Genomic DNA, 57,671 nt, shown 5'->3' on the forward strand with positions numbered 1-57,671 from the left:
ATTTTCCAAAAACCTGATCTACTTGATCCTACTTCGTTTCCTTACCATATCACGGTAAAAGATGGACAAGTGACCAAAATCGTACAGCAGTTTATTCCTTAATACGCTGTGACATCAAGATAAATCTTCAAGGGACTGTTGTACTGGCGCAATTATAGACCAGTGAAGCAGTCCCTTTTCTATACCTAGCCAAATCACATAAATTTTGCGGAGTCGTATCAATCTGGTATGATCTTTATATACGCTTTAATGCTGAATAGGTGATCGTTTGCAACTTTTGCCACAGTTATGCGTTACACTACTTGAGGAGGTGCATTTATGATGCAACGAAATATTCAATTACTACTGAAACGGACTCCATTTGCATTAATCTTGTTAGTCGGCATTCTAATGTTGGCAGCATGTGGCAATAAGGAGCAACCAGCAACAGCTCCTGCTGAAAATGGTAGCACTGGAACAACAGACACGAACACAAGTACAGAGGTAACACCACCAGCTACAGGGACTACAGATGACTCTTCATCTGAAAGTGTAGAAGACAACAATGAGGCTACAGATGACAATACAGCTGGAACGACTGAGGAAAGCGTAGAAGCAGATGATAACAACGAATCTACAGATACGACATCCAATTCCACTGAAGCTGAAACGAAAAGTGCTACAGGTACATTTACAGGACTTGCAGACGAACATTCTGCTGAGATTATGGTAGATGGTCAACCTATGGTATTCCAATTGAGCGATGAAGCTCAAACTGTTGCAGGAAGCTTGAAAGAAGAAGCAAAAGTTAGCTTCCAGTATACAGAAAAAGCTATTCCTGGTGACGATACAATCAAATCTATGACAATCACTAAGCTACAAGAAGCTAAATAAGAGAGTCCTATCGATACCACAGTATAAAAAAAGCTCCAAACCCGCCATATGGTGAGTTCGGAGCTTTTTTTGTACAATGCATTTCAAAAGTAATTCTATAAAAAACATCTACTATTATACAGGTTCTGCTTGTTCAGGACGGCGCGATACCAGTCGAACCAGATCAAGGGTAAGGATAGGGAGCGCCATACCTGCTGGATAAGCTAAGTATCTCGCTTGCCATTCCGGTGAGAATTTTTCTTTATAACGACGTAATCCTTCAAATCCATACCAATGTCCACCATATTGGAAGACCAGACGCGCTAGTTTTTCTTCACGGTGTGCATTTTGATTTTCACCTACACTCGAAAGTGGAGACATGCCTAGATTGAAATACGAATATCCTTGTTCTTTGGCCCATTCGATCAAGCGTACAAATAATACATCCATGGTACCGTTCGGTGTATCGTTCAAATGACGCATCAGATCAATAGAGATGACTTTATTCTGATCGTAAGCAGGAGCCAGTGTTGCAAAAGCTAGAATCTGACCTTCAGCATTACGCAATAGAGCCAAAGGAGAACGCTGGATATACGGTTCATTGAACCATCCTAAAGAATACGCTTTTTCTTTACGATCGCCTAACCATTCATTAGAAATCTGACGTAGTTCTGCTAACAGATCAGCATGATAGGGAGGAGACAGTACTTCGAATGTCTGTCCTTCACGATCTGATTTGTTTTTGGCGGTTCGTAAGTTTTGATTGCTTTTCCCTGTTAACGTAAAGGTCGCTAATGGAACAAGTGCTTCTTCACCAAGCTTGAAGAAGTTATACCCATTTTCATGATAGATCGAAAGATATTCAGGAGCTGCCTGATAAAAGACCACTGTTAATGCATAATGATCGGCATAACTTTGAAATTCTTGAATGGCTGCGCCGACCAGACTTTTATTACCAATCGGATCACCAAGCACAATTAATTTATCACGCACACGGGAGTACGGAATGAGAATTTGATCATTTTGCGCCCAGTAGAAGTTTTTATCACCAAGATAGAGTAGATGTGTCAGTAAATTTCCATCTTCTTTAGCAATAAAGTCAGTGAATTTCTCAATCTGAGCTTCGTCTGGACGAACGCCAGTGTACCGATGCGGACGAAGGGTAAAAATCGATGCGATCAGAATCAAAGCACCAATAAATCCAATTACCGCGGTCACCGCATATTCATGTGGATCTAAAAACCAGTGTTGAGCACGTAACGGTAAATGACGCAAAATAGCAGGATGAATATGAGTTCCAATCACGTAATACGATAATGCTGAGATGAAAGCAAGGAATGCCCATATCCAGATACTGCGTGCAGACATACTTGTACTTTCACGGTTAAAGCGAGCACGTGACACCCATAGCACCAAAGCTACAATTAGCAAAATAATCGCTTCTTCGTAATCGAATCCTTTGGCAAATGTAAAAATAGCTCCGGTTAACAATAACGCCCCTGTTAACAAGTAAGCACGCCGGATACGAAGTGAAATTCCTCTAGAAACAATAATAAGCATAATACCGATGATAACGGATAATTGTTCTGAGAAACGCATAAGCGGTAAAGATAACAAATGTTCCATAAAACGCAAACGGTCGATCAGACCCGGTGTTGCCGCAGATAATAGTAATATTACACCACTGGCAAAGACTAATTTGCCTAATGCCCATGCACCTAGATCGCTAAGCAATCCGAACTGAGAAGGCCATCCCCAGAATTTAACCCATGTGTTACGAGAAGCATCGAGACTGGTTGTCAGCATTTCACGCATTTGCTTACTGCTCGGGCTCATTTCAAAAGCAGCCAAGACCAGACCGATTAACCATGGAACAACAAAATAGAAAATACGGAACAATAACAAAATGGTAAGTGCGCGAGATGGATCAACACCTAATGTGTGTAAGCCAAGTAGTGCAATTAGATCGAATGCTCCGATACCACCTGGAGCCATACTGATAATCCCTGCAATCGCTGCTACAATGTAGACACCGAATACAGGAGCAAATGGCAAATGATTCAGGTCATAAAAAGCGAATAGCCAGAACAATGTACCTGCACAAGCCCATTCTAGAACCGAAGAACCGATCGAAGCGGCAATTACTTTCCACGGTAATTTACCCTCGCCTTTGTGAAACCATTTAGCAAATAATGAAGAACGTTGCATCAATAAAAAGAAAGGGAAATACAATGAAACTCCCCATACTCCAAATCGAAGCCATGGATGTTGCTGGAAAATAGGTTCAACCGGAAAAACGCCGATTAATGTTAAACAGCCGAGTAAAGATAATCCAACGAGAACGATAGGGGATAAGAATAAGACTGCTGCGCCCATCGTTTTCATAGGTACGCCACTTTTCTTATACAGCAATGTACGTAACCCTACGCCTGTAAGACCTGCGAATCCAATCATATTGTTAAATGTATTGGCAATCCATGCATAGCGGTATGTTGTTTTCCAATTGACATCGAGCTTAAATTGCTTGCGTAGTAAATAATCATAAGTACTCATTGCCGATACAGCGATAAAAGAAGCAATGATTAATTGAATAACGATATGAACAGGCATCATTCGTAATTCATGAATAATTTTGGCTAAGTTAATATTCTGAATCTCATGTCTTCCGTATACAAAAATAATGGCCAAAATAGCTACAGGAATCAGTATCCTAATAATTTTAGCGCGGTATAAAGCTGTGAATAGTTGTAAAATTTTAAGCTTTCGAAGCGATTCTCTCATTGTCTCGTCGACTCCACCTTTTAGACAGATTGAACTTATTATTTTTTTAGTACAGCATATTTATTCATATAGTATTCTTTGCCAAATGATGTATAGCTTAATATCCCTACCTATCATACTACATCGGTATGTGTAAAACACATTTTGAGATCGTTCTAGCAATCATTTGTATATTTCAACATAAATGGAATAAAAAATCCCTTCTAGTTGAAGTGTAAGGTTCATACAATGATGAACATGTTCTCACTATCTACTACAAGGGCAGAATATAACTATAATAAACAATTCTTTTATGATTTTATTTACACTAATGTAACGAATATGAGAATCAGATCAAGCTTTTCACTCTGAAATATTACCAGCTTCAGGATCAGGATGATACTTGGTTTGATAATCTTCATAGATGACATCAGTCATCATGCCCATAGAAGCATGGTGCAATTCATGGCAATGTACCATCCACATCCCCGGATTATCCGCACGAAAAGCAATGACATAAGTGTCACCAGGTCGCACATTGATGGTATCTTTCCAGATCGGTGAACCAGATAAAGCTTGTCCGTTTTTGGATAAAACTTCAAAAGAGTGTCCATGTAGATGCATCGGATGATCTTCATTTTTGGACTCATTTATCAGTGTGATTTTAACAGCATCACCGGTTTGGACTTTGAGTTGACTCACTTGTGGGTAAGCTTCTTGATTAATCGTATAGGACATTTTACCATCAATCACACCCATATCCAAATCTAACGTATATTCACGATCAAACACAGACTTCAATCCAAATTCACTTGTTGTCGGTTGACCATAAGTCGTTAGATCAAGAGGCTGTTGATGGTCTGATGGTATAGAAGTCATTTGTGCTTGATATGAAGTTATCTTCTTAGTTATTTCTGTTAGCGTACGTTTAGATCCTTTGGGTTCAATCACAATAGGAATACGAACCGATTGGGCAAATGAAGAATCTCCGACCATACCGATCCATTGTATGCCTGTCGTATCCGCTGTAAATTCGATATCATACCGTTCTCCCGGAGCAATCACCAGTAAGCCGTTACTTAGCGTCTGAGGTCGATTGATATCATGTCCATCGGTCGCTGTCACACGATAAGCATCCGAATGAATATATAAAGTCTGTGTCATATTACCAGCATGAACCAAGCGTAAACGTACGCGGTCTCCTTGATGAACAACGATAGGCTCTATCAAATCTCCGCTGCGTCCATTTACCGTATAGAGATTATAAGCACCCATATTACTGTTTATAGCTAATGTATTGCTTTCACTCTCAGGAACAGTGGTATGAGGATCTGACCACTCATCTATTACCAGTGTGTGATCAGAAGAGACGGTATCCTGTTTCTTTTTCACAATAAAGGAGCCATATAATCCTTTACCAATCTGATTCAAGCTATCTTGATGGGAATGGTACCAGTACGTTCCTGCTTGATTGGCCTTGAATGTATAGGTGAAGCTTGCCCCCGGTTGGATCGCATCTTGAGTCATACCAGGTACACCGTCCATTTCATTAGGCAAAACAACACCATGAACATGAAGAGCAATGGGCACTTTTAATTGATTTTTCAAATGAATCGTTACGGTATCGCCTTCGGTAACTTCTAATTGTGGGCCGGGAACCGAATTATTGAATGTCCATACAGGCAAATATTTACCCTTTTCGATTTCCAAATAAGACGTTTGAGCGACTAGATTGATTTGATTATTTTGGATAATAGAAGGTAGTGTAGTTATCTTCGCTGGACGCTCTGTTGTACTGCCTTCTGGAGCAGATGCTGTTGTACCTATATGATCCATCGACATAGAATGCTCTTCATGTTGTGCGTTTGAAGTAGATGAATTCGGTGGAGTAGTCGTTGGTTGTGCTGTAGAACTGCAACCTGCGATAAGAAGAATCATAAGAAGATAAGTCAAGCTTAAAGATGTTTTGGTAGTTGTGGAAGACAAATAGAGCCATAATCGATTCAATGTATATTCTCCTCTACTAATGTAAGATTGTTCTATTCTATTATGCCTTTTTTTAACTTCCATATTTCAAAAAGGAATTGTCATTTTCTTGACGATTGATCTGTGGATAGCAAATAATGGTGGGTGACAAAAATGTTACTTTTTGTTGAATAATGTGTTTAAACGCATTACTTACTGTTTAATAATCATTCACGAGGCTCTGTTGTTAGAAGCTGTTAGAAGCTTCATTTTGACAATGTATGCAGTTATTTTGCCCAAAAGGAGGATCGATCATCAGTACCACATAGAAGCGAAGAGCCGAATACTTAATGCAAGACCCGATGAATGGATTGAAGAGCACATATGATCTAACCATAACAATAACGGAGGTATACGATTCATGATCAACAAATCTAAAAAAGCTTCACTTCTATTAGCGGCTACGATTTTAGGTACAACAGCAGGTAGTTTTTTGGTAGCGCCAAGCGCTCATGCAGCGATCGAAAGCAATGTCGTTAAAAATGATATTAACTGGGATATGCCTTCTGCTCCAGCAGCACCTTCTGATGTAAATGCTCGTGCAGGTTCTGAACAAGTGGTATTAACGTGGGCACCTATAGATAATGCCAAAAGTTATGACGTTAGACGTTATAATGTAGTCAATAACACATATGATAGTGTAAAAGCAAATGAAACGACTGTTTTGACAACAGGTGTAACGGATGCAGTGTATATGGATACTTCCGTAACAAACGGTCAAATTTATGGTTATGTAGTTAATGCTGTGTATGGTGATGGACAGGTGAGTCAAATGTCGATGCCTGTGATCGCTACGCCAATGGAATTATCCGGAAATGTGAAAGACTCCATTGTGTTGCAATACAAATCAGGAACAACAGCCGGTACAAACAGTAGCGTGATTCAACCTACATTCAACATTATGAATACGAGCGGTACACCTGTGAACTTGAGCGATATTCGTGTTCGTTACTATTTCAATGGTGGAAAAGAATTAACAGCTAAAAACTTCTCCGCAGGTAATATCAGTTTTGGTTCTCGCAATATTGAACCTAACTTTGTTAGCTTAGAGAAAACATACAAACAAGCAGACAGTTACCTTGAATTGCTATTTAATGCTGAAGCGGGAATTATCAGAGCAGGTGACGAAACAGGCCCAATGACTTTTACTATTCAAAAAAATCAAAGTGGTACTTCTCAAGACAATGATTATTCCTACAATAACAGCTCCGAATTAACAGAATGGAATAAAGTAGCTGTATACTATCAAGGTGATCTTGTATGGGGAACAGAACCTGATCTAAATAACTAATATGGTGCTAGTGCAAAAAGTGATCTTTTAAAGATCACTTTTTTTGCTTTACCATATAATAAAATTTCAACTACATACGTGATTGATATTAACTTATACTTGCATAGTTACTTTCTAAATGGTAACATACTTATATAAAATAACTAAAGAAAAGAAAGGGACTTTCCTATGAATACTTCCGTGATTAGTCCAGCACTTCAAATCGGACTTGTTAAGCTTCGTATCAGTCAATTAGAACGTTCATTAACGTATTATACCGAGGTTATTGGACTTAAAATATTACGCCAAGATCACAAAACAGCAGATTTAACCGCCGATGGACATACAGTATTGCTTCAACTAGAAGAAATCGAAAATGCTAAAATTTTACCACGCCAATCGGTAGCGGGTCTGTACCATTTTGCTATTCTGGTTCCTGACCGTACAAGCTTGGGATTGGTTCTTCGTAATCTTGCAGTTCGTAATCAACAGATCGGGCAAGGAGATCACTTAGTAAGCGAAGCTTTATATTTGTATGATCCAGATAATAATGGGATTGAAATTTACGCCGATCGTCCTCGTTCTACATGGCAAAAAGATGAGCGCGGGCAATATATTATGGCAACAGATCCTGTCGATGTTGACGGATTATTAGCATTGGCTGAAGGTAAAGAATGGACAGGGCTTCCAGCAGGTACCATTATTGGGCATGTTCATTTCCATGTACCTACATTAGCAGCGGCTCGTCAATTTTATGTAGATACTTTAGGATTTGAAATTGTCCTTACCGATGATCGTAGTGTGCTGTTTATCTCAGCGGGTGGATACCATCATCATCTTGGTCTGAATGTATGGGCAGGTGTAGGTGCTCCTGTAGCTCCAGCGGATGCAGTAGGCATAAGCTATTATACTTTGAAAATGCCAGATCAAGCTTCAATTCAAGAAGTCGCTCATCGTGCCCGAGCAGCCGGTATTCCTGTTGAAGAAAAAGAAGGACAATTGTGGTTAACCGATCCTTCTCATATTCAAGTTCGTTTTTATAGTGATGCTTCTTAAATCAACTATGTATTCAATTACAAGATGTGAAATTAAGATTATCAATACAAAAAAACCGATGCGTTGATGCACCGGTTTTTTGATGATGTCTTTTTGTCTTTTTGTCTTTTTAATAAAAAGAGTCGGTATTCATATCTGTTTCTACACCGTCTTCATAATAAGAATCTTCACTATATGAGCCTTCGCTTGTTCCATAAGCAAGTGCAGCAATAAAAGCAAACACGATAAAAGCGATCATAATTAAATGAATTAATGTACCTAGTCCACCACAGATTAAGCCTGCAATTGCCATGCCTTGACCTGCTTGTCTACGTGTTTTTAATTCCTTCAGTGCGAGAATACCAAATATAATTCCCAATATTCCGATCACAATACCTAACCCCGGTAGCATGAGCAGCGCAGCTAATGAAGAAATACCTAGAACAAGAGCAGCGATCGCTTTACCATTATTGGTCATCGGGTATTGGGGTGGATAAGGAGCAAATGGGGGAGGATTCTGATTGCCAGGTGGATAATTCGGTTGATGTGGGTCCATAAAAGTACCTCCTTAAAATATGTATAATTGATCCGCTTTTTTTACTTCTTATCATACCATTGAATCCACATATAAAAAACAGGAGACTTTTCTGGCGGGAAAAGTTTCCTGTGGGGTAAACCATACTATAGGGTTAGCAAACGTTTAGATCGAAGTATGACTTGAAAGCGGACGAGTTAGGTTCAAATACATCGCAGTCAGCTCATCAAACCATGTTTTGTCTTTGCTGATCAAAGCGATATCGATTAGATTTTTCAATTGTTCTGGTTCTAATGTAACAGCATCTTGGAAAGAAATTTCTGCTGAAGCGGTAACCACACCTAGAGAATCTTGTTGTAAATATACACGGATCGTACTGTCCATATATTCTTGTCTCAAAAAGTAAATAATTTCGCTCATCAGAATCGGACGAGAGTGAGTAGGGTAGGTACACTCCATAACTTTAACCCAATAATGCTTGTTAGTCAGTTGAACTAAACCGTTCTCGTCAATCAATCTATGGTCTGCTTCAATATGGTAACTAAGATCGAATGTTTGTATAGGGAAATTTTTGCTTAATTGTTTATGAAGGACAGCATAAATTTCTTGTTCGTTTAATTTAATCATGCTAATCATTCCTTTGCTATTATATATTTTTATAAAACGTTTTGGATTGTAAGGGTCAGGTCAACTTTTCAGGTGATGATTTGCAGATTATCAAGCTGTTAAAATATATATCGGTCAATAGACTCATATTTTGTATATATTTTGTCGAAAAAAAGGAAAAAATGTTATAGGAAATGAGGACTATATATGTCAGAAGTTGAAGATCATTTAAAAAAGGGGCTATCTATTCTATTTATCGGTTTTAATCCAAGTCTGAGATCTGGAGAAGTAGGGCATCATTATGCTAATCCACGCAACCGATTTTGGAAAATTCTTTATGAAGCTGGTCTTACAGATCGCTTGTATACACCTGGTGAAGATAGTGAGCTTTTAGAATTAGGTTATGGATTTACTAATATTGTTTCTCGTCCTACACGAGGGGCAGAAGATATTCTGCCAGAAGAATATGCGACCGGTCGACAAGAATTACGAGAGAAACTTACAAAATACCAACCAGAGATTGCTTGTTTTGTTGGTAAAGGAGTCTATCTTCAATATAGTCAACGTGCCAAAGCATCATGGGGGTTCCAAAAAGAACCTATAATAGAAGGAATACGAGAATTTGTAGCTCCTTCTTCTAGTAGTCTGGTGCGAATGCCTGTTGACGATATTATTGATATTTATCGACATCTTTCTGATGAACGATAAGGGTAAATTAGAATACAATCAAAATAAAAGATTGAACAAAATAAAATTTGACAATATGATCAAAAACCGTTTTAATTATGTAGACCGATCGTTATAATGAATTTGAAGGATGTGAATGTATGGGTGAAAAGTCTAACTCACGCGATCTGATTGTAGAGACAGCAGCGAGACTTTTCTTTTCACAAGGGTATCATGCCACAGGGCTGAGCCAGATTATCAAAGAAAGCGATACGCCTAAAGGTTCTTTGTATCATTATTTTCCAAATGGCAAAGAAGAATTAGCTTATGTCTGTATTGAAAAGACCAATGAACATGTATTGGAAAAGTTCAAAGCTGTTTTTGAACAACATCAGACAACAGGCGATGCGATTCAAGCCTTTATTCGCGATATGGCAGACGATACTGAAAAATCCGGATTTACTGGCTTTTTACCCTTTAGTTTTTGGGCAGCAGTAGAGACTTCGTGTATTAGTAACAAATTGCGCTCGGCTTGTCAGGACGTATTTACAGATTGGCAAGAAGTGATTGCTGATCGTCTACAGCAGGAGGGTGCTTTGGAAGTTCGTGCTAAGGAAGCAGCATTACTCATGATCTCGATGATGGAAGGGGCTTTGATTATTAGTCTGACCAATCAAAGTAAACAACCTATGTTGACAGCAGCAGACTATTTGTCAGCGATGATGAAGACAGCAGTATTAACAAAATAAACAATAGATAGAGATAGTTTTAGGAGGATGGGAACGTGGACGTAAGTATGAACGCAGATGCTATCAAGGATAAGCCTGAAGGAAGAAAGTACAAAGTATTACCGATTATGATTTCATTGCTATTGAGTGGATTTATCGGCTTATTTAGTGAAACAGCATTGAATGTAGCGATTAGCTCATTGATGGGACTACTTAGTGTAGATGAAGCTACGATTCAATGGTTAACGACAGGATATCTATTAGTATTAGGTATTCTCGTACCTGTATCAGGGCTATTGCTACAATGGTTTAGCACAAGACAACTATTTATTACATCGTTAACTTTTTCGATTGTCGGAACGATTGTTGCGGCTTTGTCACCTAACTTTGAAATACTGTTAATTGCACGTGTATTACAAGCAGTAGGTACAGGATTATTGTTACCACTACTATTTAATACTATTTTGATTATTTTCCCGATTGAGAAGCGTGGAGCAGCCATGGGCTTGATTGGTCTAGTTATTATGTTTGCACCAGCGATTGGTCCTGCAATATCAGGTTTGATTTTAGCTAATTTAACATGGCACTGGATTTTCTGGATTTCATTGCCGTTTCTTGCAATTGCTTTGATCTTCGGAATATTGTTCTTAGAAAATGTATCTAAGATCACCAAACCTAAAATTGATATTCTTTCGATTGTGTTATCAACACTTGGATTCGGCGGAATCGTATTCGGATTCAGTAGTGCAGGTGAAGGTTCTGGAGGATGGGGAAGCCCTGTTGTAGTCGGAACATTATTATTAGGAGCTGTTTCATTGTTATTGTTTGGCTTCCGCCAGATGAAGATGAAGCAACCAATGATCAATCTTCGTGCTTTCAAATTCCCGATGTTTACAATCGGTCTGATTCTTGTATTTATCTGTATGATGATGATCTTATCTTCTATGTTGATCTTACCGTTATACTTGCAACAAGGTATGGCTTTGACGGCTCTAGGAGCAGGTCTTGTATTATTACCGGGTAGTTTACTGAATGGTTTCTTATCTCCAGTTATGGGTCGTTTATTTGATAAATTCGGTCCGAAATGGTTAGTCATCATCGGTTTGTCGGTTGCGACGATCGCTTTGTTCTCATTCACTAGAATTCATTCAACAACGCCTGTCGGTCTGATTATTGGATTGCATACCGCACTAATGGTGGGTATATCTATGATTATGATGCCAGCACAGACGAATGGTCTGAATCAGTTACCACGTGAATACTATCCAGATGGTACAGCGATTATGAATACATTACAACAAGTGGCTGGTGCGATTGGTACAGCATTGGCTGTAAGTATTCTAAGTGCAGGTCGTGCTAACTTCTTAAGTGGAGTCGATAATCCGAAAGATCCAGCGAATGTGCTGTCCGCATTTACAGTAGGGGTGCAACATGCCTTTATCTTCGCTGTTGTGATTGCTGTTATCGGTCTGATATGCGCATTATTTATCAAACGTGTCAATGTAAAACACGGTATGTAATGATGTGATTAAGCCATCTGAACTCCTCAATCTGGGGATTCAGATGGCTTTTTTAGTCCTATTATCGCAATAGCTTTGGTAGGAATATCATGATTTAGTTTAAAAGATAAAGTACACCTATACTATATAGAAGAAAAAAGGAGAATCATTATGATTACGATCGATCCAGCATCTATAACCAATATAGATAATTATAAATTAATCACCGGTTCTGTTATTCCAAGACCGATTGCGTTTGTGACCAGTCAATCGAGTACAGGAGTGCTTAATCTAGCTCCTTTTAGCTATTTTAATATTGTCGCTTCTGATCCACCGATTCTTTCCATTTCTGTAGCACGTAAAGGCGGTGAAATGAAAGATACTGCTCGCAATGTAATCGAGAATAAAGAGTTGGTCGTTCATATTGTGCATGAAGAATTAACCGAGCAAATGAATCATACAGCAGCTTCATTGCCTAGTGAACAGAGTGAACTTGAATTAACAACTCTTCATACTGTCCCTAGCGATAAAATCAAAGTACCTGGTCTTGCAGAAGCTTTGATTCGATTTGAGTGTGTGTTAGAGCAACATGTACCGATTAGCAATGATAGCGGTGAGATCGTACAAGATTTATTGTTGGTACGCATTATTTGTTATCATTTTGATGAAAAAGTAGTCGATGCAGAGCGCTTCTATATCTGGGCAGATGTATTGAAACCAGTCGCTCGCCTAGCAGGGAATAACTATGCAGGATTGGCAGAGCAATTTACAATAGAACGTCCAAGTTAAATCTATAATGAAGTGATATCGAATAAAATAGCTAAAAAAAGACTGAGCCTTGATAATAAGGTTCAGTCTTTTGGCGATAAAGTAGGCTTAATCCATAATTTTGAAAGATTGATCCAACCAAATGCATCAGGATATAACCCTTGAAAAGAAGGATCAAATAGCAACTTTTGATTAGAATGATAAACAGGTATAAATAAAAATGAAGTGTGTAAAAATTGCTCAATCTTCTCAACATGCTGACTATAATCAGGTAAAGGTGCAGCAACAAAAGGAACAAGTAATTGATCTAACTCTTTTAACTGAGCAGGATTCAATAATTGACGTACATACGTTGATCGGTTACTAAAAAAGTTAAGTAATCCCCAAACGATATTTTCCTCTAACATTTCCTGTCCCATAAATAAATCGGCTTCTTGCATTACTGCTTTGGAAGCAAATGAATCACGCGGGCACAAAGTGAGGATCAGACCTATAGAACGTGCACGATCTTGTAACCATTTGCAGACTGCATGATTTTCTGCCCGATTCAGATAATTGAGTTTCAAAGGTTGTCCTTGATAGTCCGTTTGTTGCAGATGCTGACGTGCTTGCTCTAATGAATACGTTGGAGCATGGGTTTGTTTGCTTTTCCACGGAAATAAGCTATACGCAGGCTTTAACCAATACTCAGAACATTGCTCTGTCAACAGTGGACGATCTAATAACATATGAATCACTTGTCTAAAAGTGGAGTCATGTTGAATCCCTTCTTTGCAAAAATTGAACATAATAAAATTACATCCAATCACTTTGTAATTCACCTGTGCAGGATCAGTATAATCTGTAGCTTTATTCTGACGAAATAGCTGATAACGTCGATCTGCTTGATAATCAGCCGCTACAAAATAAATATCCACACGATCCAACAGCGATCTTCCTTCAAAATAAGTATCAAAAGCATCAAGTACAATATGATTCTCACTAGAAGCGGTTAAGCGAAAAGCCCCTGTTCCGACCAATTGTCGACCTCGATCAGCCATATCATGATCATGCGGAAGAATGGACATACATAATGAACTAATATAATTCAGGAAAAAGGGATCAGACCGGTGTAGATAAAAGCTGATTGTATAATCATTATGAATCACAACAGAGTGAACATGGGTAAATTGCCAAAAAGCAGGTGAATCCAAATCACGTAGGCGTTCCCATGTATATTTTACATCCTCTGCGGTCAATATCCGTCCATGATGGAACCGAACTCCTTTACGCAAATAAAATGTCCAACATTGATCGGTATCATCGCTTTCCCAATAATGAGCCAATTGAGGTATAAAAGTCTGTGATTCAGCTTGATATGTAATTAATAAGCTACAAATTTGACCGATCAAATGAGATTCAAACGCTGTAAACACAAATGCTGGATCCAATGACTCCAGAATACGACTCTGGTTAATCCGCAGTACATCCAGTGTCTGAGAACCATGATGCTCAATATGAAGTCCAAACTGCTGTTCAAGCCGATATTGAAGACGCTGAACATAAGTATGGGGTAACTGTGGATGTTGTAACCATTGTGCGGCTTCTTGCAATTTACCTTGGGTGAGTAGTTGCTCAAAATAGACACTTAATACATGTTCAAGTGAGTGGAGTATCGTTAGCGTAGAATGATGTCCACGTCCACGACCGCTCTGCCAGTGAATATATCCTTCTTCTTGAAGTTTGCGTATGATCCACTTTACATTGCGGGTTGTACAGTGCAGAAGAGATGCTAAATGATCAATTGTTAAAGTATGTGTACTATGTAGGTCTGGATCATCTAATGACAATAGAATCGTTATGTAATGCTCTTGATGCTTCATATCTTTATCTCCTAAGCTGTATTGACTTGTAATATATAAAAGGGGAAACGATTGATTTAATCTTACTCTTTTTCTTCCTCTTTCTCCAGCTGATAATAAGATGACTGGAAGAGGAGGAATGAAGAATGGAATTTTTGCAATTGCACCGGACGATTCAACTGCGTATTTTGACTACATTTATCACCCGATTAACAGGAACGATGATTTTTCCATTTATGGCGATTTATTTTGCTGGCTATTTAGGTGCAGGCATTGCGGGTATTTTATTATTTTCTAGTCTGATCGTTCAACTGATTGCTAGCTTATATGGTGGGTATTTAGCTGATCGCTGGGGACGTAAAAAGGTAATGGTATGGGGAGAAGGTATTCAATGTATAGCTTTTCTAGGGATGATGCTAGCTAACTCGCCTTACTGGCAGTCGACATGGTTTACATTTGCAATGATGATTATACATAGTCTCTGTAATGGTCTGATCATCCCTGCTTCAGATGCGATGTTAATCGATGTAAGCACACCACAGACACGTACACTAATGTATAGCATCAATTACTGGTCGATCAATCTGGCGATTACATTCGGGGCATTAATTGGTGGAGCGATGTTCAGTTCACATCGGATGGCGTTATTTGGACTATTGTCGATCACAGGTTTGATCATCTGGTTAATTACAATCTTTTTGATTACAGAAACCTATGTACCACAGACTCATGTACAACAGACCAAGCAATGGAACATTATTTCTAGTGGGAAATTGATTATTCGCAACTATCATCGAGTCTGGAAAGACCGGCTGTTTATTCTATTTGTATTAGGTAATATGTTATTGTTATCGACTGAATTTCATTTGACTCAATATATAGGAGTTCGTCTGCAAAATGAATTTGTTCCACAAACGATAATGATCTGGGGCAATAGACAGCTAGAACTAAATGGTATCAAGATTCTAAGTATGATCCAGATCGAAAATACAGTCGGTATCGTACTCCTTTCATTATTTCTTGCTGGAGTGATCCGTCGTTCTAAACGTCAAATTTCTTGGATGAATGTAGCGGTTCTTAGCTATATTACCGGATTTGCAGTGATGGCATTTAGCAATACACTATGGATACTGGCTGGAGCGATGCTGTTAGCGACTGTAGGAGAGTTGATTCATGTGCCTATTCGTCAATCTCTGCTAGCCCAAATTATCAATGATCAATCTCGTAGTTCTTATATGGCTGTTCATGGAATGGGGACCCAAGGAGCTAGAGCCATGGCGGCTCTAGGGATTACTTTGGGCGTATGGATACCTTCCTATGGTATGTCGATCCTTATTGCTATGGTTGGATTAATAGGATTCCTACTTATTTCTTATGTCATCAGTCGGGTACAAGCTTCGGCAAAAGCAACTTCGACACAAGGGGTTACCAAAAACCAAGTAACATTGTAAGATATAGAAAGTTGAGAACTAACGTGCATATTAATGTATAAGCAACAGCATGTCTTAGGGGGGATTAACATGAGTAAAGGATCAAAACCATTAAGCGGAAAAACAATCGTTATTGCAGGTTCAAGAAAACTCGATGAAATGTCAGCATTAATTGAGAAACAAGGTGGAACAGCGATTGTTCGCTCACTACAAGGTGTAACCACATTCAAGGAGCAAGAAATGGAGCAAGAATTGCGTCTGTTTATTGCCAATCGACCAGAATGGGTTATTTTCACAACTGGAATAGGAGCCAAAGCATTATTCGATGCCGCAGATCGTCTAGGGATCAAAGATCAATTTGTAGAAACGGTGCAACAATCTAAAATTGCTATCCGTGGCTACAAAACATATAATTTTCTCAAAACGCAAGAATTAGCTCCAGATATTCGGGATTCTGATGGAACGATGAAAGGTCTAGAAGATCAATTAGAATCGACCACATTTACAAAAGAACAAATATGGATACAATTGCATGGCGAGCCTGCTCCAGATCTTGTTCAGTTTTTGGAAGCAAAAGGAGCCTCATCTGTACATACCTTATTGCCTTATCTTAATATTGCACCGGAAGCGGACACGTTAAAGCAATTGCGTCAGGAGATCCAGCAAGGAGAGATTGATGCGATTTGCTTTACAACAGCGGTTCAAGTTCGCTATTTATTCAAAGATGCTCGTGAACATGGATATGAAGAGGAATTACGATCTGCTCTCAATCAAGGCGTGCTGGCTGTTTCTGTAGGCAAAGTGACTTCAGAAGCATTGACTCAAGCAGGAGTCACCCGAATCGTAGCTCCTGAAAATGAACGAATGGGCGCTATGATTGTAGAAATGGCGAAGTATTTTGAACAATAAAAAGTCTATTCATGAATAATTTGTGTACTCTAATGAAATTTTTCAGTTTATTTCATTGAAAAAGGTTCATTCTCATGTAAGCTTATGATAAAATAAACTATTATGTAGTGAAGGAGAAATACAAAGATGACTATACCTAAAACGTTAACTATAGCCGGATCAGATACAAGCGGTGGAGCTGGTATTCAAGCCGATTTAAAAACTTTTCAGGAATTGGGCGTATATGGCATGACCGTGCTTACCACGATTGTTGCTATGGACCCTAAAACATGGGATCATCAAGTATTCCCTATTGATCTGAAGGTAGTTGAAGCGCAGTTGCGTACTGTACTGGATGGTATCGGTTTTGATGCTTTGAAAACAGGTATGTTGGGTTCGGTAGAAATTATTGAACTGGTAGCACACCATCTGAATCGTTATCCAATGGATCGTGTTGTTATTGATCCTGTAATGGTATGTAAAGGCACTGATGAGGTTCTTCAACCGGAAAATACAGAAGCGATGTTAGAATTCTTGATTCCAGGCGCAGATCTAGTGACTCCGAACTTGTTTGAAGCTTCTCAATTAGCTAAAACAGGTCCTATCACTACAGAAGATCAAATGAAGCAAGCAGCGGCAATTATTTATGAGCGTGGAGCGAAGCATGTATTGATCAAAACACGCGGTAAGATTAAAGAAGGCAAAGCATTAGATTTGTTATATGATGGTCAAACATTTGACTGGTTCGAAGTGGATGCTATTGCTACGGAATTTACACATGGTGCAGGTTGCACAACTTCCGCAGCAGTAACAGCTGGACTTGCTAAAGGATTGTCTGTCAGAGATGCTTATGCTGACGCTAAAAACTTCATTACTCAAGCAATTGCTAACGGATTCCGTCTGAATGACTTTGTAGGTCCAACCCTACATGTGGCACACCGTTTGCAATTGAAATAACAGCATCTGGAGCGGAGGATTGCTCAATGAATCGCTTATCCAAATCGTTACTCGGTGGAGCGCTAGTTTTACTTTTGATGATCATTAGCGCTTGTTCTGGAAATAGTACACAACAACCGTCATCCATGGATAATGGAACCACAGAACAATCAACACCTGCTACTCCTTCGACTGAAGGCAGTACAGACCAACCGGCAACAGGTACTGAACCAGCAACAAATACAGACGGAACGTCTTCAAGCACAGAAGGTTCTACTGAAACAGCAGACAATGGTGGCAAAGAAACGGTCCCTGCTGCCAAACCAGAACTGACTCCTGCTAACGAAGGTCAAGTCGATATTACAATTGTACAACAAGGCCCTGGACAATTTTTTGTACGTCTTAATGAATTTCCAGAAGGATATCTTGTTAGCAATTTAGACTGGACTGGACCAGGATATAGTGAAGCAGCTACATTTGATGAAGCTGTGAAGAACGGTCAAGAAGGCAATAATGGATTCTACGCAAGTAGCGATCACCGCAATTTTGGCTTCATTTATGATGGACATATTGCTGGTGAAGAAGGCAAGTTCACATTAACATTCCGCAATCAAGCCGGAGACGAATTAACGTGGTATAAAGATCTAACATTGCAATAATATCGCTTGGTAATATAAGCGATACTTCATCTATTTCAATGAAAAGTGATTTTTGCAAAGCAAAATATCTTTCTATCGCTTGGCAATATAAGCGATAAAATGTGTTACATGCTGTACTAAATACTCAAGCCTCTGCCGATATATGCGGTAGGGGTATTTTGAGGGATATTTTTGAAAAAAGATGCACAAATATGCAGTATGTATGCAAATGATGTAAATTACATGATTATCACAAAAATAAGCGAAAGCACTGCAAAGATCAGTGCAAGAGAGGAAATATTATAATGAGAATCAATACATTCAAAACAGAACAAAACTTAGACCGAGGACATTTAACAGCAATCGCTAACGAAGCTTCACGTTTTGCTTCTGATATTCGTATCGCATTTGGTAACCCTGACAACCGTAGAGAAGTAGACGTAAAAAGCTTGTTGGGTATGATGTTGATGATTATCCCTGCTGGAACAGAAATCGAATTAACAACTCGTGGTAAAGACGAATTGGAAGCTTTGGAAAATGTACAAGCATTATTTGAACAAGTTTTGTTCGCTCCATCTGTATAATATCTATTTCATGTAACTCAACAATTATATAATGCATTATAAAAAAACCTTCTGTCTTTTGTAGACAGAAGGTTTTTTGCTGATAATATCGGGTAATAGATAGCAAACTCCTACCAGAAGGTATTCAGTTGCCATTTTACTTAAAAGCGATCGGTTCGATACTTTTTAGGCGTGATTCCTGCATGCTTTTTGAAAGCTTTGGAGAATGAGAATAAATCAGGATAACCGACAGAGTAAGCAATTTCAGCTAGAGAATAGTTGGTTTCAGTGAGTAATTGCCGTGCTTTACTCATTTTTAGACTACGAATATATTCAGCAGGCGGAGTCTGATGAACTAGATGAAATTGTTTGCTAAAGTGAGTCCGATGCACGCCCACATGACTTGCTACATCCGCAACCGTAATTCCGCGATCATAATGACTATGAATATAAGCGATAGCTTCTTCCATCCATAAAGTGGTAGAAGATAGAGTATCCGCTACATAATGATTAATATGAGAAGGGTGATCTGAGGATAATTCGGCAAAAATACTATATAACAATTCCAATCGTCGTAATTCGCTACTAAATTGATTCGAATCTTCATTGGTAGATAGAATACGTTCGAACTTTTCTTCCAGTTGATCAAATAACTCTGCACTCACTTCACTATACCCTTGATGCATACCACTTTGTTCTATAAGTAACCTGGCTTGAGGACCTGTAAAACAAATATAATACGTTTCCAAGTCTTCATCCATATTATTAATATATTCAAAAGGTTCATTGGGAGAAATACACCATACATTGTAAGAGCCAAGAATATAGCTTTGCCCTTTATGAATAATAACTCCACCATGTCGATTAGCGATCCAAAAGCAATTGTCGATGCCTGTAAACAACCGCCTACTTTGAGCCTTTAAAAAATAACGACCTGCTTGAGCAATTCTTAATCCTCCGGATTGTGAGAATAAGGAAGGAGAAATAAGAAACCGTTCAACCACTTCACGATTTGTTTCAATAGAACGAAGCATATTGAACGTTCATCCTTTCCAAATATAATCTAACTTCTTTATTATATACTACATAATGACAAAATAATACAAGACAAAATGACATTGTTCGTTTACAATCAAATTGCTATGATCTAAATCATGGTATTCCTACTAAAATGATGGGTTTTTATAAGATTGATCATTTTCATTGATGTACCAATAGATTCTAAACAGCAGATGGAGGACGTATAATGAAAAACATGAAAATGAAATCTTCTCTTGTCTTGGCACTTACTTTACTACTTACAGTGTTTCTATCTGCCTGCGGAAATAGCTCTGACAGCTCAGCAGATGGTAAAGTAACGATTAGCTTTTTACATTGGCGTGGGGAAGATACACAAGCTTTCCAGAAAATTATTGATCAATTTGAAACTAAAAATCCAAATATCAAAGTAGATATGCAGACTTTAACTTCAGATCAATATCAATCCACAGCTCAAGCTAAATTAACAGATGGTTCAGTCGGCGATGTATTTGCCTCTTTCCCGGGTGCACAATATGCAGCTCTGTCCAAAGCAGGTCTATATACAGATTTAACCAACGAATCGTTTTTGAAAAATTATAACGCTGACCTTATTGATGTTGGCGCTAAAGATGGAAAACAATGGGCGGTTCCTTACCAACTGGTCTACAACCAACCTATTTATAATACTGAAATTTTCAAAAAATATAATTTGACGCCTCCAACCGATTGGGATGGATTCCTTAAATTATGTGCAACACTCAAACAAAATGGAATTATTCCGATTGCTTTTGCTGGAGCAGATATTGGACCAGGGCAATTTATGAATACAATGGTTATGAATAATGAACCTAGCGAAGATATTTTCACCAAGGTGGAAGCTGGACAAGCTAAGTTAACAGATGAATTCTGGGTCAAAACGCTAACTCAATTTAAAGAGTTAAATGATAATGGTTACTTCCAAGAGAACTCACTCGGTACAAAAGATGCAGCAGCAGGGGCTTTATTTATTCAAGGTAAAGCAGCTATGTTAGCTAGTGGTTCTTATCAATTAGCTCAAAATGCGAAACAGAATCCAGAGCTCAAACAAGCATTATTAGCACCTATTACTGTATCGGCAGATCAAGCCAAATATGAAGGTGTACACACTAGTACATTCATGTTAGGTGTTAATAGCCGTTCTAAACATCCAACAGAAGCGAAGAAATTCCTTGAATTTTTGAGCCAACCGGATGTAGCAAGTCAGTATGCGAATGAAACCGGACAAAATGTAACCTTAAAAGATATCAAATACGATAGTCCAGAATTGAACATTGCAGGCGATTGGGCAGATAAGAAAACATTGTTCCAACCTCGTTTTACGATTTTAAATTCAGAAAATCAAAAAGCAGTAACGAATTCAATTCAAGCTGTATTGGGCGGAGCGGCACCTGAACAAGCAGCACAGGATGCACAAGCGATTATTGATCAACAAATTAAATAAACGATGAACGTATAAGGGAGAAATAAAACGCGCTTGTTTATATTAAAGCGCTGAAGGGCAAGGTAATAGGACTTATGATGAATCGCAAAACACTTTGGTTCTTTATGCTACCCGGACTGTTATTGTATACAGGGCTATTTATTTACCCGGCTCTATCTGGCTTATTTTATTCATTTACTAATTGGGATGGAGTCTCGACTTCGTATGATTTTGTAGGTATATCGAATTACAAAGATAGCTTCGATAGCATTGTATTCCGTAAAGCATTTTTTAATAATGTAAAGTTTATGTTGACGGTTGTTATTATTCAGACGATCGTATCGTTAATTCTTGCACTTATTCTAGCTAAAAATACGCGTACCCGTGTATTTCTACGTGCGTTGTACTTTTTTCCAGCGATCTTATCTTCGGTATCTGTAGGGTTAATCTGGTCATTTATTTATGATCCTTCTTTAGGATTATTGAATACGGCATTAACAAGTGGTGGACTGGAGCAATTTACAGCTAGCTGGACAGGAGATGCCAATATTGCGCTCTATGCGATTGCTTTTGTACAAATCTGGGCACATGCTGGACAGATGATGATCGTCTTTATTGCCGGTCTGCATGCGATTCCGGAAGAGTTGATGGAAGCAGCACGTATTGATGGAGCCACACGTTTTCAGATTTTCCGCAAAGTCACATGGCCATTACTGGCACCATCTGCAACCATTGTGGTATCTTACACAACGATTCAATCATTCAAAGCGTTTGATTTGATCTTTGTTATGACAGATGGTGGACCGAACTATGCAACAGAAATTCTGACGACCTATATTTATCATCTTGCCTTCTCTAACTATTCATTCGGTCTAGCTTCCGCAGGCTCAATGATATTCCTTGTTCTTCTAGGTCTATTGACGATGGCGCAATTCAAAGCTCTGCGTAGAGGCGGTGCTAACGGATGATAGAACACCGAATAGACAAGCAGCAGGATGGTGATCTGCGATGAAATGGATCGGACGTATAATTATGGTGCTGTATGCTCTTCTTGTAGCTGCACCCCTATATTTTGTAATGACTTCTTCGTTCAAAACCAGTCAGGCGTTTTTTGCTAATCCGTTAAGCTGGCCGAATCCGTGGACGATTCAAAACTTTGTATCCATTTTTGATGCTCAACCGATGTGGCAATATTTCTGGAATAGTGCCCGTGTCACACTGAGTACAGTTGCGCTAGATCTATTTCTAGGTAGTCTGATCGCTTATGCGATTATTCGTTTGGGTGGACGTATGGGAAGATATACTTTTGTTTATTTTGTGGCTGGATTGATTATCCCTTCACAAGTAAGTATGTTGCCTTTGTATTCATTAGTACGACAACTGGGCTGGTCTGATAATCTGGGAGCATTGATTCTAGTGACCGCAGCAGGGTTATTACCTTTGACTGTATTTACATTAACCGGATTTATGGAAATGTTGAGTAAAGAAATGATGGAAGCTGGCAGTATAGACGGTGCAAGCGAATGGAAAATTTATTGGCGCTTAATCTTGCCATTATCGGGTCCTTCACTTGCAGCAACAGCAGCGTTCTTGTTCGTTATGGTCTGGAATGATCTGTTGATACCAATGTTACTCATTAACAGTACCGACAAATTAACATTACCACTAGCTCTAATGCAGTTCCGTGGTGAATATGTTACAGATTACACATTGCTGTTAACCGGAGTGGTCATCACCGCAGTTCCTATGGTGATATTGTTTATTTTCTTACAGCGATTCTTCGTTACAGGAATGACAGCAGGTTCTGTTAAAGGGTAATTTAGTATGTAGTACGCATAGGAAGTATAACTAAAAAGCCAGTTTGCCAAGAGTTCAATACTCAAGGTGAGCTGGCTTTTTGGGATATATTCCATTAAACGAATACTTGGACTACTATATGGGAAGCAACCGTACATATACTATTTTACTAATTGTTGACGAATAGCAGTGACTACGGCTTGTGTACGGTCTTTGACACCTAGCTTCTGGATAATATTATGGACATGCGTTTTGATTGTACTTTCAGATACATATAAGTCTTCGGCAATCTCAAAATTACGTCGACCATATGCCATCGCTTGCAACACTTCTAACTCACGATCGGTTAATGGTTCCAGTACAGGCGCAGGGATATAGGAAGAATTAGGTGGATAAGCCGATTCATTTTCACCAAGCAATTGAATTAAGGCTCCACCCGCAGTTGTACTGTTATAGATTGCGCCACCTGCTAGAATGGAGCGAATACCTACAATCATTTCATTCATATCAATATCTTTGAGCAAATAGCCTGAAGCTCCTGCACGAATACCATCGATTACATAATCTTGAACATCAAATGTTGTTAGTAAAATAATTTTAATCTCCGGGTGCACTGAAAGAATATGACGGGTTGCGTCTATCCCTGACAACTCGGGCATTTGTATATCCATAAGAATCAGATGCGGACGATAGCGCAAAGCCAAATCGATCGCTTCTTGACCGGTAGCTGCTTCGGTGACAACTTGCATATCTGTTTGTAGATCAAGTACATAACGAATCCCCTGACGGATAAGAGCTTGATCATCTGCTAGCATAATACGTATAGGCTCTGTTGAACTCATATAGAGATTCTCCTTGATTCATTTAATTTTTGGATAGAGATGTATTGGATAGTGGCAATGTCACTTTGATCCAAAGACCACCTTGCGGGCGAGCAGCAAATGTACAATTTCCATGAATCGTTTCACAACGACGAATCATATTTTGAATACCGAATCCATACTGTAAAGGATGTTCTCTTCGATATTTACCATCGTCTGCGATGGATAGCTGAACATGTTGAGCAGTTTCAGTAATGGTAACATCTACAGTACTTGCTTCTGCATGACGAATAATATTGGTTAACGATTCTTGCAATACACGATAAAGTACACTATCAATCATTTCGCCCCAGATGCTAAAAGTACCCTGACTATCAAAATGTAGTTCTAATCCAGCACGATGAGTAATCTGAGATGCTAATTCTTGCAGACCTTCTACGCCACCTTCATGAACAGACCAATCTTTGACCACGCTACGTACTTCAGCCAGACCTTGTCTGGAGACATCTAGCAATTGATCGACTGTTGATTCAGCACGATCAGGATCTTGTTTGATCATCCATTTCAGCGCTTGCATTTGTACAATAAGAGACGTGAAATGATGCCCTAATCCATCATGAATTTCTCCAGCAATCCGTGTACGTTCAGTCAATGCTGCATACCGTATCGATTGTACGGTGCTGTCTTGTAATTCTTTATAGGTTCGTTGTAATTCCAGATGAACTTGTTCCAATTCTGTTAGTTGTTCACTGTTGATTTTTAATACTCTAATATAACGGCTAAGACTATGAATTCCAAAATAAATACTTGCTAATACGATAATTAGACTGTACGGATAACCATTATCCAAGCCAGAATTCAACATCACCAAGCCGACAATAATCAGAACCACTGTAGCGACTTTTTGTTCACGACTGGAGATAAAGCTTAGAATAACAAACCATGCCCAGAGCACGGAGTTATAATCTTGAGGTTCTTTGGATATATAAGCAGAAAGCCAGATCATTGAAAATAAAAATACGGTAAAGATGACAATATGCATAATCGTAAGTCTAAAATTAGACCAGAGCATAGCTACATAAAAACACATCGTTATAAAAAAGATCAACCAGACTAGAAAAGAATGATCCATATAATAAATAGTAAGATTATAAATAATAATCATAGAGAGTAACAATCGAAATAAAAATAAATATTTGGAGAAATCTTGTGATTTTTGCAACAGGATACTTCCTTTCAAATCTAATACGTATCTTTATTTTATCATTTCTATTGAAACGAGTTAGATTTAAATATAACACGATCTTGCTAACTGTTATTATGCCTATGCAGTATATTCAACTATATCGTAACACAACCCTTTTTTCTTCATCATCAAGATGGGTTTTGAAAAGTGAAAAATCAATCGCTAGGTGGAGGTGAAACCGTCGATATTCAACAATAGAGTAGAGTGATAGAAATTTTGGATATATGTATAGAATGTATTGATATAGTAACCAATTGACGCTATAGACCAGAGGGTGCTAGACTTTATATCATCTTAACCGACTTAATGGGTCGGAATTATAAGGTATAAAATGTGATTCAATTTCATGCTTATTTGATGTACAACCTATATTAGAGGAGGATACAGATATGTCATTAACGATTGAAACAACCGCGAATCCAGGTCAACATATTATTTTGTGGAGTAAAACAGGGTGTCATTTCTGTGGTGAGATCAAAAATTATTTGGAACTAAATCATCATCATTATATCAATCTCGATGTAGCTGACAACGATGGTCTACGGGATGTATTAGAAGCTAAATATGGTATTCGTCATGTTCCTGTGGTCGAGGTTGGTCGCAATGGAACCTATACAGCTTTTTTAGAAACAGATCTAGAAGGGCTGGCTCGTTTGTTAGCAGAAGAAGCAGAAGCAGCTCATTCTTCCGTAGAGATTGCTTAACGATCAGACTTTAATAGATACACGAAATAGATTCAAGCTAAGTATGGATGATCCATCTGGTTATGATTTTAAAATAATAGAGTAAAAGGGGCGAACAAGAATGAGTGAAAATAAGCGACAACTGAAATTTGGAGCGATTGTACACGGGATTGGTGGCAGTATGTCTACATGGCGTCATCCAGAGGTACAGAGCGATGCGAGTGTAAGCTTTGACTTTTACAAACGGCAGACGCTCAAAGCAGAAGAAGGAAAGTTCGATCTGGTCTTTATTGCAGATGGATTGTTTATCAATGAAAAGTCATTGCCTCATTTCTTGAATCGCTTTGAACCGGTAACGATATTATCTGCTTTGGCGGCAGTTACTTCCCATATTGGATTAGTAGGAACGATCTCGACCAGTTATAGCGAGCCTTTTACGGTAGCCCGTCAATTGTCTTCAATTGATCATATTAGTGGGGGACGTGCTGGCTGGAATGTAGTGACATCGCCACTGGAAGGATCAGCACGCAATTATAGTCGTGGCGATCATCCTTCTCATCCAGAACGATACAAGATTGCGGCAGAATATCTGGAAGTGACCAAAGGACTATGGGATTCATGGGAAGAAGATGCTTTTGTACGGGATAAAGAGTCTGGTGTATTTTTCGATCCTGAGAAGCTACATACTCTTAATCATCAAGGTGAATATTTTTCAGTACAAGGGCCGCTTAATATCGGACGATCTCGTCAAGGACAACCTGTTATTTTCCAAGCAGGTTCTTCGGAAGATGGCAAAAACTTAGCTGCACAATCAGCAGATGCGATCTTTACCGGTCAGGAGACACTAGCGGATGCACAAGCATTCTATGAAGATGTGAAAAAGCGTGCTATTCAATATGGGCGAAATGAAGAGGAGTTGCTGATTTTGCCAGGTATCTCACCGATTATTGGCAGAACGGAAGCAGAAGCAGAGCAGAAATATCGGGAGATCGCCGATCTGGTAACGATTGATAAAGCTCTTGATTTTCTAGGACGCTTTTTTGACCATCATGACTTTTCTCAATATCCGTTAGATGAACCTTTTCCAGAGTTAAATGATATTGGTAGTAATAGCTTCCGCAGTGGAACAGACAAGATTAAAAAAGATGCACGTGAGCGTGGGCTGACTTTACGTGAAGTAGCATTACAAGCAGCGACACCGCGTGGGAACTTTATCGGTACACCGGAACAAGTGGCTAATCAGATCGAAGAATGGTTTGAACGCAAAGGATCAGATGGATTTATTATTCACTCCGATCTTCCAAGTGGTCTACATGATTTTGTAGATTTGGTTGTGCCGATTCTGCAAGCCAAAGGTATTTATCGTCAAGATTATGAATATGAGACTTTACGCGAAAATCTAGGCGTGCCTATTCCACAGAATCGATATCAGACGAAAACGGTTAATGTCTAAATCGTATTTTGATTAATAGATGAACTGAAATAAAAAGGTCAATGATTTTCCCAAAATGATTATAAGTCCAAGAAGTGCCCGTTACTCCTGATCCCAGTGGTCATAAGGGGTTGCGGGTTATTTCAAATCGCTTGCTATCCCGTTGACAAGTGTCAAAACAGGGAATATGATACATAAAACCAAGTTAGTTAATGGGAAAAGTAAGAAAGGGGATGGAATGATGAATATTGAAAATATAGAGGCATTTGTCTATATCAACCATTATGGAAGTTTTAACAAAGCGGCAGAAGTATTATTCCTTTCTCAACCGTCTGTATCCGCACGCATCCAGACATTAGAAAGAGAACTTGGCTGCAAATTATTCGAACGTCTGGGTAGACAGATTCTGCTGACAGAAGAAGGCAGAAGATTTCTACCTTATGCCCAACAAGTATTGCAAGTGATCCAAAAAGGCAAACAACGTATCCAAACAGCCAAAGCAACACCACAGGAGCTGACGATTGGTTGTACAGTAGCAGTCTCTAATTACGTCATCCCTGAACTGCTTCCCAAACTCAAACAAAAATATCCACAAACCAATTTCAAGTTGATCACCTCGACAACGGATCAACTACTGCATAAATTAATGAACAAAGAAATCGATATCGGATTTGTACGCAAAGTCATGCATCCTGCGATTCGCACCGTTTCTTTTTACGAAGATCCGATTTCATTATACGTCTATAAAGATCATCCTTTTGTGCAAAAAGGACGTGCTACTATAGCATCATTACAAGAACAACCTTTGATTTTCTTTGAATGCGGATCATTAGACTGGCTTCGGATTCATCGTGTATTTGAAACACTTGAATTCCCACCGGATATCGCTTTTCACGTCGATCATTCAGAAACCGCCAAAAAATTAGTACTCCAAAAAGCAGGCATAGCCTTCTTACCCGGACTGAGTGTTCACGAAGAAGTGATGCGTGGCGATCTAGTACCAATCTATATTCCAGAAGTAACAGGTATCTCTCTACAAACCAGCCTAATCACACTAAAAGAACAACCATCTACATTCGCCACAACACTAGCCGAATTACTACACGAAAACGACTACTTCCGTAGCCAACAACCTGACCATTCTCTGCTTCATTCAACCATCTAACGAAACAGAGTAGAAGAAGAGATAAAAGCCAAAAGCCATCTTTCTGAAAATCAATAACAAATAGAACATCAAAAGTAATCACAAACCAATTCAAACCCATATTTCATAGCAAATCAGTAACCTATAGAAGAAATCAATACAAAGATTAAACCAAAAATCAAACCAAAAATCACTCAAGTATATGCTCATTTATAGAAAAGGAACAAAGGTAAATAGAAAAGAAAAAAGATAATAAAAAGAATATCCCATTTTCAAAACTATTATACTAATCATTACTCTCAAACAATAAGCTCTATTCTATAAACACTCTATCTAAACCAGTACTCGCCTAATCATTCAAGATTAATGTATCGAAACCAACATCCAATTCAAAAATAAAACAAGCTAATGAGCATTACAACTCATTGATCGAACCAAATTATCTCTAACCGTAGGCCCAATCTTTCAAACTAACATCATCCTTATTCTTACTGCTACCCTCCCCACAAGGGGAAAAATGCATCTCCCAAGTTAGCATTTCATATGTCACCATCCTCCCACCAATGCACAAGCGAAGAGGGAAGATTCATTCTGAAAGAGCTACAAGCTTTCTTTAGAAAGCTACTTCGTAAGCATATGCTTAGTTCGCCTTTAAAAGAATATCCCCACCGCAAAGCGGTAAATTCAAGGGATATTCTTTTACCAGCGACGACAAGAAGAATCTACCCTCATAGCGCCTGTAACTCTATTGCACCAACCCACTCACAATTTTTCCCCCTCCACCTATTGATTTGTTCAATACACCGATACAACTTTCCTATTGTTCAAGTCATTGACGCTACGGGAGGACGATGATAGATTTATCACATGCTAAATCCGATTAAGTTGATATGAATTAGGGGGAAGAGAAATATGAGAAGAAAAACAGGAGTAACCGTACTAACATTATGGGTAGCTATATTGATGCTGGTACTATCAGGGTGCGCATCCGTTAGTGAATCCAGTGGAGGTTCCGCAGGGGGAACATCTTCTGCATCAGATAGTAATAACGCAACAGCTTCTACAGGCGGTGTGAAGAAGATCATCGTCGGTACAGGTACAGGATTCCCCAATGTCTGCTTTATTGATGAGAATGGAAAGCTGACTGGTTATGACGTTGAATTGGTACGTGAGATCGACAAGCGCTTGCCCGATGTAGAATTTGAATTTAAAACGATGGAATTCTCAAATCTGTTATTAAGCTTAGAAACGAACAAAATTGATTTTGTCGCTCACCAGATGGAGACCAATCCTGAACGTGAACAAAAATATCTATTTAACAAAGTACCATATAGCATTTTTCTTAACCGTGTAACTGTGGCTAAAGACAATAATACGATTAAAGGATTGGATGATCTGGTGGGTAAAAAAGTGCTCACAGGGGCTACAAGTAATGCAGCTTACCTACTTAATGAATACAATAAGACACATAACAACGGTATAGATGTTGTTTATACGAGTGGTGCGGCAAACGATACGGTACAGCAAATTGTATCGGGACGTGTCGATGCAACGATTACGACTGATTTTGCGAATCGTTTTAATACCGATGCTGATGGAAATGTGGCACTCAAAACAGTAGGCGAACCGTTAAATCAATCCAATGTATTTTTTGTTTTCCGCAAAGATGAACAACCTCTTTCTGACGAGATTGATAAAGCGATCACTGAAATTAAAGCAGATGGAACATTAAAAAAATTAAGCGAGCAATGGTTAGGCGATGACTTCACCCAAACACTTGAAGAAGCTAAAGTTGCAAAATAAACGATGAATAGCTAGTAGAAAGGAGCAAATCATACATGAGCAGAAGATTCGATATGACGTATGTATTTGATTTTATTCCCAAGTTATTGGCTTACCTCAACATTACACTGCTCATTGTAGGCAGCTCGATTCTACTAGGTCTTATTATTGGAATGTTGGTTGCTTTACCCCGGTTATACAATGTACCGGTGCTCAAGCGTGTGTCTCAAGTCTATATTTCTTTTTTTCGAGGCACACCGATTCTGATCCAATTATTTCTGATTTATTATGGACTACCCACGATTCTGCAATGGATCAATATTGATATTTCGAGAGTAGCTGTATTGTATTTTGTGATTTTAGCATATGCACTGAACAGCGGAGCTTTTGTCTCTGAAATGATCAGAGCTTCTGTCAGTGCAGTCGATCGAGGACAGATTGAAGCCGCCCAATCAATAGGCATGAGCGGATACCAGACATTTACACGTATTATTTTGCCTCAAGCATTAGCGATCAGTATTCCGTTATTCGGTAATCTAGTGATTGGTAATCTGAAAGACACTTCACTTGCTTTTACGTTAGGCGTTATGGAGATGACAGGCAGATCGCAGACACTAGGAACAGCCACACAACATTTTGTAGAGACGTATATCGCATTATCTTTAATCTACTTTGTGATCAGTATGATCTTGGAACAAGGATTCCTCTGGTTAGAACGTCGTCTACATCGTCATGAAGCAGGCGCAAAACAGACTTCTGCTGTAATCCGGCGCAAATGGCTGACTCGTCCTGTATCTGCACTTAGCAAAGGAGGTCGAAGTGGATGACACTTGATCCGTCATTTATGTGGACAGCATTTCTAAGTCTATTCAAAGCATTACCGACCACACTGATGATTACGTTTGTTTCTGTCATCTGTGGTCTATTCATAGGAACGGTGGTGGCATTATGTCGTATTTATCGAATACCTGGATTGTCTCAACTTTCTACCGCTTACGTGACTTTTATACGCGGTACACCGATGTTGATGCATTTGTTGATCATTTATTTTGGCTTACCGATTCTGATCGATAGTCTAGCGGCTAAGTGGGAATGGTCATTTACTTCGGCATCGATTCCATTGATTGGATTTGTGTTTATCGCTTTTTCAATAACCGCAGGAGCGTATATGTCTGAAGTGGTGAGAGCAGGCATTGTTGCTGTGGATCGAGGACAGATCGAAGCGGCTCATTCGATTGGAATGACGACACCGCAAGCTTTGCGCCGAATCGTGTTACCACAAGCATTAGCCGTCAGCCTACCGAATTTGTCTAATTCAGTGATTGGGATGTTACATGGTTCCACACTGGCGTATACAATCTCTGTGGTCGAAATTAATGCACAAGCGTTGGTGGTTGCAGCGAATAACTGGAAATACTTTGAAGCGTATATTGCAGCAGCTGTTTTATTTTGGGGATTAACTTTATTGATCGAACGAGGCAGTGGTTGGTTAGAAAAACGTCTCAACGCTTATCATCGTGGAGGTGTCATGTAATATGATTCAACTGGAGCAGATATCCAAATCATTTGGTAAACAGGAAGTGTTACAAAGTATTGATTTACAAGTTAAAAAAGGAGAAGTCGTTGTTATTTTGGGGCCGAGTGGTTCCGGTAAAACGACATTATTACGTTGCATCAATTATTTGGAAAAGCCAGATGCAGGGCAGATTACAATCGGCGACCTCAAAGTGGATACCAAGCATCCAACCAAAAAAGAAATCCATGCGTTGCGTCAGCAAACAGCAATGGTTTTTCAACAATATAATCTATTTAAGCACAAAACAGCACTTGAAAACGTTATGGAAGGATTAACGATTGTTCGTAAAATGCCAAAAGACAAAGCACGTACAATCAGCATACAAGTACTGGAAAAAGTAGGGCTTGGGAACAAATTAGATCATTATCCTGTACAGCTATCCGGGGGTCAGCAACAACGTGTAGGCATTGCACGTGCTTTAGCTTTGAATCCGGAAGTGATCTTGTTCGATGAGCCTACTTCAGCGCTTGATCCTGAACTGGTCGGTGAAGTACTGAGTGTTATTCGCAAAATAGCGAAAGAAGGCATCACTATGATCGTTGTGACCCATGAAATGGATTTTGCAAGAGATGTTGCTAACCATGTGGTGTTTATGGATGGTGGGTTAGTGGTTGAAGAAGGAACGCCGGAAGAGATTTTCCAGCGTCCCAAAGAAGAGCGTACCCGTCAATTCCTAAGTCGAATAACACCGCAAGCCACGTATTCAATTTAGAAAAGAGCAGAATAGATTAGCTAATCAAGACCGTTGCAATCACAAAATAGTACACATAGATCGATTCAGGGAGGAACAGAATATGAGTATTCCGATAGGTATTTTGGATCAAAGTCCACGATTTGCAGGAGAGACGGCTGAAGATGCTTTTCGACATACAATAGAGTTGGCTCAGATTGCAGAAGAACTAGGGTATCAGCGGTTCTGGGTATCTGAACATCACGATTCTGCCAATGTGTCTGGTTCTTCACCTGAAGTGTTGATCTCTTATTTGCTTGCCAAAACCAAAAAGATTACGATTGGTTCAGGTGGAGTAATGTTACAGCATTACAGCCCGTATAAAGTCGCGGAGAATTTCAATGTGTTATCAACCCTTGCACCGGGTAGAGTGGAATTGGGGATAGGACGTGCACCCGGCGGGTTACCGAGATCAACACGTGCTTTACAAGGTGAGAATGGCTCAAGTACGTTGAGCTTAACTGATAAAATTACAGAAACTCGCAATTACATCTACAATCGAATCGCTGATGATCATGCGCTAGCTGGCATACAGGTTAGCCCGAATCCTGCACAACCTGCCGATCTATTCGTGCTTGGAGCGAGTACCAATAGCGCAGAAGTAGCCGCCAAATTAGGACTACCTTATGTATTTTCTCAATTTATTAATGGGGATGAAGAAGTGGCTTTGACCGCTGTGAAGGCGTATCGTGAGCAATTTGTTCCTTCTATCGAATATCCGAAGCCACATGTGATTCTAGCGTTATCTGTAATCGTGGCAGAGACGGAAGAAGAAGCATCCCAATTAGCTGGCGAAAATCTATCCGTTAAAATTCATTTGGAAAGTGGTAAAGTACTTACAGTAGGTACAGTCGAACAAGCTGAAGAATTCGGTCGACAATCTGCGGAAAAATATCGGATCGAAGTGAAAGAAGCTAAAGTGGTGAAAGGTTCACCAACGTCTGTATATCAACAATTAGCAACGATTCGACATCAATATGGTATACAAGAATTAGTGGTGCATACAGTGATTCAGAATTTTAATAAGCGTGTACGTTCATTTGAATTATTACAACAAGCCTTTGTACATGCAGAGGTAGAAGCTTCATTGGAGGTGTAAATACGTATGCCGTTGACTGAAGGGCTTCAAAAGCAACTGATCGATATTCGAAGACATATTCATCGTTATCCTGAATTATCAGGGGAAGAAGTACAGACGACAGCTGATATTCGTGAATGGTTAGAAGCGGCTGATATTCGTGAATGGTTAGAAGCGGCTGATATTCGGATTCTTAATTTTCCTAATCTAGCTACAGGTGTTATTGCAGAGATTGGTGCAGGAGAATCATTAGTTGCTTTGCGTGCTGATATTGATGCATTACCTGTTCAAGAGGAGACAGGACTTCCTTTTGCTTCAGAAATAGCTGGTAAAATGCATGCGTGTGGTCATGATTTTCATACAGCTTCGTTATTAGGAGCAGCTTATTTGCTCAAAGAACAAGAGCATCATCTTCAGGGAAGAGTGCGACTGATCTTTCAACCTGCTGAAGAAAAAGCCAAAGGAGCACAGCAAGTGATTGCAAGTGGCGCCCTTGAAGGCGTACAAGCGATCTTTGGATTGCATAATAAGCCGGATTTACCTGTAGGTACAGTAGGTATTCGAGAAGGGGCATTGATGGCAGCAGCAGATGGATTTATTGTAGAAGTGACAGGGGTAGGTACACATGCAGCTGTACCAGAGGCTGGGATTGATCCTATTGTTGTCTCTGCACATATTGTGACTGCTCTGCAATCGATCGTCAGCCGTAATGTAGGTTCTCAGCAAGGAGCTGTAATCAGTGTGACTCAGTTGAATAGCGGACATGTGTGGAATGTGATTCCTGATCTAGCGGTCTTGCAAGGAACGATTCGTACTTTTGATGAACAAGTCCGTGAGCATGTATTGTCCCGATTTGAACAAGTAGTAGAAGGGGTAGGGACTGCTTTTGGTACCTCTGCCACAGTCAAATGGTTAGCGGGGCCACCGCCTGTTTTGAATGATGGACAATGGACAGGTGTAGCCAAGTTAGCCGCCGAGCAAAGTCAGCTACAAGTTGTCGAACCTGCGGTATCACCTGCAAGTGAAGACTTTTCATTTTATCAAAAAGAAGTACCCGGGGTATTTATCTTTGTCGGTACGTCAGGTCCGCAGGAGTGGCATCATCCGTCGTTTGATGTAGATGAACGTGCATTAAGTGGAACAGCTACATTTTTGGCGAATACAGCGCGTAATGCATTGGCTCAAGTCGAACAACAAAGTAGTCTATCCACATCTTAAACTTCATTTCAATCCGGTATAAACTTTAAGCTGTTTCTTCTGGTAAAAAGTAGTCATGAACATGGGCTATGATTATCAAGGAAACAGCTTTTTGTTGTGCCTTCCAACGTCATATGCAAATAAATAAGGAGAGTCGATTGCCAAAGTTGTCTTCTATACGATAAAATACGCCCAAGAAAGGTTGTGCTTCTATTGAGTGATCAGATAGCTGTTCCCAAGCCAAAACCCTATACGATTGAACTTCAATTTAATCCGTTATATGAATGTCTTAATAGCTTGCATACGTATATATGTCGTCCGTCTTATAAAAAGATTGACCTCGACCCTTCTTGGGCCAAATCGATAGAAGGGCAATTACCTGCTGAATTTGCAGAGCGATTAGCGCAAACAGGGATAGATGCTGAATGGAGATTAATCGTTTTGCTCGTCTATTGTTGCCCTGAAGGGACTCCTGAACAATTTGTACAATGGATCGAACAGATGAGCATCGAACAGTTAGAACAACTGATTGCTCAACATACGTCTTTGCCAACTGTTAGTATCGCTCGTTTACGAAGTCGGATATTAATTTTGTTCCAACAATGGAATCAATATTACTTTTCACAGATTGATCCTCAGATTGTACAGGGACTACAGGAAGAGTCTCAATATAGACAGGATATGCTTAAGCAAAGTAATGATCTTTCTATTTTTGTAGACGAAGTGACCCATGGGATTGTTTTTGAGCCTCAAGCGGAATGTAAACGTCTGATTCTTGTACCCCATTATCACTTTAAGCCACTTAATATTATTTATGCGTACAATTCATTTATGATCTGTCATTATCCTGCTAGCTTGCATTTGGGCGATTCTTCTGAATTACCGCCTTATGAATATCGTGTGCTCCGAGCACTGGCTGAACAGAGTCGTTTGAAAATATTAAAATATCTGTATACGGGGCCACGTAGTTTTATCGAAATTGTACGTTATTTGGGTCTATCCAAAGGAATTACTCATGATCACGTTACTAAGTTACGTAGTGCAGGCTTGCTTCATGCTCATATTCAAGGAGAAACGTTAACCGTATACAGTTTGCGAACACAGGCGATTCAAGATCTGCCCTATATGTTAATGAATTTTATAGAGCACAATGATAGCCAATAAATCCAAATTATAAAAATAGTTAAAAAATACCGATCGTTTCGAAAAAGAAACGGTCTTTTTGCTATGGCATACGATCATAAATTTTATCCTGTAGATATAGGATTAGCTAAATTCTAAATATTAACTTTTTTCGGAAATGATTTTAAGTTCTCTCTTTACAGAACCGATTTAGATTCCTATAATAGCTTTACCGACTAATAACATAGTTAACAGGTCGGAATAATAAATATTAGGGGAATGTATGATGAAAAAAAGTGTAGCTTTACTATCTGGTGTGCTGATGGCTTCGTTGTTATTTACAGCATGCTCTAATGGAGGAACTGATAATAGCAGTTCTTCCGCCGAAAAAGGAACCGCTCAAGCCCAGCAGTCACCTGCTTTAAACAGTTTGTTCAAAGCACCTGATCTTACCCAATTACCTGCTACTGCACAACAACGTACAGATACGATTATTATGGCGTTAACCGATCCAGCAGGAGCGTTTACTCCTTATTTCCATCAAAGTGGATACGATGGTAATGTATCTTCGCTCTTGTATGCCCCATTGGTCACCACAGATGACAAAGGATTGCCAGCTCCGAATCTTGCTGAAAGTTGGGATTTGTCTAAAGATCAACGTACATATACATTTCATTTACATAAAGATTTGAAGTTCAGCGATGGCTCACCTTTAACAGCAGATGATGTAGCATTCACATGGACAATTCTGCATGACAAATCGTATGACAATGATTCACTTATTCCTACTCTAGGAATCGTAGGCGGAGCAGAGTACAAAGCAGGTAAAGCATCTACCGTATCAGGGATTAAAGTGATTGATCCACAGACCATTTCTGTAACGATTGCTAAGCCTAATGCAACCGCATTGTTAACACTAGGTAGCGATGTATTGTCCAAAGCCTATTATGGTAAAGACTACAAGTTCGGTGAATTGGAATATATCAAAAAGTTACACCAGACTCCGCTTGGAAATGGGCCTTATGTATTGACCAAATTTATTCCCGGACAAGAAGTACGTTTCACTGCCAATGAGAATTATTTCAAAGGCGCGCCCAAAACAAAAAACTTTATCTACAAAACATCTGAAGGGGATACATGGCAGTATGTGGAGACAGGAGAGATTGATTTTGCTTCCTTTAGTGCTACACAGGAAAATATTAATAAGTTGAAAAGCTTAGGCTTTGTCGATATCTTACCGTACACACCGAGTACGTATAGTTTTTTACAAGCTAATCTAGAACATGAAGCATTGAAAGATAAAAAAGTACGTCAAGCGATTGCATACGGTCTGGATCGTCAAAGTATCTATGTGGATGCTAATCAAGGTGCAGGTGAGATTGCCAATATCCCTGCGGCTCCGATCTCATGGGCATACACCACAGAAGGTATTAATCCGTATGCGTATAGCGCTGAAAAAGCGAATCAATTACTCGATGAAGCAGGTTGGGTAGCTGGAGCAGATGGTATTCGTGAAAAAGACGGCCAAAAACTGACACTTCATTATCTGGGTTCCAAAAGCCCACAAACCGATATTTTTATCGCTGTAGCTACCGAAAACTTTAAAGCGATCGGTGTTGATTTCCAACCGGAAGTATTTGCAGATTTTAACTCGCTTGCTTCTAAAGTAGAAGGTGGAGATTACGATCTAGCTTCATTCTCTACCCCGATGTTGACTGATCCTTCAGATGGATTAGTGCAATTTCTAGATGGAGAAATTAAAGGGTATGATAATCCTGAATTTGTGAAATTGTATAACGAAGCATTAGCGACAAATGATATTGAACAACGTAAAAAAATCTACGGCGATATTTTCAGATTGTTAAATGACGATCTACCTGTTATTTTTACCAATTACAAAAAAGTAGTCTATGCCTACAATGGACGTATTCAAGACTTAACCGTCAGTCCATTTAACGGTATTGCATCGAGTGTTCCACAATGGACTTTGAAGTAAACCGTAACTAGGAGTTGAGCATATGAGTAGCTATTTAATGAAGCGTCTCGGGTATACCCTGTTTATTTTACTAGCAGCATCGTTATTAATCTTTTGCCTGTATGCGCTGACTCCGGGTGATTTTATAACAGGTAATATCAAATTAAGTCCTGAACGCAAAGCAGAACTACGTGAATTGTACGGGTTAAATAAACCGCTATTAGAACGTTATGTGATCTGGATGAATAATGCGTTTCATGGAAACTTTGGATATTCGCTAGATAAGCAGCAACCCGTGTTAAAGTTGTTCAATCAGTATGTATGGAATTCATTTTTGCTAGCGATTGTCTCTACGTTTTTAACATGGCTTATTGCTGTGATTATCGGTGTGATTGCCGCTTATAAGCAATATTCATGGTTTGATACATTCGTCATGGTGGGTATCTTTGCAGCGATGTCGATTCCTTCCTTTTTTATTGGACTATTTCTGATCAAAATACTGGCGGTAGACTTTAAATGGTTGCCGCCTGGAGGGATGTTAACGACAGGTAGCAATGCAACAGGAGTTGCTTATCTCAAAGAAGTTATCCATCATATGACGTTACCTGTGATTGTAATGACATTATTAGGAGTAGGATCATTAACCCGTTACTTCCGCAGTAATATGATCGATGTGATTCAGCAAGATTATATTCGTACCGCCCGTGCCAAAGGCTTAAGCGAACGCAAAGTGTTATTTACACATGCTTTACGTAATGCGCTACTACCTGCGATTACACTGGTTGGATTTGAATTACCTGCCCTATTTGGTGGTTCATTAATTATTGAACGGATTTTTAACTGGCCGGGTATCGGTCAGCTATATATGCAATCATTTACAGTACGAGATTATCCATTATTGATGGGCTTCACGATGTTTATTGCTGTACTAACCGTCATCGGTACGTTATTATCTGATATTTTGTACCATGTCGCTGATCCGCGTGTGAAAATCTAGCGGAATAAGGAGGATCATATGCCATCTATACAGGCTGAAGTGACGAATGTAGCTACAAATAGACCTCAAGCGGTCAAATCGTCTTTATGGAGACAATCGATTCGTAAATTATTAAAAAACAAATTGGCTGTAGGTGGATTTGCAGTCGTTGTATTTATGTTTTTACTTTGTTTTGTCGGCCCTCTATTTTCACCGTATACAGACAATAAAGTGAATATGACGATGATGAACAAAGCGCCTAATATTCATCACTGGCTAGGCACAGACAAATTAGGTCGGGATGTACTTACCCGTGTGATGCAAGCCGGTCGAATTTCACTAACGGTAGGGATTGCATCAATGGTTTTGTCTGTATTTATCGGAACCCTATTAGGGGCGATAGCAGGGTATTACCGTGGCATTGTCGATCAAGTGATTATGCGTATTGCTGATCTATTGCTCACGATTCCAAGTTTACCGCTATTGTTTATTTTTGGAGCCTTATTATCAGAATGGAAAGTGCCTACAGATTACCGCATGTATATTGTGATGCTGATCTTAAGTCTAGTAGGCTGGCCTTCACTGGCACGAATGGTTAGAGGACAATTATTATCACTACGTGAGCGGGAATTTATGCAAGCGACGATTGTACTGGGCTTGCGTGATCGTCGTAAGCTGGTCAATCATTTATTACCTAATCTGGTACCGTTATTAATTGTGATTGCTACGCTAAATATCGGAGGCGCAATTCTAAGTGAATCCGTATTGAGCTTCTTCGGGCTTGGCGTTATGCCGCCGACACCGACATGGGGCAATATGATTGATGCGGCAAATAATATGATTGATTTTCAAGAACGTCCGTGGTTATGGGTTCCGCCGGGATTTTCTATTTTTGCAACAGTCATTGCTATTAATATTTTTGGAGATGGATTGCGAGATGTACTTGATCCGAAACAAAAAAGGTAGGTGAATCAACATGAGTACTCATTCTTTATTGCATATTCAGCATTTAAGCACCTATTTTGACACTGATGAAGGGACTGTCAAAGCTGTCGATGATATCAGTCTGCATGTTCGCCCGGGTGAGATTGTCTGTATTGTAGGTGAATCCGGTTGTGGTAAAAGTATTACTGCTTTATCAGTGATGGGATTGATCGAAGCGCCTACCGGACGGATTGCAGACGGTATAATAGACTTTGACGGGCAAAATTTATTGAGCTTAAGTAAAAATCATCTACGAAGTATTCGTGGTAATGATATCGCTATGATTTTCCAAGAGCCGATGTCTTCACTTAATCCAGTGATTACGATCGGTGAACAAATGAGTGAGCCATTAATAATTCACAAAAAAATGAATAAAAAACAAGCTCAGAAGCGAGTATTAGAGCTTATCACTCAAGTAGGGATTTCACGTCCTGAACAGATTGCTAAGTCGTATCCGCACGAATTAAGCGGAGGGATGTTACAACGGATTATGATCGCCATAGCCATCTCTTGTGATCCCAAATTGTTGATTGCAGACGAACCGACAACCGCGCTGGATGTCACGATTCAAGCACAGATTTTGGACATGTTGCGTGAGTTCCGCAGTCAATCGGATATGTCGATACTATTGATTACGCATGATCTAGGTGTAGTCGCTGAAATGGCAGATTATGTTGTGGTTATGTATTCAGGCAAAATTGTAGAAGAAGGCGAAGTGGTCGAGCTATTCGCTAATCCTCGTCATCCGTATACGCAAGGATTGTTACGTTCTAAGCCTATTATCAATCAGCGGCAAAAAGAACTGTATTCGATTCCGGGATATGTACCCAATCCGCTTGAATTGCAGGAGTCCTGTTATTTTCACGAACGGTGTGAGCATTGTATGGATATCTGTCGTACACAAGAGCCACCATTACGCGATGTAGAAAATGGTCAAAAAACCGCTTGCTGGTTATACGAAAAGGAGGCAGCGGTTCATGTCTGAAGCCTTACTAGATATCCAAAATCTTAAAAAGTATTTTCCTATCAAAGCAGGTCTACTTAGCCGTACCGTTGGACAAGTCAAAGCAGTCGATGATATCAGTATTACGATTCAACCGGGCGAAACCTTTGGTCTGGTTGGAGAATCGGGTAGTGGCAAAAGTACAGTAGGACGTACAGCGATTCGCTTAACCGACAAAACCGCAGGTGAAGTACGATTTAAAGGAACCGATATCTACAGTTTACCACCCGAGCAATTACGTCAGTTACGTCCGAAAATGCAATTGATTTTCCAAGATCCATATAGTTCGCTTAATCCTCGTGTACGTATTGGAGAAGCCATCGGTGAAGCTGTGCTCGATCATGGACTGGCGCCTGCTTCAGATATTCGTGATATCGTCAAAGAAGTGTTAGCTTCATGTGGACTGTCTTCATATCATATTGATCGGTTTCCACATGAATTTTCAGGAGGACAACGTCAGCGGATCGGAATAGCGCGTGCACTGGTGCTTAATCCTGAATTGATTATTGCAGATGAACCGGTGTCTGCTCTAGATGTATCCATCCAAGCACAGATTATTAATCTGTTCAGTCATTTGCAGGAAAGTAAAGGGCTAACTTATCTGTTTATTTCCCATGATCTGAGCGTAGTCGAGCATCTGTGTTCACGAATCGGTGTGATGTATTTAGGTTCAATGGTGGAGACAGCTTCAAGAGACGAATTGTTTCGTCACCCGTTACATCCGTATACCAAAGCATTATTATCTGCTGTACCGATCCCGATTCCCAAGTTAAAACGTGAACGGATTGTGTTGAAAGGCGATATTCCAAGCCCTGCCAATCCACCTTCAGGCTGTAAATTCCATACACGGTGTCCTTTTGCAGAACAAAGATGTGTTGAAGAAGTCCCTGTTTTTCGGAATATGGGTGGAGAGCATTGGGTAGCTTGTCATCTGGTGTAATACAGTAAGATACAGCAAAAAGCCACTGATCGTATAAAGATCAATGGCTTTTTGTGATGAAATCAATTAGTTAGAAGCAGGAACTGCGACTTGCTCACGGCAAGCATCGGAACAGAAGTGTTCGTGTTCTTCTTTACAAGATTCACATACAACATGCTGTAAATTACAAGTAGGGCAGTTAATATAATCATCTGTTGGTGCTGCACAGTGATAACATTTACCGATAATAACATCTTCGTCTGTATGATTAATCGGAATCGAAATGCGCTCATCGAACACATAACATTTTCCATCGAATAATCGTCCTTGTACTTCAGGGTCTTTACTGTAGGTTACAATTCCGCCTTCTAATTGAGCTACATCATTGAAGCCTTCTTTCATTAGAAAGCCAGTCAATTTCTCACAACGTACGCCACCTGTGCAATACGTCAAAATCTTTTTGTCTTTGAACTCGCTCATGTTTTCTCTAATCCACTCAGGGAATTCACGAGAAGATTCCACATTTGGACGAATCGCTCCACGGAAGTGACCAATATCGTATTCATAATCGTTACGACCGTCTAGAACAATAACATCTTCTTGTTGAAGTTGTTCATAGAATTCTTTAGGTGAAAGGTGTGTACCTGTAAATTCACTCGCATCCCATTCTTCTTCAAAACGGAACGTTACTAACTCATCTTTGGGACGGACAAACATTTTTTTGAAAGCATGTTCTTCAGCTTCATCAATTTTGAATACCGTATCAGCAAAACGTGGATCTTCAAGCAAGTCTTTCATGTATTGCTCTGTTTGTTCAAAATCACCTGACAATGTACCGTTAATACCTTCTGGTGCGATTAGAATTCTTCCTTTGATTCCTAGGTTTTTGCAATATTTCAAATGTTCTGCGGCAAGTGCTTCATGATCATCAATTTTGACAAATTTATAAAATAATAAAATCCGGTATGGACTCGTAGACATATTCATCACCCTATATATAAAAATTTTAATTTGGCACTAACGTACAATATAATCGCAATCATAAATTTTACGCTTCTCTTAGGGGTTAGTCAATGAAAATGTATAAAAAGGGGATTTTAATTCTGGTGGGGGTAGGGAGCGTTGCGCTAATAGAATCGTTCTTGTCGTCGCTGTTGCAATGGAATCCCTTGAATATACCGCTTTGCGGTGGGGATTTCATTGCAAAGGCGAGCGCTTCGCTCTTTCAGAACGATTCTATTGGCTTCGCTCTGACGGTGGATTGTGGGAGGAATTAAAGTCAGGGAGGAGGAGGAGGTAGTAAAGGAAAAGATGAGGGTGTTTGCGTGTTTTAGGAGGGGGGAGATGATAAAAATATACTGAAAAAAGCTGTCTGTTGGGACAGACAGCTTGGGTGGAACATTGTATAGATATGATGGATGATGAGTGATTTTAGCATATGAAAATTGTTTGGTTATATTGATTGGATCATCGAGATCGATGAGGTGACAAACGATATTAACGTTTGGTTCGTTTTTTGGGATTGTCACGATGGGCTTTGATGATTGTTTTCCATTTTTGTTTTTCTTGGAGTAATTGAGTAACGTTATTTTTACGTTCGTTGTAGGCTAGTTCTTTTTTGAGTTTGAGCCAGTTGTTGTAATGTTTTTGTGGAAGGGTGCCGTCTGTTAATGCTTGTTGGACAGCGCAGTCCGGTTGTTCATAGGTATGAGCGCAGTCGTAGAAGCGACATTGTTCGGCTAAGGATTCGATGTCTTGGAACGTTTCTTCCAGTCCAGTCGAAGCTTGTCCGATACCAAGGCTACGCATTCCCGGTGTATCGATAACGATGATGCCGTTATGAAGCAAATGTAATTCACGATGGGTAGTGGTGTGTTTACCTTTGGCATCGTCTTCACGAATTTCATTTGTTTTCATTTTGTATTCGCCAGCCAGTGCATTCACCAGTGAAGATTTGCCGACTCCCGAAGAACCGAGTAATACCAGTGTATCACCAGCAGAAAAGTGTGCTTGCAGTTCATTCAGTCCTTCGCCATGAATGCTATCCACTGGATACACAGGAACACCGAAGCTAGCAACTTCTAATTGGTCGAGATAATCATGCAATTGATCGGTTAGATCGCTTTTGGTTACGACAATAATAGGTTGTGCTCCGCTATTCCATGCAATCGTTAAGTACCGTTCGATCCGATTAAGGTTAAAATCATCATTCGCTGAACATACCAATAAGCAGTAATCAAAATTAGCTGCAACCACTTGTTCACCCACATCAGGGTCATCACGCAAAATAATGGTTTTTCGCGTTAATACTTCATGTATAAGCGAAGTGTCACCAGGATGGCTTTCAAGAGCGACAAAATCGCCGATTGAAGGGCGATCTACACGAGTAGCATCACGAAACGAAGACGTTTTGAGCTTAGCAAGTTGTTCTCCGTCTTCTGATACCACCCGGTATACATGTTTGAACACAGCACTAATACGTGCAGGAATCAAACGTTCAGACGTTTCCTGTTGGGCAAATGATGTAGCGAAATCATCGTTATATCCATAATCATTAATATTCAATTGAATTAGCTCCTTTGTAGTATCGGGAGCTTGTTTACGTTATCCGCGCATTTCTCCCGATTGGAAATAGGTCATATACGGCGTGTGATGGGGTGTACGTTCAATAGTCATCATTATGAATCATCCTTTCTATTCGGGATTTCACCAACAGTATAACAGAAAATGGATAAAAAGGAACAGAAAAAATTTAAGATACGTATAAACATAACTATTATTGTAAATGTGATGTAATCTTAAGAGCATTGTTTAGCATTTATTTATGATCAAAAAGAACTAAATTTGTAGTCAAATCACAAAAATACCTTTTCAGCCCAGCAAAATAAGTTACAATTGAAAGGTGAACATTTGTTGAATACATGTAAAAGTGATATAGATGATCCAATAATCATGACGTAATTGCGTTTGATATGAGGAGGGAACAGATGAATCCAAAGCGTACAAGTTCAAGGTTGTTACGTAGTTACATGTTGTCTTATTTGCTTATTTTTCTGATTCCTCTGATTTTGATTACGGTGCTAGTCTATCAAAGTGCAGTCAAAAGTCTGCGTACAGAAATAGAACAATCCAATGTTAATCAATTAAGTCAGGTGCGTATGACGATTGATGGACGGATGAAAGAGTTAAGTGATATTGCTGCTCGAATTAGCTATGACAACAACCTAACGGCTTACATGGTTAAGCATCCTTATTACAGCCGTGAATCGATTAATACGCTGGCTCAATATCGGGCAAATAGTTCGATTGTGGATGAGCTGTTTCTTTATTTTCATGATGATACTGTCATCTATTCTTCACAAGGATTGAGTAATGTAAATGTGGTGTTTGGTCGAACGTATCAATTTAACAATTGGACAGAAGCGCAGATCAATCACGATCTGAACAAAATCAATTATCCCATGACCCGTTTAACGGAGCAATTGGGTACTCATTCTCGCCAGCGATCGATGCTGTTACATATTGTTCCGATCAAGCCGACGGATGCGTATCCGTATGCTTCTGTAGTCTATTTAATTGAAGAATCCAAGTTAACAGGTATGATGGATTCGATTTTGAATGATTTTAAAGGAAATAGTTATATTTTCGATCATAAAGGGCAGGTACTTACCGTCAACAATCATGATCAACCTGTGCAGAATGAAGAATTGAATACGCTTTCAGGATTGGGCGAAGGGATTCACAGTATGATGCTTAACGGCAAACCGCAATCTGTAGTAGCCGTTACGTCAGCGCAAAATGGTTGGACATATGTGACTACGATGCCAAGTGATCAATTTTTTAGTCGGATTTTTCATATTCAGACTTTAATTGTGCTGGTGTTTGCCTTGATTGCTATAGCAGGGATTCCGATTGCTGTACTGCTTGCCCGTAGACAGTATCATCCATTACGTGATCTGGTCGAATTTGCCAAAGAGAAAACCAATCATGCCACTATTCCTTCGATATCTAATTCTACTTCGAATGAATGGACATGGATCAAAAATACGCTTCATGATTATCGTCATCAGATGGATATGCAAGAACCATATGTCCGTCATCAATGTTTGTTACTCTTAATGAAGCATGGCAAGCCAGAAGACCCAGAAACGATCCGTTTAATTGATAGTCTGGGATTAGAAGCAGATCATCAGCAATACTTTGTAATGATTGTCGCCAGTGATATGTTATCAGAAAGAAGGTACACTCCTACGCTTCAGGACACGGATCTTGATGTGATAGAAACACAGCGATTAGACAAATTACTAGATCCTTATTTATTTTTACCGGATATTTTAGCTGAAATTGACCTTTCTCATCTAGAGGCGCATATTTACGGAATCGAGTATTCTTCTGGAAATCGGTTAGCTTTGGCTGTCTGCTGGAATCATATCGGCGAGGTGGAACGTCAGCAACAGATGAAGCAGATTGTAGAAGCGATTAGAGAAATTGTATTTGAACATTATTATACGTTGCCTACAGTAGGGGTAGGAACCAGTTATGAGCGCTTAGATGAGTTGAATCAATCGTTTATCGAAGCGGCTACAGCGATGGAATATCGTTTGACGGATACACAGCACAGTGTCACCTATTTTGATCAATTGAATAGTGAAGCGGATCGTCCTTCAGGTGAGCATTATTGGATCACTAATGAGTCGTTGTTGAAATTATCTCAAAGCTTGAAGCAAGGTAATATTATGGTGGCTTCGCATATGGTGCAGACGATTGTAGCCAATGTGCGCTCTCAAGCTTTACCTCTTTCCTTGATGCGTTGCGTTTTATTTGATTTATTAAATACAGTACTCAAAGCGGCTTCAGAAGTAGGATTAATCCGAAGTATACGCGATATGCCAAAGCTAGCTTCGTTTGAAAGGACAGAAGAGTTAGAAGAACAGTTACATCTTCTGATTGCACGAATTTGTACATGTGCAGAGCACAAAGAAGAAACCAAGCAATTATCGCTGATGGATCAAGTGATTGCTTATGTCAAAGAACAATATTGCGATTATGCTCTTAGTCTAGAAGGAGTGGCTCAACAGTTTTCTATTTCCAGCTCCTATCTCAGTCGTACGTTCAAAGAAAAGACGAGCTATACCTTTTCTCAATATGTCTGGCAGTTACGTATGGATGAAGTGATCCGGCAGATGAACGATACCAATGATCCGCTCAAAGATATTATTTTACGTGTCGGTTATCTGGATACAGCTAATTTTATTCGTAAATTTAAAAAAGAAACAGGCTGTACACCCGGACAATACCGTAAGCAAAGTGTACAGAATGAAAACCAGAATCTGCCGATCAATAATAGTACCGGTTAAAGTATAAGCATAGTGCGTATTTTTTTGAAAAAAAGACCTCAATCGCTATGTTATGCGAAAGAGGTCTTTTGGTGTGTTTATTGTTGTACATTAAAGTATGAGAGAGGAACGGCTAAGTTAGCTTGATTTCCAGCGATCATAAGCTCCTTGATAAATCTCTACAACTCGATCTCCACCCATTTGCTTGATGGTGGCTAGATACGTATCCCAACTTGTTAATGGCTCTTGACCAGTAACAAATTTGGCTTCCATTTGCTCAATATACGTATCCATATCTGCACGTAGACTAGAAATTTCAGCTTGTTCTTCTTGTGTTAGATACAGAATAGGAAATGGTGGCTGTGGATCATAAGCCAGAATTTTCTCATCATTTTGTTTATCTACCCATGTATCAAAATCTTCTTTTAACCCTTTTTGCAAATCAGGGCTTAGTAGAGTAGGAGCAGGTGTACCATAGTTTGGTGTTAATGTGCCACGGTAATCTTCACGGCTGTTGTACTGACTTGGTAGCTCTTTCCATTTCTTCGTATGATCTTTTTCATTAACAGTCTCGTACATAAGACCTTCGGGTCCTTTATCAAACAGCATAGCGCCTTCATAGCTGTACATATAATCTACCCAACGCATTGACGCTTCAGGGGAAGGATTGCTTTCTGTAATCGCAAAGGAACCTGTCGATAAACCGGGATGAATAGCAACGGCTGGTTTGTCTACTGCATCACTTTTCACAGGAACGAACATCGGGTCTTTGGTCGTTGGCTTACCGCCATGGGTGAAATACGCATGCCAATCTTGGAACAGACCCAGTTGATTGTTAGCCCCTTTGGCTTTTTTCTGATCCGGTGTTTGTGAGAATGCTTCGTGATCTAGCAGATTTTCACTCCAGAGACGATTCATATACGTTAAGAACTCACGATAGCCGTCTTCGGTACGAGCAAAATGGACTTTGCCATTGGCATCATTATAGATATCTTCGCCATAGATGCCCCATGCGCCTAATAACCATGAACGAATATCGTCTAATTTAACAGAAGATAATGGAATTTCGTCTTTTTTGCCATTTCCATTCGGATCTTCATCACGGAAACGAACCAGTAAGTCATACAGTCCTTCTGTAGTAGTTGGTAAATCTTTTACTTTCAATGCTTCTAAGAAGTCACCGTTATACCACATCGGGCTACGATACCAGATACTTTGTTGATTGATAACCGGTAAAGAGTAGATATGACCATCCGGTGTAGTGATTGATTTACGAATAGAAGGGTCTTCATCCATAATCTTTTTGAGATTCGGTGCATAATTATCGATTAGACCTTCTAGAGGTACAAGAATCCCTTGATTTCCGTAATTGACTTCATCAGCTTGTGTTAGAGAAGAAGCATAGAAGATATCGGGATATTCGCCACTAGCAAAGACCAAATTCTTTTTCGTTTCAAAGCTATCCAGTGGTGGATTCTCAAAGGTAAATGAAACATTCGTTAACTTTTCCATTTCTTTAAAAGCAGGCATGTCTTTCCAGTTCTGTAGCCCAACATCAGGTCCCATCATCGACAATGTGATCGGCTCTTTAACAATCGGAAAGCCTTCTTTACTTACATTGGCAGCCGAGTTGGAGTTAGCGGCTTCTTCGGCTTTACCGCCCGAACAGCCAGCAAGTAGGGTGGTTCCTAATACCAATGATAATGCGACTGTACCTGTTTTACGCATAAAGGTTGAACGGACTCGGAATGGAGATTGATTTGTCATAATAATCCTCCTTGTAAATGATAGTAGACTTTCGATCGTAAACGCTTACCCTTTCACTGATCCTATCATAACGCCCTGTACAAAATAACGTTGAACAAAAGGATAGACAGCAATAATAGGTAATGTAGCAACAATAATGACTGCATATTTCAGTAATGCTGCCATATCGGCTTTGGCATTCATCGCCATTGCGGCTTCACCACTGGTGGCTGCTCCTTGAGCTGAAGTAGACATTTCTTGCAAGACTAGAATCTGCCTTAATACCATTTGCAGCGGATATTTGGATTGATCATTTAAATAAACCAAAGCGTTAAAATAACTGTTCCAATGACCTACACCGTAGAACAAAGCCATAACGGCAATAATCGGAGTGGATAAAGGGACAACAATTTTTAGAAATAGTCGTAGATTGGTACAACCATCCATATGAGCCGCTTCTTGTAGTTCGATCGGAATAGTAGATTGGAAAAACGTACGAGCCACAATAATGTTCCATACCGAAGCAGCCCCTGGTAAAATTAATGCCCACATCGAGTTGACCAACCCTAATTGTTTGACAATCAGATAGGTCGGAATAAGACCACCGCTGAAAAACATCGTGACCAGAAACATTCCCATAAAAAAGCCACGTCCTACAAAATCTTTACGGCTTAGAGCATAGGCAGCAGGTAAAGTGACCAATAGATTGATTAGCGTACCGACGACCGTATACAAAATCGTATTGCCATAACCGACCCAGATTTTACTATTTTCAAAAACTCTCATATATCCTTCAAATGTAATTCCTTTAGGGAGTAGCCACATTTCACCTGAATTCACATAAGAAGGTGTACTGATCGAAGCACTTAAAATGTACACGACAGGGTAAAGAACAAGCACAAAAGCAATCGCTACATAGAGGTAATTGCAGATCAGAAACAGACGATCTGTTTTCGATTCTTTGATCACAGCAGCCATAGCGTATCCTCCTTAGTATCGTATTCGTGAACAGTACATTACCATAGACTGTGCTCGGTTGTACGGCGAGCAATCTGATTGACAGTGATCAACAGAACCGCATTGATAGCGGAATTAAACAGACCTACCGCAGTCGAGAAGCTGTATTGTACATTAATGAGTCCAGTTCGATATACAAACGTATCAATAACATCAGAAGAACTCATATTCAGTGCATTTTGCAATAATAGAATCTTCTCAAACCCAACACCGAGAATACTTCCTATACTCAAAATCAATAAAATCGTAATCGTAGGGATAATCGTAGGAATATTAATACTGATAATACGACGGAAACGGCTTGCACCATCCATAATAGCGGCTTCATGAAGCTGTGGATCGACCGCAGACAGTGCAGCAAGGTAAATGATAGTCCCCCAGCCTGTGCTTTGCCAGACACCGGATAAGACATACATCGTTTTGAACCATGCGGGATCTGTTAGTAGACTCGGTGCACTAAATCCTGCCCATTCTATAAATTTGATAATGATACCTGTAGAAGGAGACAGGAAGGTAATAATAATTCCAGCCATCACTACAACTGAGATAAAGTGAGGTGCATATGTTACCGTTTGTACCGTACGTTTGAAAAATCCATTTTTAATTTCGTTAAAAGCGAGTGCTAATAAAATAGGTAAAGGAAAACCAACTGCTAATTCGTATAAGGAGATACTTAACGTATTCCATAATAAATCCCAGAAATAATAAGATTCAAAAAAACGCTTGAAATGAGTAAAGCCTACCCATGGGCTATCGGCTATACCTCGTGCAGGAAGAAAGTTTTTGAAGGCGATCTGAATACCATACATAGGTCCATAATGAAAGATAAGAAAGTACAAAAACGCAGGAGCAATTAATAGATACAATTCCCAATTACGTGTAATTCTTTTCCAAAGAGACTTGCGTCGCTCAGTGACAGTCACTTCAGAAATCGAGTCGTTATGAATTGTATTCGATACATTTCTTTGCATCATAGTCCTCCTTTCTTGTGGAACAGTAGAATAATAAAGAAGCGGTATATCGCTATGTGTATACTCTTATTGTAGGAAGATAACCGGTGAAGCGTAAATATGTGAATCATGAAGTAGTGCAACAAAATCTGCATATTCCTTGTCAGTACTGGGTTTGTAGACGTTAGAGTGGGTAGGTATAGGTTCTAAAAAGATCAATAAGTATGTAAAATTTGCTGTCATATCATTAGCGATTTGGGTTATAAAAGTATTTAATTCTTATTTTATAAATATAATAACGCTTACAAAATAAATAAAAATAATCAATGTTAGTTGTATGCGTTTACACATGTAAGGTTAATGATGGTATATCGCTATATGTTTAGTCAAAGGAGGTTATGTTTAAAATATCTCCATACCTTGTAACGGTATATATCTATTGAGTTCGTATAATACATATTTTAAATTCGATCATTAAAGGATGATAATCATGGATCAAAATGATAAAGTGTTGGATAAAATCGTAGGGGTATTTGATAATGAAACTCAAGTGAGTCCTACATTAGAAGATCTGAAAACGGCTGGATTTACAGAACAAGATATCTCTGTGATTGCTAAAGATCATGAAGAGATTGAACGTATTGAACAAGATACTCAAATGGATACCGCAGAAGGAATGGCTTCGGGTGCAGCTACAGGCGGAGTGTTAGGTGGAGTAGCAGGGTTATTGATCGGATTAGGAGCACTAACCATTCCCGGAATAGGTCCTATTCTGGCAGCTGGGCCAATAGCCGCTACCTTTACAGGTGCGATTGTAGGTGCGGGCGCAGGTGGACTGGCTGGTGGATTAGTAGGATACGGTGTTCCTGAAGAAGATGCGCGCCATTATGATGAACGTGTGAATGAAGGAGCTATATTAGTCTTAGTCGATGAATCAACAGGACGTGGAGCCGAAATCTACGAGATTTTCCGCAAAAATAATGCTTCTAATGCTCAATATGATGAAATGTAAAGAATAAAGATTATCCAAAGACGATTGTACAGGGAACTTAACTGTATGATCGTCTTTTTTGATGGATCGCTATCTAGCAATCTGATGTACCTTCTACATATACAAAATAAATAGTCGTTGACAACTTGTATATACAAGAATATAATCCTGTATATACAAGTTGACTGTAAGCGCTGTTGTAGAAGTTCTTATTGTAGAAATTCTATAGTGACCTTACTTAAGGAGAAATAGACTATGAATGCTTTATCTACACAATCTATAGAGATCACTCGCAAAGACTGGTGGCGCAAATCGGTCGTGTATCAAGTGTATCCACAAAGCTTTAATGATACGACAGGTAAAGGCAAAGGTGATATCAAAGGCGTAACCCAAAAGTTAGATTATTTGAAGCAACTGGGTATTGATATTGTTTGGTTGCAACCTGTATATGTTTCCCCACAAAATGATAACGGTTACGATGTAGCTGATTACTACCAAATCAATCCTCAATATGGAACGATGGAAGATATGGAAGAATTGATAGCCGAAATTAAAGCACGAGATATGTATTTGATGACCGATATTGTGGTTAATCATTCCTCAACAGAACATCATTGGTTCCAAGAAGCTTTGAAATCCAAAGATAATCCGTATCGTCATTATTATATCTGGCGTGATCCTGCTCCAGATGGTGGAGTACCTAACAACTGGCAGTCCAAATTTGGCGGTTCAGCATGGCAATATGATGAGCAAAGTGGACAATATTTTTTGACGTTATTTGATAAAACGCAAGCAGATCTCAACTGGGAAAATCCTAAAGTTCGACAAGAAGTGATTAACTTACTCACATTTTGGGCAAATAAGGGTGTTAGCGGATTTCGGATGGATGTGATTAATTTGATCTCCAAAGATCAGAATTTCCCAACCGATACAGACGAAGGTGAGCTAGCGATAAGAGATGGTCGTAAATTTTATACCGATGGGCCACGAGTACACGAGTATGTGAAAGAGTTGTATGAGAAAGTATTTGAACCTTATCAAGCAGTAACAGTAGGGGAAATGTCATCTACAACATTAGAACATTGTATTCGTTATTCTAATCCTGAAGAAAATGAATTTTCGATGACCTTTAATTTTCATCATCTCAAAGTTGATTATCCGCAAGGGCAGAAGTGGGAATTAATGCCGTATGATTTTGAAGCGTTAAAATCGTTATTATCCCACTGGCAAATAGGCATGCAACAAGGAGGAGGATGGAACGCTCTATTTTTCAACAATCATGATCAACCTAGAGCTTTATCAAGATTCTTGAATGACGATCAGTATCGAGTAGAAAGTGCCAAATTATTAGCAACCACTTTACATGGCTTGCAAGGAACACCTTATGTTTTTCAAGGTGAAGAAATTGGTATGCCTAATCCGCAGTGGTCCAGTATTGAAGAATTTCGAGATATTGAGTCTACAAATATGTATCGTATTTTACAGGAACAAGGCAAAACAGCAGCCGAAGCGTTAGATATTATTCGTGAACGTTCACGCGATAATTCACGTACACCAATGCAATGGGATAATAGTCTTCATGCAGGATTCACGACAGGAACACCGTGGATCAAAGTCGATGAGCGTTATCCAGACATTAATGTACAATCTCAGCTTCATGATCCGTTCTCCGTCTATCATCATTATCGTCAATTGATTACACTTCGTCAGGAGATTGAAGTGCTTACGGATGGTACATATGAACGATTAGATCAGTCTCATCCTCAGATATTTGCGTATACACGTTGTAATCAGCATGAGCGAATGATTGTTATTTCTAATTTTAGTGAGCAACAAGCTATATTTAATCTACCTGATTCGATCACACAACAATATAGTGCAGAATCATTACAGTCCGCTCGCTTATTAATTGGTAACACAATGGCTACGCCGTCTTTAAGTCATTCACTGATTTTGGAACCTTATGCTTCTTATATGTGGCTTATCCATTAACAAAGTATATGGTTATAAGCTAAGTAGAACAGATTCTTTCTGTTCTACTTGGTTAGTATATTGAAATGTAGATATATTGAAGGAGTGGGGTCAGTTGGCAGGTATCGATAAAAAAAGTGTAGAGCAGATTATAGCCGCAGTTGGTGGCAAAGAAAATATCGAAGTCGCTACACATTGTGTAACACGATTACGATTTGCTTTGCATGATGATAGTCTAGTAGATAAAGATGCACTGGATCAAAATGATCTGGTAAAAGGGCAATTTTCTTCACAAGGGCAGTATCAGGTCGTTATTGGCCCGGGGTTAGTAGATAAAGTGTACAACGAAATGATAGCGATTACGGGCGGCAACCGTGCTTCCAAAGACGACGTTAAAAGTGCAGCCAGTAAAAAGCAAAACCCGATCCAACGTGCCATCAAAACACTAGCAGATATATTTATTCCGATTTTGCCAGCGATTGTGACAGCAGGTCTGTTATTAGGGATTAATAATATTCTGACCGGTGCAGGTATTTTCTTTGAAGGGTTATCTTTAGTTGATGTCTATCCGCAGTGGAAAGATTTTGCTTCTATTATAAATACGATAGCGAGTACAGCCTTTACCTTTCTACCTGTACTGATTGGTTGGTCAGCCACCACGAGGTTTGGCGGTAGTCCATTACTCGGGATCGTGCTCGGTCTGATTCTGGTTCATCCAGATTTGATGAGTGCTTACAAATACGCTGATGCAGTTAATAGCGGTACAGTTCCTGTATGGAATCTATTTGGTTGGGAAATTAACAAAATCGGTTATCAAGGGCAAGTGTTGCCTGTACTTGTATCCGCTTACGTATTATCACGTATTGAAATCTTTTTAAATAAGCGAATAGCCGATTCATTCAAGCTATTATTATTAGCTCCAATTACGTTGTTAATTACAGGTTTCCTTGCGTTTACAGTGATCGGTCCGGTTACTTTTGCAATCGGTAATGTAATTACAAGTAGCTTTGTTTATGTATTTGACACTGTTCCTGCTCTAGGTGGTCTGATCTATGGTGGATTGTATGCACTACTTGTCATTACAGGAATGCATCATACCTTCCTTGCTGTTGATGTACAGTTGATCGGAACACAAGGTGGTACGTTCTTATGGCCGATGTTAGCACTGTCTAATATTGCTCAAGGTGCAGGTGCACTAGCGATGGTATTAATTTTGAAAGATCAAAAAAGTAAAGGTCTAGCGATAACATCGTCTGTGTCTGCTTTTCTCGGTGTAACAGAACCCGCGATCTTTGGAGTCAATATCCGTTACAAATATCCATTTGTATTCGGTATGATCGGTTCAGCAATAGCAGGTGTATTGCTTACGATTAATCATGTATTGGCGTATTCGATCGGAGTCGGCGGTATTCCTGGATTCTTGTCTATTTTCCCGGATCAATGGGGCATCTTCTTTATCGGGATGGCGATTGTATTGATCGTTCCATTTACGTTAACGTTGATTTACGGCAAGATTATAGTACGTCGCCAGCAAAATAAGGCTTTAGCAGAGGATAACCAAACAGTATCCAAAGCAACAACGCCAACTACTACTGAATCGGTAAAAGGTTCAGCGCAACAAGCATTATCCGGTTCTAAGCCTACAGCTACAAGCGATGCAGATGCTGTCGATGTTTTGGAAGTGTTCGCTCCTGTAACAGGTGAAGCTGTGATGTTGGAACAAGTGCCTGATCCTGCTTTTGCTGAGCGACAAATGGGGCAAGGAATCGCAATTGAACCGACAGATGGGAAGATTGTAGCTCCTTTTGCTGGAACCGTCGTTCATATTATGGCAAATAGTAAACATGCGATGATTCTTGAGCATGCGACAGGAGTACAGATTCTGATTCATGTAGGTATTGATACGGTAGGTCTCAAAGGCGAAGGCTTCAATGTTCGTGCAGCAACAGGTGATCAAGTAGAAGCAGGGCAGTTATTACTCGAATTCGATCGTGATACGATTCGTGCCGCAGGGTATCCTATTATTACTCCTATTATCGTCCCTGATGGTCAAGATATGATTGAGTCGATTGAAGAACTACCTGGTGCAGTAAATGACTTACAATCTCTTATTTTGAAAATTCATCTTAAATAATAATCTGTAGAATTAATCAGTTGGTAAAATGGAGAAAATAATTTGCTGATTTCAGATCATTTAAAAAGTGCTACAATAAATGTGGTGATGACAAGTGAATACTAATATTTTTCTACAAATTTATCATGATTATTCAGAACGTATACAATCCGGCGAGATAGCCGCAGGCACCAAGCTTCCGTCTGAAAATGATCTAACCAGAGAATATGGTATCTCCCGTGAAACTGTTCGTAAAGCACTTCAATTGCTTTCAGAGAATGGCTTTATTCATAAAATCAAAGGGAAAGGTTCATTTGTCTTGGATCTTGGGCGAATGAACTTTCCATTAAGTGGTCTGGTTAGTTTTAAAGAAATGTCAGAACGGATTGGACGGAAGTCGCAAACGATTGTGTATACGACAGAGCATATTCCTATTCCTCATGCTGTAGCTCGTCATCTGGAAACCGACAAACATGCAACGGTATGGCAAGTGATTCGCGCGCGCAATATTGAAGGCGAGAAAGTCATTTTAGACAAAGATTATTTTCGCTCAGATATTGTCCCGTTGTTAACGAAGGAAATCGCGAGTGGATCGATCTATGCTTATCTGGAAAATGAATTGGATTTGCAGATCAGTTATGCCAAAAAAGTCATCTCGGTTGAAGATGCCACAGCGGAGGATAAAGAATTGCTAGATTTAAAGCAGTACACTCATGTGGTGGTTGTACGTAATTATGTGCATTTGGAAGATACGACTCTTTTTCAGTACACAGAATCCAGACATCGCTTGGACAAATTTCAATTTGTTGATTTTGCCAGACGTTCTCCGGGAGAAGAGAAATAGCTTTAGGATGGCTTGAAAAAGAGTGCGTTATCAAAAGGTCTATACACATTCGCTGTAACATAGTGAATGTGTATAGACCTTTTTTAATTCTAAAAGTGAGCTGAATAGTTTATGTCATAGTGAGAATAAGTGTAAAGATATTTGACTTTTAATCGTAATCTTACTACACTCAGAATATAGATTTATAATTCCTATTTGTTTAATTGGTTTTTTTATTTTTCTATTTATTGACCAGTGGTTTAAAATGCAATATTCGTTATTATTGTTCATATAACATCATATAATGATTACGTAATTAAAGGAGCAAAATAGAATGGCTTTATATCGCAGTACGATGGATTTGATCGGAAATACACCTCTTGTGGAGATCAATGCCTATACATTACCACGAGGTATTCGTTTATTCGCTAAGTTGGAGTTTATGAATCCGGGAGGCAGTGTTAAAGATCGTGTAGGTAAAGCACTACTTCATGAAGCACTAGCTACAGGCAAAATCAAACCGGGCGGTACATTAGTAGAAGCGACAGCAGGAAATGCAGGGATCGGTCTAGCGATGGCAGCGATCCATGAAGATATTTCTGTTGTTTTTGCAGTGCCTGAGAAATTCAGTATTGAAAAGCAGACGCTTATGAAAGCTTTAGGCGCTCGAATTGTACATACGCCGACAGCTAAAGGTATGCGTGGTGCAATCGACAAAGCACGTGAACTGGTTGAAGAGA

At 39.4% G+C, this 57,671-nt stretch carries 51 protein-coding genes (2 of these 51 cut by a window edge); 38 read left to right on the forward strand and 13 right to left on the reverse strand.

Annotated elements, in window-relative coordinates; genetic code table 11:
- On the forward strand, window positions 1-102 hold the 3' end of the coding sequence (locus PTI45_RS13960) for a hypothetical protein (protein ID WP_069328214.1). The gene continues 477 nt to the left of window position 1, outside the view; only the last 102 of its 579 coding nucleotides appear in the window; its start codon lies off the left edge, out of view; it ends in the stop codon at window positions 100-102.
- A gap of 216 nt (window positions 103-318) precedes the next feature.
- Entirely contained in the window at window positions 319-873 is a 555-nt protein-coding gene (locus PTI45_RS13965; RefSeq protein WP_069328215.1) for a hypothetical protein, read from the forward strand.
- Window positions 874-987: 114 nt separating this feature from the next.
- On the opposite strand, the gene mprF is transcribed toward PTI45_RS13965, so the two are convergent.
- Together mprF and PTI45_RS13975 are read right to left on the reverse strand one after the other, a co-directional pair.
- Window positions 988-3,633, reverse strand: a complete 2,646-nt coding sequence (gene mprF, locus PTI45_RS13970) for a bifunctional lysylphosphatidylglycerol flippase/synthetase MprF (protein WP_069328216.1) — start codon at window positions 3,631-3,633, stop codon at window positions 988-990.
- 342 nt (window positions 3,634-3,975) lie between these two features.
- Entirely contained in the window at window positions 3,976-5,619 is a 1,644-nt protein-coding gene (locus PTI45_RS13975; RefSeq protein ID WP_175425188.1) for a multicopper oxidase family protein, read from the reverse strand.
- A 379-nt stretch (window positions 5,620-5,998) separates the two neighbouring features.
- Between PTI45_RS13975 and PTI45_RS13980 the strand changes: the two genes are divergently transcribed.
- Both PTI45_RS13980 and PTI45_RS13985 read left to right on the forward strand, forming a co-directional pair.
- A complete protein-coding gene (locus PTI45_RS13980) occupies window positions 5,999-6,928 on the forward strand; it encodes a cellulose binding domain-containing protein (protein WP_069328217.1) in 930 nt (309 codons plus the stop codon).
- Between the two features lie 168 nt (window positions 6,929-7,096).
- On the forward strand, window positions 7,097-7,963 hold the full coding sequence (locus PTI45_RS13985) for a VOC family protein (protein ID WP_069328218.1): 867 nt from the start codon (window positions 7,097-7,099) through the stop codon (window positions 7,961-7,963).
- A gap of 109 nt (window positions 7,964-8,072) precedes the next feature.
- Here the strand turns inward: PTI45_RS13985 and PTI45_RS13990 are convergent, their stop codons facing one another.
- A complete protein-coding gene (locus PTI45_RS13990) occupies window positions 8,073-8,498 on the reverse strand; it encodes a DUF4190 domain-containing protein (protein ID WP_069328219.1) in 426 nt (141 codons plus the stop codon).
- A 144-nt stretch (window positions 8,499-8,642) separates the two neighbouring features.
- Window positions 8,643-9,104 (reverse strand): IDEAL domain-containing protein, encoded by a 462-nt coding sequence (locus PTI45_RS13995; protein WP_069328220.1) that lies wholly within the window; start codon window positions 9,102-9,104, stop codon window positions 8,643-8,645.
- Window positions 9,105-9,290: 186 nt separating this feature from the next.
- Between PTI45_RS13995 and PTI45_RS14000 the strand changes: the two genes are divergently transcribed.
- The 4 genes from PTI45_RS14000 to PTI45_RS14015 all read left to right on the forward strand — a co-directional run bounded on the left by PTI45_RS14000 (window position 9,291) and on the right by PTI45_RS14015 (window position 12,765).
- The gene (locus PTI45_RS14000; RefSeq protein WP_069328221.1) at window positions 9,291-9,791 is read left to right on the forward strand and encodes a mismatch-specific DNA-glycosylase; all 501 of its coding nucleotides are present in this window, start codon (window positions 9,291-9,293) and stop codon (window positions 9,789-9,791) included.
- A 119-nt stretch (window positions 9,792-9,910) separates the two neighbouring features.
- Window positions 9,911-10,498 carry a TetR/AcrR family transcriptional regulator gene (locus PTI45_RS14005; RefSeq protein WP_069328222.1) on the forward strand — a complete coding sequence of 196 codons (588 nt, stop codon included), beginning with the start codon at window positions 9,911-9,913 and terminating at the stop codon, window positions 10,496-10,498.
- A gap of 47 nt (window positions 10,499-10,545) precedes the next feature.
- Window positions 10,546-11,997 (forward strand): DHA2 family efflux MFS transporter permease subunit, encoded by a 1,452-nt coding sequence (locus PTI45_RS14010; RefSeq protein ID WP_069328273.1) that lies wholly within the window; start codon window positions 10,546-10,548, stop codon window positions 11,995-11,997.
- Window positions 11,998-12,147: 150 nt separating this feature from the next.
- A complete protein-coding gene (locus PTI45_RS14015) occupies window positions 12,148-12,765 on the forward strand; it encodes a flavin reductase family protein (RefSeq protein ID WP_069328223.1) in 618 nt (205 codons plus the stop codon).
- Window positions 12,766-12,827: 62 nt separating this feature from the next.
- On the opposite strand, the gene PTI45_RS14020 is transcribed toward PTI45_RS14015, so the two are convergent.
- Complete coding sequence (locus PTI45_RS14020) at window positions 12,828-14,606, reverse strand: ABC transporter substrate-binding protein (protein ID WP_069328224.1); 1,779 nt, start codon at window positions 14,604-14,606, stop codon at window positions 12,828-12,830.
- A gap of 125 nt (window positions 14,607-14,731) precedes the next feature.
- Here PTI45_RS14020 and PTI45_RS14025 point away from each other — a divergent pair, with 125 nt between their 5' ends.
- From PTI45_RS14025 to PTI45_RS14045, 5 genes are all read left to right on the forward strand, one after another.
- Entirely contained in the window at window positions 14,732-16,036 is a 1,305-nt protein-coding gene (locus tag PTI45_RS14025) for an MDR family MFS transporter (RefSeq protein ID WP_069328225.1), read from the forward strand.
- Window positions 16,037-16,105: 69 nt separating this feature from the next.
- A complete protein-coding gene (locus tag PTI45_RS14030; RefSeq protein ID WP_069328226.1) occupies window positions 16,106-16,924 on the forward strand; it encodes a uroporphyrinogen-III synthase in 819 nt (272 codons plus the stop codon).
- Between the two features lie 126 nt (window positions 16,925-17,050).
- Complete coding sequence (gene thiD / locus PTI45_RS14035; RefSeq protein WP_069328227.1) at window positions 17,051-17,860, forward strand: bifunctional hydroxymethylpyrimidine kinase/phosphomethylpyrimidine kinase; 810 nt, start codon at window positions 17,051-17,053, stop codon at window positions 17,858-17,860.
- 26 nt (window positions 17,861-17,886) lie between these two features.
- Entirely contained in the window at window positions 17,887-18,498 is a 612-nt protein-coding gene (locus PTI45_RS14040) for a hypothetical protein (protein WP_069328228.1), read from the forward strand.
- Window positions 18,499-18,782: 284 nt separating this feature from the next.
- The gene (locus PTI45_RS14045; RefSeq protein WP_069328229.1) at window positions 18,783-19,061 is read left to right on the forward strand and encodes an HPr family phosphocarrier protein; all 279 of its coding nucleotides are present in this window, start codon (window positions 18,783-18,785) and stop codon (window positions 19,059-19,061) included.
- 140 nt (window positions 19,062-19,201) lie between these two features.
- Here the strand turns inward: PTI45_RS14045 and PTI45_RS14050 are convergent, their stop codons facing one another.
- The gene (locus tag PTI45_RS14050; RefSeq protein WP_069328230.1) at window positions 19,202-20,074 is read right to left on the reverse strand and encodes an AraC family transcriptional regulator; all 873 of its coding nucleotides are present in this window, start codon (window positions 20,072-20,074) and stop codon (window positions 19,202-19,204) included.
- Between the two features lie 212 nt (window positions 20,075-20,286).
- On the opposite strand from PTI45_RS14050, the gene PTI45_RS14055 reads away from it, so the two are divergent.
- From PTI45_RS14055 to PTI45_RS14065, 3 genes are all read left to right on the forward strand, one after another.
- The gene (locus PTI45_RS14055) at window positions 20,287-21,540 is read left to right on the forward strand and encodes an ABC transporter substrate-binding protein (RefSeq protein WP_245703486.1); all 1,254 of its coding nucleotides are present in this window, start codon (window positions 20,287-20,289) and stop codon (window positions 21,538-21,540) included.
- A gap of 74 nt (window positions 21,541-21,614) precedes the next feature.
- Complete coding sequence (locus PTI45_RS14060) at window positions 21,615-22,487, forward strand: carbohydrate ABC transporter permease (protein ID WP_069328231.1); 873 nt, start codon at window positions 21,615-21,617, stop codon at window positions 22,485-22,487.
- A 40-nt stretch (window positions 22,488-22,527) separates the two neighbouring features.
- The gene (locus PTI45_RS14065) at window positions 22,528-23,337 is read left to right on the forward strand and encodes a carbohydrate ABC transporter permease (protein WP_069328232.1); all 810 of its coding nucleotides are present in this window, start codon (window positions 22,528-22,530) and stop codon (window positions 23,335-23,337) included.
- A 140-nt stretch (window positions 23,338-23,477) separates the two neighbouring features.
- Here PTI45_RS14065 and PTI45_RS14070 read toward each other — a convergent pair whose 3' ends face one another.
- Entirely contained in the window at window positions 23,478-24,158 is a 681-nt protein-coding gene (locus tag PTI45_RS14070; protein WP_069328233.1) for a response regulator transcription factor, read from the reverse strand.
- 22 nt (window positions 24,159-24,180) lie between these two features.
- Window positions 24,181-25,359 (reverse strand): sensor histidine kinase, encoded by a 1,179-nt coding sequence (locus tag PTI45_RS14075; protein ID WP_069328234.1) that lies wholly within the window; start codon window positions 25,357-25,359, stop codon window positions 24,181-24,183.
- A 413-nt stretch (window positions 25,360-25,772) separates the two neighbouring features.
- Between PTI45_RS14075 and PTI45_RS14080 the strand changes: the two genes are divergently transcribed.
- The 15 genes from PTI45_RS14080 (at window position 25,773) to PTI45_RS14150 (ending at window position 42,005) form a co-directional block, all read left to right on the forward strand.
- Entirely contained in the window at window positions 25,773-26,087 is a 315-nt protein-coding gene (locus PTI45_RS14080; protein WP_069328235.1) for a glutaredoxin family protein, read from the forward strand.
- Window positions 26,088-26,187: 100 nt separating this feature from the next.
- Window positions 26,188-27,519, forward strand: a complete 1,332-nt coding sequence (locus PTI45_RS14085; RefSeq protein WP_069328236.1) for an LLM class flavin-dependent oxidoreductase — start codon at window positions 26,188-26,190, stop codon at window positions 27,517-27,519.
- A 220-nt stretch (window positions 27,520-27,739) separates the two neighbouring features.
- Entirely contained in the window at window positions 27,740-28,663 is a 924-nt protein-coding gene (locus tag PTI45_RS14090) for a LysR family transcriptional regulator (RefSeq protein ID WP_069328237.1), read from the forward strand.
- A gap of 891 nt (window positions 28,664-29,554) precedes the next feature.
- Window positions 29,555-30,445 (forward strand): transporter substrate-binding domain-containing protein, encoded by an 891-nt coding sequence (locus tag PTI45_RS14095; RefSeq protein WP_069328238.1) that lies wholly within the window; start codon window positions 29,555-29,557, stop codon window positions 30,443-30,445.
- Window positions 30,446-30,480: 35 nt separating this feature from the next.
- Window positions 30,481-31,251, forward strand: a complete 771-nt coding sequence (locus PTI45_RS14100) for an amino acid ABC transporter permease (protein WP_069328239.1) — start codon at window positions 30,481-30,483, stop codon at window positions 31,249-31,251.
- Complete coding sequence (locus PTI45_RS14105; protein WP_069328240.1) at window positions 31,248-31,958, forward strand: amino acid ABC transporter permease; 711 nt, start codon at window positions 31,248-31,250, stop codon at window positions 31,956-31,958. The genes PTI45_RS14100 and PTI45_RS14105 overlap by 4 nt, the downstream gene beginning before the upstream one ends.
- 1 nt (window position 31,959) lies before the next feature.
- Entirely contained in the window at window positions 31,960-32,712 is a 753-nt protein-coding gene (locus PTI45_RS14110) for an amino acid ABC transporter ATP-binding protein (RefSeq protein WP_069328241.1), read from the forward strand.
- 82 nt (window positions 32,713-32,794) lie between these two features.
- Window positions 32,795-33,829, forward strand: coding sequence for an LLM class flavin-dependent oxidoreductase (locus tag PTI45_RS14115; protein WP_069328242.1), 1,035 nt, complete (start codon window positions 32,795-32,797; stop codon window positions 33,827-33,829).
- Between the two features lie 6 nt (window positions 33,830-33,835).
- A complete protein-coding gene (locus tag PTI45_RS14120; RefSeq protein ID WP_069328243.1) occupies window positions 33,836-35,026 on the forward strand; it encodes an amidohydrolase in 1,191 nt (396 codons plus the stop codon).
- Between the two features lie 192 nt (window positions 35,027-35,218).
- The gene (locus tag PTI45_RS14125; protein WP_083243542.1) at window positions 35,219-36,169 is read left to right on the forward strand and encodes an ArsR/SmtB family transcription factor; all 951 of its coding nucleotides are present in this window, start codon (window positions 35,219-35,221) and stop codon (window positions 36,167-36,169) included.
- 244 nt (window positions 36,170-36,413) lie between these two features.
- Window positions 36,414-38,123 (forward strand): ABC transporter substrate-binding protein, encoded by a 1,710-nt coding sequence (locus PTI45_RS14130; RefSeq protein WP_083243543.1) that lies wholly within the window; start codon window positions 36,414-36,416, stop codon window positions 38,121-38,123.
- Window positions 38,124-38,145: 22 nt separating this feature from the next.
- Window positions 38,146-39,099: an ABC transporter permease gene (locus PTI45_RS14135; RefSeq protein WP_069328245.1), complete on the forward strand. Its 954-nt coding sequence runs from the start codon at window positions 38,146-38,148 to the stop codon at window positions 39,097-39,099.
- A gap of 18 nt (window positions 39,100-39,117) precedes the next feature.
- Window positions 39,118-40,044 (forward strand): oligopeptide ABC transporter permease, encoded by a 927-nt coding sequence (gene opp4C, locus PTI45_RS14140; protein ID WP_069328246.1) that lies wholly within the window; start codon window positions 39,118-39,120, stop codon window positions 40,042-40,044.
- A gap of 10 nt (window positions 40,045-40,054) precedes the next feature.
- A complete protein-coding gene (locus tag PTI45_RS14145; protein WP_069328247.1) occupies window positions 40,055-41,047 on the forward strand; it encodes an ABC transporter ATP-binding protein in 993 nt (330 codons plus the stop codon).
- Complete coding sequence (locus tag PTI45_RS14150) at window positions 41,040-42,005, forward strand: ABC transporter ATP-binding protein (RefSeq protein ID WP_069328248.1); 966 nt, start codon at window positions 41,040-41,042, stop codon at window positions 42,003-42,005. Before PTI45_RS14145 ends, PTI45_RS14150 begins: the two co-directional genes overlap by 8 nt.
- Before the next feature lie 66 nt (window positions 42,006-42,071).
- Here PTI45_RS14150 and trhO read toward each other — a convergent pair whose 3' ends face one another.
- Window positions 42,072-42,965, reverse strand: coding sequence for an oxygen-dependent tRNA uridine(34) hydroxylase TrhO (gene trhO / locus PTI45_RS14155; protein ID WP_175425189.1), 894 nt, complete (start codon window positions 42,963-42,965; stop codon window positions 42,072-42,074).
- Between the two features lie 92 nt (window positions 42,966-43,057).
- Here trhO and PTI45_RS14160 point away from each other — a divergent pair, with 92 nt between their 5' ends.
- A complete protein-coding gene (locus PTI45_RS14160; protein WP_069328250.1) occupies window positions 43,058-43,261 on the forward strand; it encodes a hypothetical protein in 204 nt (67 codons plus the stop codon).
- Window positions 43,262-43,481: 220 nt separating this feature from the next.
- On the opposite strand, the gene rsgA is transcribed toward PTI45_RS14160, so the two are convergent.
- Entirely contained in the window at window positions 43,482-44,549 is a 1,068-nt protein-coding gene (rsgA, locus tag PTI45_RS14165) for a ribosome small subunit-dependent GTPase A (protein ID WP_069328251.1), read from the reverse strand.
- Window positions 44,550-44,971: 422 nt separating this feature from the next.
- On the opposite strand from rsgA, the gene PTI45_RS14170 reads away from it, so the two are divergent.
- On the forward strand, window positions 44,972-47,341 hold the full coding sequence (locus PTI45_RS14170; protein ID WP_069328252.1) for an AraC family transcriptional regulator: 2,370 nt from the start codon (window positions 44,972-44,974) through the stop codon (window positions 47,339-47,341).
- A gap of 117 nt (window positions 47,342-47,458) precedes the next feature.
- Here the strand turns inward: PTI45_RS14170 and PTI45_RS14175 are convergent, their stop codons facing one another.
- The 3 genes from PTI45_RS14175 to PTI45_RS14185 are packed head-to-tail and all read right to left on the reverse strand — an operon-like array spanning window position 47,459 to window position 51,054.
- Window positions 47,459-49,087, reverse strand: a complete 1,629-nt coding sequence (locus PTI45_RS14175; RefSeq protein WP_083243544.1) for a type 2 periplasmic-binding domain-containing protein — start codon at window positions 49,085-49,087, stop codon at window positions 47,459-47,461.
- A gap of 45 nt (window positions 49,088-49,132) precedes the next feature.
- Window positions 49,133-50,044: a carbohydrate ABC transporter permease gene (locus PTI45_RS14180; RefSeq protein WP_069328253.1), complete on the reverse strand. Its 912-nt coding sequence runs from the start codon at window positions 50,042-50,044 to the stop codon at window positions 49,133-49,135.
- Window positions 50,045-50,082: 38 nt separating this feature from the next.
- Window positions 50,083-51,054, reverse strand: a complete 972-nt coding sequence (locus PTI45_RS14185; RefSeq protein ID WP_069328254.1) for an ABC transporter permease — start codon at window positions 51,052-51,054, stop codon at window positions 50,083-50,085.
- A 469-nt stretch (window positions 51,055-51,523) separates the two neighbouring features.
- Here PTI45_RS14185 and PTI45_RS14190 point away from each other — a divergent pair, with 469 nt between their 5' ends.
- The 5 genes from PTI45_RS14190 to PTI45_RS14210 form a co-directional block, all read left to right on the forward strand.
- Window positions 51,524-52,045: a general stress protein gene (locus PTI45_RS14190; RefSeq protein WP_069328255.1), complete on the forward strand. Its 522-nt coding sequence runs from the start codon at window positions 51,524-51,526 to the stop codon at window positions 52,043-52,045.
- A 234-nt stretch (window positions 52,046-52,279) separates the two neighbouring features.
- Window positions 52,280-54,016, forward strand: coding sequence for an alpha,alpha-phosphotrehalase (gene treC, locus PTI45_RS14195; RefSeq protein WP_069328256.1), 1,737 nt, complete (start codon window positions 52,280-52,282; stop codon window positions 54,014-54,016).
- Between the two features lie 94 nt (window positions 54,017-54,110).
- A complete protein-coding gene (treP, locus tag PTI45_RS14200; protein ID WP_069328257.1) occupies window positions 54,111-56,129 on the forward strand; it encodes a PTS system trehalose-specific EIIBC component in 2,019 nt (672 codons plus the stop codon).
- A 94-nt stretch (window positions 56,130-56,223) separates the two neighbouring features.
- On the forward strand, window positions 56,224-56,952 hold the full coding sequence (gene treR / locus PTI45_RS14205) for a trehalose operon repressor (RefSeq protein ID WP_069328258.1): 729 nt from the start codon (window positions 56,224-56,226) through the stop codon (window positions 56,950-56,952).
- Between the two features lie 313 nt (window positions 56,953-57,265).
- A protein-coding gene (locus PTI45_RS14210; RefSeq protein WP_069328259.1) for a PLP-dependent cysteine synthase family protein crosses the window boundary here: on the forward strand, window positions 57,266-57,671 show its 5' portion. It continues 518 nt past the right edge of the window; the window shows 406 of its 924 coding nt (coding positions 1-406); the start codon lies at window positions 57,266-57,268; its stop codon lies beyond the right edge, outside the window.

This window comes from Paenibacillus nuruki, from assembly GCF_001721045.1.
GTDB classification, from domain to species: domain Bacteria; phylum Bacillota; class Bacilli; order Paenibacillales; family Paenibacillaceae; genus Saccharibacillus; species Saccharibacillus nuruki.

Bases quoted from the DNA above. Each gene is read 5' to 3' on its own strand.
- PTI45_RS13965 (WP_069328215.1), top strand. From the start codon at position 319: ATGATGCAACGAAATATTCAATTACTACTGAAACGGACTCCATTTGCA.
- mprF (WP_069328216.1), bottom strand. From the start codon at position 3,633: ATGAGAGAATCGCTTCGAAAGCTTAAAATTTTACAACTATTCACAGCT.
- PTI45_RS13980 (WP_069328217.1), top strand. From the start codon at position 5,999: ATGATCAACAAATCTAAAAAAGCTTCACTTCTATTAGCGGCTACGATT.
- PTI45_RS13985 (WP_069328218.1), top strand. From the start codon at position 7,097: ATGAATACTTCCGTGATTAGTCCAGCACTTCAAATCGGACTTGTTAAG.
- PTI45_RS13990 (WP_069328219.1), bottom strand. From the start codon at position 8,498: ATGGACCCACATCAACCGAATTATCCACCTGGCAATCAGAATCCTCCC.
- PTI45_RS13995 (WP_069328220.1), bottom strand. From the start codon at position 9,104: ATGATTAAATTAAACGAACAAGAAATTTATGCTGTCCTTCATAAACAA.
- PTI45_RS14000 (WP_069328221.1), top strand. From the start codon at position 9,291: ATGTCAGAAGTTGAAGATCATTTAAAAAAGGGGCTATCTATTCTATTT.
- PTI45_RS14005 (WP_069328222.1), top strand. From the start codon at position 9,911: ATGGGTGAAAAGTCTAACTCACGCGATCTGATTGTAGAGACAGCAGCG.
- PTI45_RS14010 (WP_069328273.1), top strand. From the start codon at position 10,546: ATGAACGCAGATGCTATCAAGGATAAGCCTGAAGGAAGAAAGTACAAA.
- PTI45_RS14015 (WP_069328223.1), top strand. From the start codon at position 12,148: ATGATTACGATCGATCCAGCATCTATAACCAATATAGATAATTATAAA.
- PTI45_RS14020 (WP_069328224.1), bottom strand. From the start codon at position 14,606: ATGAAGCATCAAGAGCATTACATAACGATTCTATTGTCATTAGATGAT.
- PTI45_RS14025 (WP_069328225.1), top strand. From the start codon at position 14,732: ATGGAATTTTTGCAATTGCACCGGACGATTCAACTGCGTATTTTGACT.
- PTI45_RS14030 (WP_069328226.1), top strand. From the start codon at position 16,106: ATGAGTAAAGGATCAAAACCATTAAGCGGAAAAACAATCGTTATTGCA.
- thiD (WP_069328227.1), top strand. From the start codon at position 17,051: ATGACTATACCTAAAACGTTAACTATAGCCGGATCAGATACAAGCGGT.
- PTI45_RS14040 (WP_069328228.1), top strand. From the start codon at position 17,887: ATGAATCGCTTATCCAAATCGTTACTCGGTGGAGCGCTAGTTTTACTT.
- PTI45_RS14045 (WP_069328229.1), top strand. From the start codon at position 18,783: ATGAGAATCAATACATTCAAAACAGAACAAAACTTAGACCGAGGACAT.
- PTI45_RS14050 (WP_069328230.1), bottom strand. From the start codon at position 20,074: ATGCTTCGTTCTATTGAAACAAATCGTGAAGTGGTTGAACGGTTTCTT.
- PTI45_RS14055 (WP_245703486.1), top strand. From the start codon at position 20,287: ATGAAAAACATGAAAATGAAATCTTCTCTTGTCTTGGCACTTACTTTA.
- PTI45_RS14060 (WP_069328231.1), top strand. From the start codon at position 21,615: ATGATGAATCGCAAAACACTTTGGTTCTTTATGCTACCCGGACTGTTA.
- PTI45_RS14065 (WP_069328232.1), top strand. From the start codon at position 22,528: ATGAAATGGATCGGACGTATAATTATGGTGCTGTATGCTCTTCTTGTA.
- PTI45_RS14070 (WP_069328233.1), bottom strand. From the start codon at position 24,158: ATGAGTTCAACAGAGCCTATACGTATTATGCTAGCAGATGATCAAGCT.
- PTI45_RS14080 (WP_069328235.1), top strand. From the start codon at position 25,773: ATGTCATTAACGATTGAAACAACCGCGAATCCAGGTCAACATATTATT.
- PTI45_RS14085 (WP_069328236.1), top strand. From the start codon at position 26,188: ATGAGTGAAAATAAGCGACAACTGAAATTTGGAGCGATTGTACACGGG.
- PTI45_RS14090 (WP_069328237.1), top strand. From the start codon at position 27,740: ATGAATATTGAAAATATAGAGGCATTTGTCTATATCAACCATTATGGA.
- PTI45_RS14095 (WP_069328238.1), top strand. From the start codon at position 29,555: ATGAGAAGAAAAACAGGAGTAACCGTACTAACATTATGGGTAGCTATA.
- PTI45_RS14100 (WP_069328239.1), top strand. From the start codon at position 30,481: ATGAGCAGAAGATTCGATATGACGTATGTATTTGATTTTATTCCCAAG.
- PTI45_RS14105 (WP_069328240.1), top strand. From the start codon at position 31,248: ATGACACTTGATCCGTCATTTATGTGGACAGCATTTCTAAGTCTATTC.
- PTI45_RS14110 (WP_069328241.1), top strand. From the start codon at position 31,960: ATGATTCAACTGGAGCAGATATCCAAATCATTTGGTAAACAGGAAGTG.
- PTI45_RS14115 (WP_069328242.1), top strand. From the start codon at position 32,795: ATGAGTATTCCGATAGGTATTTTGGATCAAAGTCCACGATTTGCAGGA.
- PTI45_RS14120 (WP_069328243.1), top strand. From the start codon at position 33,836: ATGCCGTTGACTGAAGGGCTTCAAAAGCAACTGATCGATATTCGAAGA.
- PTI45_RS14130 (WP_083243543.1), top strand. From the start codon at position 36,414: ATGAAAAAAAGTGTAGCTTTACTATCTGGTGTGCTGATGGCTTCGTTG.
- PTI45_RS14135 (WP_069328245.1), top strand. From the start codon at position 38,146: ATGAGTAGCTATTTAATGAAGCGTCTCGGGTATACCCTGTTTATTTTA.
- opp4C (WP_069328246.1), top strand. From the start codon at position 39,118: ATGCCATCTATACAGGCTGAAGTGACGAATGTAGCTACAAATAGACCT.
- PTI45_RS14145 (WP_069328247.1), top strand. From the start codon at position 40,055: ATGAGTACTCATTCTTTATTGCATATTCAGCATTTAAGCACCTATTTT.
- PTI45_RS14150 (WP_069328248.1), top strand. From the start codon at position 41,040: ATGTCTGAAGCCTTACTAGATATCCAAAATCTTAAAAAGTATTTTCCT.
- trhO (WP_175425189.1), bottom strand. From the start codon at position 42,965: ATGTCTACGAGTCCATACCGGATTTTATTATTTTATAAATTTGTCAAA.
- PTI45_RS14160 (WP_069328250.1), top strand. From the start codon at position 43,058: ATGAAAATGTATAAAAAGGGGATTTTAATTCTGGTGGGGGTAGGGAGC.
- PTI45_RS14170 (WP_069328252.1), top strand. From the start codon at position 44,972: ATGAATCCAAAGCGTACAAGTTCAAGGTTGTTACGTAGTTACATGTTG.
- PTI45_RS14175 (WP_083243544.1), bottom strand. From the start codon at position 49,087: ATGACAAATCAATCTCCATTCCGAGTCCGTTCAACCTTTATGCGTAAA.
- PTI45_RS14180 (WP_069328253.1), bottom strand. From the start codon at position 50,044: ATGGCTGCTGTGATCAAAGAATCGAAAACAGATCGTCTGTTTCTGATC.
- PTI45_RS14185 (WP_069328254.1), bottom strand. From the start codon at position 51,054: ATGCAAAGAAATGTATCGAATACAATTCATAACGACTCGATTTCTGAA.
- PTI45_RS14190 (WP_069328255.1), top strand. From the start codon at position 51,524: ATGGATCAAAATGATAAAGTGTTGGATAAAATCGTAGGGGTATTTGAT.
- treC (WP_069328256.1), top strand. From the start codon at position 52,280: ATGAATGCTTTATCTACACAATCTATAGAGATCACTCGCAAAGACTGG.